The organism is Bacillus sp. PK5-006 (assembly GCF_054161415.1).
The window spans coordinates 344550-402220 of record NZ_CP096414.1 but is presented as its reverse complement, the minus strand read 5'-3'; the positions used below and the strand labels follow the sequence as shown (position 1 = coordinate 402220).

The following is a 57671-nucleotide window of genomic DNA, read 5'->3' as shown; positions in this document are numbered from 1 at the left end:
ATGAAAACGCTTTACAAAGTAATAGGAGGGTGATGATCTCATGGGGAAAACAAAACATAAGGGGCCTGTTAAACTCAATAAAAAACCCTCACCAAAGCTATGGGCCTCTTTTGTACCAATGGGGCTTGGCAAAGTGAAACCGAAACACATTCGAGATACGATGAAAGTGGCATGGGAGAACAAAGATAACCTTCCCTACGCGTACCGTATTTTAACGCAGGGTGTTTGTGACGGCTGTGCCCTTGGCGTCTCAGGACTGTATGATCAAACGCTCGCAGGACCTCATATATGCACCACAAGACTAAATGTGCTTCGTCTTAACACAATGCCAGCTATTGATCCAAAATGGTTTGAAGATATTCAGCAGCTAAAGCAAATGGACAGCACCTCTCTTCGCAAGCTTGGGCGGATTCCTTATCCATTGATCCGAAAAAAAGGTGACAATGCCTTTACACGTATTTCTTGGGATGATGCACTAGATCAAATCGCAGCTAAAATCCAATCAATTGATAAACGGCAGCTTGCTTTCTATTTAACCGCCAGAGGAATTACAAATGAAGTTTATTATACGGCTGCAAAGGCTGCTCGATTTATAGGGACGAATCATATTGATAATGCTTCTCGCATTTGCCATTCACCAAGTAAAACTGCTCTTAAACGGTCCCTTGGCATCGGTGCTTCCAGCTGTAATTACAGTGATTGGATTGGAACGGATGTATTAATTTTTTGGGGATCTGTTGCAGCAAACAATCAGCCTGTTTCCACTAAATATATGTACGCTGCTAAAAAGAAGGGAACAAAAATTATCGTCATCAATCCGTATAAAGAGCCTGCTATGGAAAAGTATTGGGTTCCTTCTATTCCAGAGAGTGCTTTATTCGGTACAAAAATTGCAGATGATTTTTACCAAGTCAATATAGGCGGAGATATTGCGTTTATGAACGGCGTCATCAAGCATTGGTTTGACATGGAGCAGCATGCTCCCCATTCGGCTCTTGATCACGAATTTATTCAAAAACATACAACAGGCATACAGGATTTAAAGCAGCATGTCACACAATTGAAGTGGGAGGACCTAGAAGCATCATCAGGTTTATCAAAAGAAAGAATGAAGGAATTTGCGTCACTGCTTGCCAATGCTAATTCAGGCGTTTTCATTTGGAGTATGGGCCTTACTCAGCACCGCTTTGCAACTGATAATATATCACAGGTTGCCAACCTTGCCATGCTGCGCGGATTTATCGGCAGAAAACATTGTGGTGTCATGCCAATTCGGGGGCATAGCGGCGTCCAAGGTTCTGGTGAAATGGGTGCTGATCCATTCGTTTTGCCGGGTAGTGATTTTGATGAAGAGAATATTGAAAGAATCGAACGTATATGGGGGTTTGACATTCCTAAATGGCATGGTGACACCATTGGGCAATCCTTTGAGAAGATGGCTCTCCCAAAAGACCATCCACAAAAACTCAAAATGCTGTTTACGAGTGGCGGAAACTTTTTAGAAACGATGCCAAATCCGGAAGCGATCGAAAAAGCATTATCTGAACTTGAACTCCGTGTTCACCAAGATATCATTTTGAATACCTCTACGCTGGTAGACGCTGAAGAGGCGGTGATTGTGCTGCCTGCTATGACAAGGTATGAACAACCAGGCGGCGGCACATCAACCAGTACGGAACGCATGGTATATTTCAGTCCAGAAATTGAAGGACCTCGTATTGAGGAAGCCAGAGCGGAATGGGAGATTTATGTTGATCTTGCGAAAAGAGTCCGGCCAGAAGATGCCGAGCTGATACATTTTGAAACAGCTGAAGACATTCGTCGTGAGATTGCGGTCGCCAACCGAAATTATGATGGCATCCAGCATTTACGTCACAAGGGAGACGTTTTTCAATGGGGAGGCGCATGGCTTTGTGAAGATGGCGTGTGTCCAACACCAGACGGCAAGGGACATCTTCTTCCTGCCCAGCTGCCTCAATATCGAAAAACTGAAGGACATTTCAATATCACGACAAGAAGAGGAAAGCAATTCAACTCCATGATCTACAGTGAAAAGGATGCCTTTAATGGTGGAAAACGTCATTCTATCCTAATGAATGAAGAAGATGCAAAAGAGCTTTACATCCAAGAAGGTGATCCAGTTGTTCTCTTTAATCAATATGGATCCTATCAAGGAGTGGCTCAATTCGGAGAATTGAGACGCGGCAATATCGCAGTTTATTGGCCGGAAGGGAACGTTTTAATTCCTAAAGGTGTGTATGAGAGCTACTCACAGATTCCCGAGTATAATACGGCTGCCATATTAGAAAAAGCCGAAACCTTCCATGCAAGAAAGGATCAGCATTATGTAGAGAAACGAATTGATGAATTAGAAACGACTTTGAATTAATCGTCAACTTAAAAACAGCTGGGGTTGTTTTCCCCAGCTGCCATTCACTCTCTACCGACCAAAAGCGCTCGCTTCCTGTTGAAGAATATGGTTCAATTCTTCGGCATTTGCAGCCGGTTGATATTGTCCTCCACCCGCTTTTGCAACAGATTTAAGACTTTTTGCTTCCTTTTCATTCACATCGAAGCCAATGATATTGACGATTGTATCTATTCCGTCTTCATGTAATTCCTTTGCTGCTTGTGAAGGGCTTCCACCACAAGTTTCTTCACCATCACTGACAACATAGACAATATTTTTCCCTTCAGCTTGGTGATCTTCAAAATCTTGTTTCGTATCCGTTAATGCTTTTGCAAGTGGTGTCCAGCCAGTTGGCTTATACACATTCAGTGCTTGTTGAAATGTTGATGGCTCATATGATCCAAATCCGTAAACGGCTTCAGAGCTTGAACAAGAAACGGCTTTCCCTGCATTTTTATTGGTTCCTTCATGACCAAACACACGAAGCAGAACTTGTGTATCTTCTGATAAAATGCTCGCAAAGCTTTGAATAGACCGTTTGGCGATTTCAATTTTCTTTTCACCTTCAACTGACTGTGCCATGCTGCCGCTTAAATCGAGTAATATCACCACATGAGCAGGCGGCTCCTGTTTTGTTACAGCATGAGCTGGTGAAGAAAGAAGCAGGACAAGACTAGCCAAAATGGTTAATACGATATTTCTTTTCATCAATAAAGACCTCCCTTTTTTACTTTTGTACAGAAAAAGAGAAACGAAAGCATGAATCAATCGTTTCCCTTTTGTTCAGCAAGTTATTCGTGTAGTTTTAATGATTCTGCTGAAAAGATAGATCCCATTTCTTTACCTGTGCTTGCTTGGTAGTAATGGCCTTTACCAGCTTTGGCTACTTGCTTCAATTGACCTTCATAGCCATCGTTAAAGTCTAACCCGATCACATTTACAACAGTTGATCCTTTTGAGTTATGCAATTCTTTTGCTACTTTTACTGGATCTCCGCCACAAGTTTCTTCACCATCAGTGATTAAGTACACAATATGCTTTGTTCCTTCAGTAAGCTGCTCATCCGCTTGCTTTGCATTTTCAAGTGCACGTGCAATCGGTGTCCAGCCAGTCGGCCCAAGTCCGTTTAAAGAGTTCTCAAAGCTGTCTTTTTCATAAGGCTGTACGCCGTAAACGCCTCTAATGACTTCACATGATTGAGCTTTACCTGAATTTTTGTTGTTTCCTTCAGAACCAAACAAGCTCATACGAATTTTAGCGTCTTTTGGAAGTGACTGAGCAAATTTAAATACCTCTTGTTTAGCGAGATCAAATTTGCGCTCTCCCTCTACTTTTCTTGCCATACTTCCGCTTGCATCAAGTAAGATTGTGACTCTTACATCTTTATTATGTTTTTTGACTGTAGATGCTTCTGCAAATACTGGTGAAGAGATTGACATAGATAATGTCAATACAGCTAAGGTTACGAGTGAGAATACTTTTTTCAACATAATTTTCCTTCCTCCTTATGTATTTAATTGAAACACCTTAATCGTAAATTATTCTGTCTTGGAATGGTATAGGACTCGGTCCCTTTTTCTCTTTCATCAAAATCACTAAAATTCTGTCAGATGTCTAGATATTTTCACCTAACACACCCATTATCCTCTCGTTTTCTCTGTCTTTCGAGGGACTTTGTATCGGCCATCAGTTCTTATCGGGACGTAAATGTTTAAGTTTTCCTACGGTGCGTCTTAAGTCGCAATTTGTCACATTCTGTTCAAACCTCTTTGAACACACAAAAAAATGCCTCATTTCTGAGACACCTTTGATTTATTTTTTAGCCATATACGTGTTGAGAAAACGATCGGCTGATTCGATTTGAATTCCTTTATAATAATGTTTCACGATGGCATCTACTTTTTTGCCTGCCTGCGCCATATAATGCGCACCATATTGACTCATGCCTACACCATGACCATATCCTTTTGTTGTAATGACAATCTGCTGGCCCTTGCGTTCCCATGTGAAGTCCGCTGAATGAAGGCCTAGTGATTCCCGAATGTCTCGGCCTGACAGTGTTTTACCGTTGATCACGGCTTTCGCTACTTGGTTTCCTGGTGTCCGTTCTACAATCTGTCCGACCTGAGCCTGCTGAGTGAGCGTCACACCTAATTTTTGCTGAAATTCACTGACCGAGATGGTTTTCTTATTTTGAAATTTTGGCGATTTTTCGTCCCATTTACTTGAGACACTTTTCAAATAAGGGATTTCGTTTTTCCAATAGGCTTCGGCATTTTCCGTTTTTCCGTTACTTGTTGAAAAGAATGAAGCATCAATTGGTTTCTCGTCATAAGTCAGCACTTTTCCTTGTGTGCTGGCGACAGCTTCCGTGACCTTTTTTAATTTCCAATTGTACGCTTTCCCCCAAATTTTCTTGAGTTCCTGTTTGTTTTTGTAAACTTGGAACATTTGGGTATCATCTACAAGAGAGCCCTTAGGTGATTTGACAGTCTTATCACTGATCATTTGTCTGACGATATACGTTCTTGCTGCGAGCGCCTGTGCCTTGAGTGCTTCCATTTCAAATTCAGCTGGCATTTCAGATGCTACGACACCGATCACATACTCTTCTAAGGGGATGTTTTCTACCTGCTGATGAGCTGAGCGATAGACGGGGATAGCGACGGGTGATTGCTTCAATTTGACTGAACCCTTCACTTCTTTTTTAACTGATGGTTCTGCTGCTACGTGCTGGCTTGCCGCCGGTTTCCCTTGGAACGTCGGCAACACAAGTAATGTTGGAATCATTAAAATAATGATGCATATTCCTGCGATTGTCCATATCATTGGTTTCATATTTGGCTGCCCCCATTTGTCATTGAATCTCTTTTATCCTATGGGCAGGGACAAGCTAATATGACAGCTTCTTTCATTTAGTGGACAAGTCTTTTATGAAAGGTATGGGCCTGTTCTTAGAATGGATTTTACTGTTCGTCTGTATGAATAAAATTTAAGATGGTTGGATACACTAATGATAAGCTTCGTGAAATGAAGCATTCTATGATTCTAAAAAAAAATCAGCATGCCCCAATGGACACACTGATTTCTTTCATGATTACGCGTTCAGATCTGATACAACTTGTTCTTGTGTCACATCTGCCGATTCATCGTTTACTCTTTCAATATCTGCACCGATTGCTGCAAGCTTTTGGTGGAAGTTCACATAACCACGGTCAATATGCTTCAACTCAGTGACACGTGTATGACCTTCTGCCACTAATCCAGCAAGTACAAGTGCTGCTCCTGCTCTTAAATCAGTCGCTGCCACTTCAGCACCTTGAAGTTGAACCGGCCCATTGATAATGACAGAGCGACCCTCAATTTTAATATCGCCATTCATGCGGCGGAATTCTTCAGCATGCATAAAGCGGTTTTCAAACACCGTTTCTGTGATCATGCTTGTTCCGTTCGCACGAAGCAATAGCGCCATCATCTGAGATTGCATATCCGTTGGGAACCCAGGATGCGGCATTGTTTTTAGATCGATTGGCTTGAGCTCAGATGGTCCAATGACTCTTAAACCTTCTTCTTCTTCAATGATCTGAATACCCATTTCTTCCATTTTTGCAACAAGTGATGTCATGTGCTCTGGCACTGCGCCTTTTACAAGAACATTTCCTTCTGTAATGGCTGCTGCCACCATGAAAGTACCTGCTTCAATTCTGTCAGGGATGATGTTGTGTTTTGCACCGTGAAGTGTTTCCACACCTTCGATTTTGATTGTACCAGTACCAGCACCGCGAACCTTACCGCCCATGGCATTGATGTAGTTTGCTAAATCAACAATTTCAGGTTCTTTTGCTACGTTTTCTAAAATCGTCGTTCCTTCAGCTAATGCTGCTGCCATGATGATGTTTTCAGTTGCCCCTACACTTGGGAAATCCAAATAGATTTTTGCACCTTTTAAACGGCCTTTTACTTCAGCCTCGATGAAACCATTACCTACTTGAATTTTAGCACCCATTGCTTCAAAGCCTTTTAAATGCTGATCAATTGGTCTTGAACCAATCGCACAGCCTCCAGGTAATGCAACTCTTGCATGACCTGTTCTTGCTAAAAGTGGTCCCATGACAAGCACGGATGCTCGCATTTTACGGACATACTCAAACGGAGCCTCAGTTTCTAGTGCATGAGATGCATCAACTGATACTTCGTTATTTTCAAAATGTACTTCTGCTCCTAAATGACGTAACACTTCATTGATTGTATATACATCGGAGAGCGTAGGTACATCACAAATTACGCTTTTTTCTGTACTTGCTAACAAAGATGCAGCGATAACTGGTAAAACGGCATTTTTTGCGCCTTCTACTTTAACTGTGCCGTTTAACTTTTGACCGCCGCGGACGATGATTTTTTCCAAGGTCTTCCCCTCCGCGTCCCAAATTCTCTATATTAATATTCAGTCGTTACGATTGGTGTGCCAACCGTAATCGTATGATTTTCGTTCATTTCCGAACTTCTGATGGCAATTTGAACATTCATTTTATCATTTGAAGTCATAATGAACTGTTCCCACTTATCTGTGTAAGCGGAAAGCGACACAAAATTAGACTCAACGAGATACTCAACTGGTTTTGCTTGAAATTCATTTGCTAACGTTTCAGCTTTTTTTTGCAAAACAACATCCATCATACCATTTACATGACCATCGAGACAAGTAAAAATTACAATTTTCTCTTGTAATATGCTTTTTGCATGACGTACGAACTGATCATATGTATGCTCCCAGGTATTCAGTGGGCGAGCACCTTTTTGCTCATATAATAAATACGACTTTTGATTTGATTTTGTGTCGGTCTTCACGAGTAAAATTTTCGATTCTGTATCATTTTTTTCATCTTTGTAAATTCCTGTGACTTTGGTGACATGTTGTTCTTTTTTTTCGGTCCACTCATACTGTCGTAGTTCGTCTTTCAAACGTTTCACTTTTTTTGAAAATTGTTCGGATGAAATATCTACATTTGTTTTGGCATGAAGGGTCCACCCATCGACTTCGATTTGCTGGTTTTTTAGACCTTCTGCTATTTGAGCGAGCGGGGAAGATTCTTCCGCACGAACACCTTGAATCATCAGAACAAAAAAAAGAATAAACGCAAATAATGGCCAACCTTTCAAATACTTTCTCACTTGTCATTCCCCCTTGCTACAAGTGTTGCCGCAAGGAGGGCAATGCATACGTGGAAAAGTCAACAAAAGGCGAGCCTTTTGACCCTTCTTTTTACGTTCCCGCAGAAGGCCGTGACCAAACCTTTTATGTTAGAACATGTAAGGAATTTGTCTCGAGAAATTTAAGTAATCAAGGAAGAAATTGCTGACCGCAGATGCGATAGCAATGGTAATGAGCATCATCAGCAGCCTTGCTTGAACGATTTTCCCTTTTTTAATGAGTGGATCAATATTTACAGCAAGCAGTGCCCACCATGTAACCGCGATAAAAAATAGGTGGATCACAATGCCCACGATTGCTTGTTGTCCTACGTCTTCCATACAGTTGAATCCTCCTTTTATTTATTTCTGTAAAGGAAAACTCCCTTTCATTATATCCTCGAAAATCGGAAAGATGAATCATTTGGAAAAAAGAGCTACATTTAGTGTAAATCCCCTCTTATCCTGATGCCAAGGAGATGATATACTGCGTGTGGAAGGAGCTGAACACATTGAAAGATTCTTTTCCTGACTTTGTTGATTTGTACGGAGAATTGGTTCCCTCATTTGATCATGAATGGGAGGCCATTGCTTTCTACTTTGATTATAGACAGACACAGCTAGAAGAATTAGCACAATTGTGTCATTTTCATAACATTTCTTTGGATTACTCTGAGGAAAGCCTGTATCAGTTAGAATCACTATACTTTGATGCATTGACCAAGCAGCTGTTCGCTGAGTGGAAAATGCCAATAGATGCATTAGAAGCGATGATGAGTGTGTATATAGGAGAGGTTGTCATCCGTCATCATTCAGATGCTGACTGGGTGGTGCGGCCTTATATGGATTCTCCGCACAAATATACGCTTGGCTTACGCAGAAACAATAAAACATGGCATTGTAGTACGCAATTTTGCGAGCACTTATATCTAGAAAAGCAAGCATCTCATCCTTATGTGTCGATGTATCAATCTCTCATGTCATCCTAAAAAAAATCCTTCTTATCACTGTGATAAGAAGGATTTTCTGTTTTATTTCCCTGCTACATTTAAACGGTTTAACGCCCGTTTTAATGCGAGTTCCGCCCGGCGTACATCACTTTCATTCGGGTGGTTCAAATGCTCTTCAGCACGCTGTTTCGCTGATTTAGCACGATCGACATCAACTTTGTCTGATGTTTCAGCGGCCTGAGCCAGAATTGTTACTTGTTCAGGGCGGACTTCAACAAATCCGCCACTTACTGCAACCAATTCAGTTGATCCACTATGTTTTAAGCGAACTGCACCGATTTTTAGCGGAGCAACCATTGGAACGTGGCCAGCTAAAATACCAAGCTCACCGCTTTCTGCTCTTACACTGACCATTTCCACATCCGCTTGATACACTGGGCCGTCGGGAGTAACGATATTGACTTGAACGGTCTTCATGCTTTTACCCTCCTAAGGACCAGATTAGGCCTCTACACCCATCTCTTTGGCTTTTTCAACCACTTCTTCAATGCGTCCAACTAAGCGGAATGCATCTTCTGGAAGGTGATCGTATTTACCAGATAAGATTTCCTTGAAGCCTTTAACAGTTTCTTTCAATGGCACATAAGAACCCTTTTGGCCAGTGAACTGCTCTGCTACGTGGAAGTTTTGAGATAGGAAGAATTGAACACGACGCGCTCTGTGTACCACAAGCTTATCGTCCTCAGATAATTCATCCATACCTAAAATGGCAATAATATCTTGCAGCTCTTTATAACGCTGTAATGTTTGCTGCACTTCACGCGCAATCGCATAATGCTCTTCGCCAACGATCTCAGGTGCAAGTGCACGAGATGTTGAAGCAAGAGGATCAACCGCTGGGTAAATACCCATTTCAGTCAGCTTACGCTCAAGGTTTGTCGTTGCATCAAGGTGAGCGAACGTCGTTGCAGGAGCTGGATCTGTATAGTCATCCGCAGGTACATAGATCGCTTGAATCGATGTAACCGATCCTACGTTTGTAGACGTGATACGTTCTTGCAGCTGACCCATTTCTGTTGCAAGTGTCGGCTGATAACCTACCGCTGAAGGCATACGTCCAAGAAGGGCTGATACTTCAGAACCTGCTTGTGTAAAGCGATAGATATTATCGATGAAGAACAATACGTCTTGACCTTGTTCATCACGGAAATGCTCTGCCATTGTCAAACCAGTTAGGGCAACACGCATACGTGCACCTGGCGGCTCGTTCATTTGACCGAAGACCATGGCTGTTTTTTCGATAACGCCAGAATCTTTCATTTCGTAGTAAAGGTCGTTTCCTTCACGTGTACGCTCTCCAACACCAGCGAATACAGAAATACCGCCGTGTTCTTGTGCGATGTTGTTGATCAATTCTTGAATCAGAACGGTTTTACCTACACCAGCTCCACCGAATAGACCGATCTTTCCACCTTTGATGTAAGGAGCAAGCAGGTCAACAACTTTGATACCTGTTTCAAGAATTTCAACTTCTGTAGAAAGTTGATCAAAAGAAGGCGCTTGTCTGTGGATTGGATCTCTTTGAGCTTCCACACCAAGTGGCTCATCTAAGTCAATGTTATCTCCCAGTACGTTGAATACACGTCCAAGTGTTACGTTACCAACTGGTACTGAAATTGGTTTTCCAAGGTCTACAGCTTCCATACCGCGCTTCACACCGTCTGTTGATGCCATTGCGATGGTTCTCACTGTATCGTCACCTAAATGTAGTGCTACTTCTAAAGTTAAGTCGATATCAACTTCACTTTCGCTTTCCGCTTTATGCGAAACTTTGATCGCATTATAAATCTCAGGCAAGTGACCGTCTTCAAAACGAACGTCTACGACTGGTCCCATGATCTGACTGATGCGTCCTGTTTTCATTGCATTCCCTCCTGACAATTATTTCTATTCTAAGGCAGCTGCTCCGCCGACAATTTCTGTAATCTCTTGTGTAATCGCTGCTTGACGAGCACGGTTGTAAGAGAGTGTCAGGCTGTCGATCAATTCTTTTGCGTTGTCTGTTGCACTCTTCATTGCTGTCATTCTTGCAGCATGTTCACTTGCTTTGCTGTCAAGAAGCGCACCGAAAATCAAACTCTCTGCATATTGAGGAAGGAGAACTTCAAGAATTTCTTCTTCAGAAGGCTCAAACTCATAAGATGCGGAACGTTTATTTGGTGTCGCTGCGGCCGAAAGGTCCGTTAGCGGCAATAATTTCTTTTCTGTTACTTCTTGTGAAATCGCACTGACAAAGTGGTTGTAGAACATGTAAAGTTCGTCAAACGCTTCATCAGAGAACATTTGAACTGTGCTGCTTGCTAATTCTTTAATATCAGCAAACGCTACCTCGTCTCCAAGCCCTGTTACTTCAGAAATAACTGGAATACCACGCTTTTTGAAGAAGTCGCGTCCGATTTTACCAATGACAATCACCGCATATTCATCAGCGGATTGATGACGAGATTGAATGGTTTGGTAAGCGGCACGCAAAATCGAGCTGTTAAAAGGTCCTGCAAGCCCTCGATCAGATGTAATAACGAGATACCCTGTTTTTTTGACAGGTCTTGAAAGAAGCATTGGGTGCTTAGCACTTGTTCCAGTTGCGATTGCAGCAACCACTTCCTGGATTTTCTCCATGTAAGGAACAAAAGACTTCGCATTGTTTTCAGCACGATTCAGTTTCGCAGCTGATACCATTTGCATCGCTTTTGTGATCTGACTCGATTTTTTCGTTGACGTGATCCTTGACTTTATATCGCGTAATGAGGCCAAAGATTTCACCACCTTTTTTCAGGAATCCGTGTTCATTTACGTGAAAAGAGAGAAAAAGAGAATCTTTTTCTCTCGGAAAGATTACTAATTAGTTGCTTGGTGCAAACGTACGTTTAAAGCCTTCGATTGCTGTCTTCCACTCTTCATCAGCAGGCATATTTCCTGTTTGAGAGATTGTGTCAAACAAGCCTTTATGGTTTTCTTCAATGTACAAGAATAACTCAGCTTCAAAACGTTTAACATCAGCAATGGCTACATCGTCTAAGTATCCTCTTGTTAGTGCGTAAAGAATCGCTACTTGTTTTTCAACTTTAAGCGGTTTGTTCAAGTCTTGTTTTAAGACTTCAACTGTTCTTGCACCACGGTTTAATTTCGCTTGAGTGGCTTGATCTAGATCAGATCCAAACTGAGCGAATGCTTCAAGCTCACGATAAGAAGCAAGATCCAGACGAAGTGTACCTGCTACCTTTTTCATCGCTTTGATTTGTGCAGAACCACCTACACGGGATACAGACAATCCTGCGTTTACCGCTGGACGTACGCCTGAGAAGAAGAGGTCAGATTGTAAGAAAATCTGTCCATCTGTGATGGAAATAACGTTTGTAGGGATATATGCAGAGATATCGCCAGCTTGCGTTTCTACGAAAGGCAATGCTGTGATAGAACCGCCACCCTTTTCATCACTAAGCTTCGCTGCACGTTCTAATAAACGAGAGTGAAGATAGAAAACATCACCAGGGAATGCCTCACGACCTGGAGGACGACGAAGCAATAATGAAAGCTCACGGTAAGCTGCCGCTTGTTTAGAAAGGTCATCATAGACAACAAGTACGTGCTTGCCGTTATACATGAATTCCTCACCCATCGTTACACCTGCATAAGGAGCAAGGTAAAGAAGTGGAGCTGGCTGTGATGCAGAAGCTGTGACAACGATTGTGTAGTCAAGCGCACCATGCTTACGAAGTGTTTCAACAACACCACGAACCGTAGATTCTTTTTGTCCGATAGCTACATAAATACAGATCATGTCTTGATCTTTTTGGTTTAGAATCGTATCGATTGCAACAGATGTTTTACCTGTTTGACGGTCACCAATGATCAATTCACGCTGTCCGCGGCCGATTGGAATCAAGGCATCAATTGCTTTAATTCCTGTTTGAAGCGGCTCATGTACAGATTTACGATCCATAACGCCAGGTGCTTCACTTTCGATTGGACGTGTTTTGCTTGTTAAAATTGGACCTAGTCCATCAACAGGCTGACCAAGCGGGTTCACAATACGTCCGATTAACTCTTCACCTACTGGAACCTCCATGATACGACCTGTACGTTTTACGTCGTCACCTTCGCGGATATCTTTGTAAGGTCCTAAAATAACGATACCTACGTTAGACTCCTCAAGGTTTTGAGCCATACCCATTACACCGTTAGAGAACTCAACCAGCTCTCCTGCCATAATGTTGTCAAGGCCATGTACACGCGCGATACCGTCCCCTACTTGAATGACTGTACCGACATCTTTTACTTCAATTTCTGATTGATAGTTTTGGATTTGCTGCTTTATCAGCGCGCTAATCTCTTCAGCTTTGATACTCACTAAGGTTTCACCCCTTCTAACGATTTTCGCCTGCAAGCTGACGTTCAATGCGGGAAAGCTTTCCGCTGACACTGCCGTCATAAATGCGGTTTCCGATACGGATTTTCACTCCGCCTATTAGATCCTTGTCAATCACATTTTCAACACGCAGTGATGTGACTCCGGCTTTTTTGGCAAATACTTCAGATAAAGATTGAATTTCAGCACCGCTCAGCGGTTTCACTGAATACACGACCGCATCGTCTATTTGTTTCGTGCGGTTTGCAAGTTTCACAAACTCAGACGTCATTTCAGAGAAAATATTCGTGCGTCCGCGGTCAATCAGTAAATACATTGTGTGCAATACATAAGTAGAAACACCTTTGAAAGCTTCGGCAATCAACTGTTTCTTTTTGTCTGCCGTAATCTTTGGATGAACAAGGAAGTCATTTAGCTCTTGATCAGCCTTTAGAACTTTTTTGATCTCATTCAGCTCTTTTTCAGTTTCGTCTACTGCCGAAGAAGCAAGAACGATGTCAAAAAGAGCAGAAGCGTAACGCTTAGAGACAATAGTTACGCTCATCGGCTTTCGCCTGCCTCTTTAAGGTACTCTTGAATCAATTTCTCTTGTGCCTGCTCATCAAGTTCTTTTTCAATCACTTTAGATGCAATCAGCACAGATAGTGATGCAACCTGCTCACGCAGTGCAGCCACAGCTTGTTCTTTTTCTTTCACGATTTCAGTTCTAGCAGACTCTTTCAAGCGCTCTGATTCTTGACGTGCTGCTTGAATGATCTCTTCTTTTTGTTTCTCACCAATCTTTTTCGCATTTTCGATGAGTGTATGTGATTCTTCGCGTGCTTCTTTCAATAAGACACGTTGTTCTTCAAGAAGCTTTTCAGCTTGAACGTGCTTTTGTTCAGCACTTGAAATTTCATTTCCTATATAATCTTCACGCTGCTTCATAATACCTAATAAAGGTTTAAGCGCAAATTTCTTTAAAAGTGCAAGCAAGATGAGCATAGCGATAAGCTGGAATAACATATCACCGGCGTTGAAACTTAAGCCCCCTGCTCCTAAAACCACTGGTAACTGAGACATTTAGTACGGCAACTCCCTTCTTTAAATAATATGTTAAGAAACAAAACATAAAGGAATGGCGAAGTTTCGAACTAATCTGATCTTCGCCATTAAAATTCATATTAGAACGCTTCTCACATATTAACCAAAGAATGCCAAGAATGCGATAACGACAGCGATAATTGGAAGTGCCTCAACTAAAGCGACCCCGATGAACATAAGTGTTCTTAGTTCTCTACCAGCTTCTGGCTGACGAGCGATTCCTTCAACTGTTTTAGATACGATTAGACCGTTACCAATACCTGCTCCTAGTGCTCCTAAACCGATTGCAATTGCTGCTGCTATTAAATTCATTAAAAAGCTCCTCCTTTAAAATAACGTCCTTTTTGGACTCTCAATTTTTTAGTGTTCGTCGCTGACTTTATGGGAAATGTACACCATTGTCAGCATGGTGAAGATAAATGCCTGGATTGTTCCGACAAACAAACTGAATGCCTGCCATACAATCATCGGCACGATGGCACCTAATGTACCAACGATACCAAGCGCAATATTTTGCGTGTAGAAATTGGTCGCAAGTCCTGCAAGTAACCCAAGAAGAATCTCTCCAGCGAAAATATTTCCGTAAAGACGCAAACCAAGTGTTAGCGTGTTTGCAAATTCTTCAATAAGTTTCAATGGTACTAAAAGTGGAATTGGTCTAAAGTAGTCTTTCGTATATTCCTTGACTCCTTTTGCCTTGACACCGTAGAAGTGTGTAAGTCCCATGACCATAATTGCTAGTGTCATTGTGATTGCAGGATCAGCAGTTGGTGATTTCCACCACAAGTTGTGATCGACCGTAATCGAGAACGGCAGTCCAAGCATGTTTGAAACAAATATGTACATGAGTAATGTAACGCCAAGCGCTAGAAATGGGGCTCCTGTTTTCATGTCCATCGAACTACCTATGATATTTCGAACAAAATCAACGATCCATTCCATGAAGTTCTGCGCCTTAGTCGGACGAATAGACAGAACACGAGTAGTCAGCACCGCTATGAGAAGAACGATGATACTAGCAATCGTAATCATGAGAACATTGGATAAGTTGAACGTTAACCCTAAAAATTCTGTAGTTTTTGAACTGTGACCCAAAGAGTATTCACCTCTCTTCCATAGTAGAACGTTTAAGTTGAATGAAGGAATCTATCATAATGACAGGATATATTGTCATTAATCCTATAACAACACCTGCCAGATGAACTTCATTAGGGTAACGCCAAGCAATCGCTACTGCGAGAATCGCGTTGGCCCACCTGGCTGTACTTCCCATTGAACGAATGGATTTTCCTTTTTTAACCGCTCGATCAAAAGCGTGCATTCTCCGTATAAGTAGGAATAAATTAAAGAAAGCAAAAATTGTGCCGATAATGAAACCAAGAAACAGTGGTTTAAAACCAGGCATGGCATAGCCAAACACAAAAATTGCCAATAGATAGAACATGTATTTACTCTGTCTGCGGAAAATCGCGTTTGGATCGTTCATTCATCTGACTCCCGATGAAAAGTATTGTAAAAAAGGTGATAAATGGTGATGAAAACTGCGTAGAAGACGCTGATGATAAGCCGTCCTATTCGAAAAAAATCAATCACCCATCGGTCTAATTGCACAATCAGACTTGAAATCTTTAGATCTATGGGATGCTGCTTCATTCGTTGATACAAACCCTGATTATTAAAGGGTTCACAATGAGGATTAGTAGAGTGCTATAGGCTATGAAAACCTTACCATAATACCCTCGTTTAGCATACAATAGCGTCTATGATGTGTCAATCGGTTGAAAGTTAAAAAACTTTTCTATAGTGATAGAGCACACAAAATGTTCACAATTTCATCAAACTTTAGGAGAGATGTGACATTCATTGAAAAAAACAGCCAATGTTCAGTATACATTGATTTTTCTAAGAACGGTATCAACCGTTTGTCATATATTTCAAAAAGCCCACATGCACGTTTGCATGTGGGCTTTTATTAAGACTTTCTTATTTCGTTCCGTACATACGGTCACCAGCATCACCAAGACCTGGGATGATGTAACCTTTTTCGTTTAGTTTCTCATCTAATGCTGCAATGTAGATATCAACATCTGGATGATGCTTTTGCATTTCTTCTACACCTTCAGGGGCAGCAATCAGACACATAAAGCGAATGTTTTTCGCACCGCGTTTTTTCAAGCTGTTTAACGCTTCGACTGCTGAACCGCCAGTTGCAAGCATTGGGTCTACTACGATAAATTCACGTTCTTCCACATCTGATGGAAGCTTCACATAATATTCAACAGGCTTTAATGTTTTCGGATCGCGGTATAAACCGACATGTCCCACTTTAGCAGCTGGAATGAGTTTCAAAATCCCGTCTACCATTCCAAGACCTGCTCTTAAAATTGGCACAACCCCGAGTTTCTTCCCTGAGATCACGTTTGATTTCGCTACTTGTACAGGTGTTTCTACATCTACCTCTTCAAGCGGTAAGTCTCTTGTGATTTCAAATGCCATTAATGTTGCGACTTCATCCACTAGCTCTCTAAATTCTTTAGTTCCTGTATGAACGTCACGAATATATGTAAGTTTGTGCTGAATAAGCGGGTGATCAAATACATAAACCTTTGCCATTGCTTGCTACAACTCCTTTTCTGTCATCTTCCGGTGAACTTTGCACACTTCCTACAATTCTACATAAAAAGACATCATCTTTCAATATGATTCGCAAATCCTACAAAAAAAACCCACATGCCAAAAATAGGCAAATGGGTCTGTTTTTTAATAATCTAATTCGTTATATAGAGGGAAACGGGCCGTAAGATCAGACACACGCTTTTTCGCCTCTTCTAATTTCGCTTCATCTTCATGATGTTTTAGCGCAAGTGCAATAATGGAACCGACTTCTTTCATCGCTTCTTGATCAAACCCGCGGCTTGTTACTGCTGCTGTACCTACACGTACACCGCTTGTGACAAATGGTTTCTCTGGATCATAAGGAATTGCATTTTTGTTCACTGTAATACCGATTTCATCAAGAACGTTTTCTGCAATTTTCCCTGTGATGCCAAGAGAACGCAAGTCGATGAGAACAAGATGGTTATCTGTTCCGCCAGATACAAGCTGAATATCTTCAGATAAAAGTGTTTCAGCTAGTTGTTTTGCATTATTAATGACGTTTTGTGCATATGTTTTGAAATCTCCGTTCAATACTTCACCGAAAGAAACAGCTTTTGCAGAGATGACATGCATTAGTGGTCCACCTTGAATACCAGGGAAGATCGATTTGTCGATCTTTTTACCAAACTCTTCACGGCATAGGATCATTCCGCCGCGAGGTCCGCGTAATGTTTTGTGAGTTGTTGTTGTCACAAAATCTGCGTAAGGAACTGGATTTGGATGAAGACCTGCTGCAACAAGACCAGCAATGTGAGCCATGTCGACCATAAAGTAAGCACCGACTTCATCAGCAATCTCACGGAACTTTTTGAAATCAATTTGGCGTGGGTATGCACTTGCACCCGCAACGATGAGTTTCGGCTTATGTTCACGTGCTTTTTCAAGTACATCTTGATAGTCGATATGCTGAGTTTCTTTATCTACACCATATTCTACAAAGTTGTACTGTACACCACTAAAGTTTACAGGGCTTCCATGTGTTAAATGCCCGCCATGTGATAAGTTCATGCCAAGTACTGTATCGCCATGCTCAAGAATTGTAAAGTATACGGCCATGTTCGCTTGAGCACCTGAGTGAGGCTGTACGTTCACATACTCAGCGCCAAAAATTTCTTTTGCGCGGTCACGTGCGATATCTTCCACAACGTCTACATGTTCACAGCCGCCATAGTAGCGTTTACCAGGATAGCCCTCAGCGTATTTGTTTGTTAATACAGAGCCCTGTGCTTCCATGACTGCTTCGCTTACGAAGTTTTCTGATGCAATTAATTCGATTTTGTCCTGCTGGCGTTTCCGCTCTAGTTGAATTGCTTTGAATACTTGTGCGTCTTGCTCAGGTAAATGTTTCATCAGCGAAATCCTCTCCAATCTATTTCCATTCGATGTTTTCACCATCTCATTGTACACGGTTTTTGAGTAAAATGTAAAAGTTTTTTTTGGAAAATCGACTTCTTTTTTATGAAAACCCGAATATTCAAGTGGTAAAGCGTCTTCATCATTCAACATTATATTAGAAATATTTCGAAGCTATGATCTTGTATAAACGGCTCGTTCTCCGCCAATCAGCTTCGGACGCGTTTTCGCAAAAGTCACATGTGCATGTCCTAATCGATGACGACTGAGGCGGACAGGTACTGCGACTCTCTTTAAGTGCATCCCAATTAACGTATCGCCGATATCAATTCCAGCATGTGCCTCAATGCATTCGACCAATACAGGATGTTCCATTTGCTGATACGCATGAGCCGCCATCGAACCACCCGCTTTACGGACAGGTACTGCAGCTACGATCTCCAGGTTAAAACGGAAAGCCACTTCTTCTTCAACAACAAGGGCACGATTTAGATGTTCACAGCATTGAAAGGCGAGCTCGATGCCGGTCTCTCGTCTTAACTGATCCAATTCTTGATAGATAGAGGCAGCAATTTGCTCACTTCCTGCAGTACCAATATGCTCACCAGCCACTTCTGACGTACTGCAGCCAATGACTAAGATTTGCCCGGCACGCAATTCAACTGTTTGATGAAACTCTTTTAACATTTCAAGCCAATCTTGACCAATGTTCATGTTAAGCGCTCCTTATAGGTGCTTTTCTTCGTAATCAGCAATTTTGCCAATCCGCACAGCATGGCGTCCTGCTGTAAACTCTGTCGTCAGCCAAATGTGCGCAATCTCACGTGCTAACCCTGGTCCAATCACTCGCTCTCCCATTGCAAGAACGTTCGTATCATTATGTTCTCTCGTTGCTTTCGCACTAAATGTATCATGAGCCAATGCACAACGGATTCCTTTTACTTTATTTGCTGAGATGCTCATGCCGATGCCTGTCCCACAAATTAAAATGCCGCGGTCGACTTCTCCGTTTGCCACCATATTGGCTACAGGGAAAGCATAATCTGGGTAGTCTACAGAACCTGATCCGCATTCACAACCCATATCAATGTATTCAATCTTCAATTCATCCATCAATTGTTTGATTTCTTCACGAATATTCGTTCCGCCGTGATCGGATGCAATGGCTACTTTCATCGGGCAATTCCTCCTAAGGGTGAGTTGATCTGTTATGTCTTACATTCATTCTTTATTTACAGTTATATTTTAACCTCTGCCTAGTGATTTGCAAACAATAGCAGAAAAACCGTTGAGGCAACGGTTTTACAAGTTATCTATTATGATGATCTTTTTTCAGCTTCTCAGCGAGCTGATACAGCAAGGCTTCTAGTTCATCTCGAGTTTCCTGATAAACAGAAAGACTTCCTCCAAACGGATCGGATACATCGCCTTCTGTTCCTGTCGCAAATTCCTTTAAAGTGAAGACCTTACCTTTTGCATGCGCATATTGCTCTGCAATCAACTGTTTATGCTGCATCGTCATCGTGAAGACGTAATGAGCTTCGCGCAGAAGATCCTCTGTCAATTTTGATGATGAGTGATTCAGTGGAATGCTTTTCTCAAATAATGCTTCGATCGCTTGAGGAGAAGCCTTCCCTTCATCGGAGGCAAAAATGCCCGCTGATTTTACAGTGACCTCTAAACCTTTTTCATCTGCAATGGAAGCAAAAAGGGCTTGAGCCATTGGACTTCTGCATGTATTTCCCGTACAAACAAATAAGATTTTCATCTTTCGCCCTCCTTTTCTTCTATTATATAGCATTTCATTCTACATGTTATGTAAGGAGACTGGCTAGAGCGGAAATAATAATTTGATACCAAAGGCTAGTAAAATGATTCCGCCAAGCGCGCCGCTATATGAACCCACCCATGACCGAACCTGTTTACCGAGTAATAATCCGAGCCATGTGAGGAGCATACTAAAAAAACCAAACAATAATATAGTCATCCACACCTGGGAACCGTAAATCCCGAGGCTTAAACCAACGGAAAAGCTGTCTAGGCTTACACTTGTCGCAAAAAGAACAAGACCAGCCCCAACTGGTGCGATAAAGGGCTTATCCTCTTTGCGGATAGAAGCAACAATCATTTGCAGTCCCAGCACCAAAAGCAGCGCCCCGCCAATATAGGTGGCAAGAAGACCGAGCCATCCAGATAAGAGCTGACCTGTCAGCATGCCAAAAAGCGGCATAAACATATGAAATATCCCAATAACAAGTCCAATATAAATGATCTGGCGGAACCTCAGCTGAATCATCCCCATACCAAGTCCAACCGAAAAAGCATCCATCCCAAGTGCAAAAGCCATGATGCTGAGTGTCAGCAATTCGCCAGCTAGTTCGTTCATGTAAATCCCCCTTGGACACACATTCTTCTTTAACCTATGTTTGTCCAAGAAAGGTTAGAACTATTGGAACGAAGGGAGTGTACGCCCTCCTGCGGCTTTTTGCAGACGGTTCATAATGGCAGAACCAACTCCCTCTTCTGAAAAGGCTTCTGAAATGATCAAGTCTACATCTGTTTCATCAAATTGTCTCAGTACACGATAAAGGTTTGCGGCAACCGTTTCAGGTTTTTCTCTCCACCCACAGCTGTACACAACATCTGCCGCAAACAGCGATTTCTTTTCTTCTGTTGTCAGCACTCCGACTTTTAGCCCTTCAGCTCTGTATTTCTGAATGTGACACTGCATGTCTTCATCACTTCCATGAAAGATATACATCTTGGCTTCAGGTGCATAATGTGTGTATTTCATTCCCGGCGATACAGGCGCTTCGTCCTTTTTTGTCAGCCCTGGGTCCACACTCACCGTTCCGACTACCTCTTCTAATGCTTCTTTTGTAATCCCGCCTGGTCTTAAAATCACTGGGGTCTCACCGATACAGGATACAACCGTTGACTCAACGCCAATACCTGTTGAACCGCCATCCACAATCCCAGCGATTCTTCCTTCGAGATCACTGGCTACATGGTCAGCTTGTGTTGGTGAAGGTTTTCCCGAACGATTGGCACTTGGTGCAGCAATTGGCAGACCAGCTGCTCGGATGAGCTCAAGCGCAATGGGATGGTCAGGCATTCTCACACCTACTGTGGATAAACCTGCTGTAACCTGCTTTGATAAAGTGCCCGGCTTACACGGAAGAACGATGGTTAAGGCGCCCGGCCAAAAGGCATCCATCAGCGCCTTCGCTTTTTCGCTTTCTATTTGTGCAAATTCGTGAAGCTGCTGAACCTCCGCAATGTGAACAATCAACGGATTATCACTCGGACGCCCTTTCGCTTCATAAATTTTCATCACGGCTTCTGTCTCTTTCGCATTTGCCCCGAGTCCGTAAACGGTCTCTGTCGGGAAAGCAACCACTTCATTTTGCTTCAGCAGATCGGCCGCCTGTTTAATTTGTGGATAGTATGTGGATAAATCCTTTTCTAAATCCACAGACCACCTTTTTGTATTTAACATCATACAAACTCCTTTTAAAAAAGATAAAACTGTTGATATATCTCAATTATCCTTTTGAAAGTATAAAAGATGATGATCAATAAAACAAGCGTTGTCCACAATTTGTGGATAACGCTTGTTTTGTAGTGGATAAGTATGTGTATAAGTCCATCATTTTGTGATTAACTGCCTTTTTTTTGCAGGACCACAGCCTGTTCTTTCCCCAATGTCTCTTTTGCATGTGCAGAGCTCCATATGCTTTCTGGAATTTCCTTTAAAGGCGTAAAGCCCATTAATGCCAAAAAATCATGGGAAGAGGAATGGTTTGCGACGACATAAAAAGTATCCACACCCATTTTTTCACCGAGCGTTTGAACACTTTGGAACAAAGAGACAATGTGTCCCTGACCGAGCTTATCTGATATGACAAGAGACCGCAGCAATCCCTCTTGTTCATTGAACTGTTCAAGACCTAAGCAGCCTGCCAGCTGACCATCCGCATCTTCCATCACTACAAATGCCGTTCGCTCCGCAAGTGTTACTCCGCCTTTTGCTTGTCCCTTTTCAAGAAAAGCATTGATCGCCGGGACATCTTCTTCTGTGGCTATTCTTAATTGATAATACATGCTTTCACCTCTTTTTGATCTCTTACTTCAAATCTATGAGGCAAAAACCGTTTTATACCTTTTTTAAGAGAAAAGACTAGAGACCCATTCGAACAAAAAGAACTTTACTTCACCTGTCTCTTCTTCCTCTTCTTTCACCACTTCATTGACAGACTCTTTCGTTTGCTGCGCTGTCACTTGTTTATCATCATCCCCTTCTGGTGAGGCGATGGCTTCTCCGTTTGAAAAATCGATAAAGCAGAGCGGCGGAAATAACACACACCACCAGTTGGCTCCGTCTCCTTCTCCAAGCGTAATTAAAATGGCTTCATATTTCCCAGCAGGGTAGACGAAATTTCCATAGAGCTTTGTTGGAAATGAAGCTTTTTGAAAACTGACCGATACGGATTGATCAATGTGCTGTTCCTTCAATTTCGCTTTAGCAATACGATTGATTTCTGGCAGCTTTGATCGAATGACACGTCTTGCTTCTTCAATGGATGTGAGGTCTTTCACCCACTCTGTCATACTCGCATTGACCTCGTCACGAATACTTCTTTTCACATCCTGATCCGCTGAACGATCACTATTTGCTAAAATGCGTAATCGAATTGCTTCATCTGGTATGACAACAGGCTGATTTGCAGAAGCAGCCGCTGTCTCCTCTCTGCCAAGATTTGCAAAAGCACCGCATAATAATAGAAACATATAAAGACAAATCATCGTTTTACTTTTCAACATTGTGTGTTCCCCCCACTTTTTCTCTTCGCTACAAACATTGTGTCCAGGAAACTCATTTCATAAACAGTCAATATGAATTTTTTAATAGATTATGAGTCAAAACAAAAAAGCCGTTCTCATTAAGAACGACTTTTGAGTGAGGATTGGTAGTCAGAAGGGTATAGTCTTCCATCCCAATCTCGGCTGATTTTTAAACCAGATTCTGTTTTGATGACAGTCATGGCTCCTTTTTTCTCGATTTCTTTTTTGACTTTCCCTTTTTGATCGATAAATTGGATCACCATTTCATAGTTAAATTCAATTCTGTCATCGCTTTCATCTGAAGGCGTAAACATAATTTTCTTCAGCTTAATTTGACAATCTTGATCCTTCGCCGCTTCTAATATGCTCGGGAACATGCTGTCTTGTGTATATTCTTGATATTCATGTTCGGTTAAATAAACCTTCAGCTTCTCTTTCATGTCAGATAGGTCATCCGTTCGATTCACTGTGTATTGTGCTTTTTTATAGCTTTCTCCAAATGCTGCTGCCTCTTTTTTAAAGCTCGGTTTACCACAAGCACTCACAATCAATAGTACACTGACGATGACCAACACCATCGCATACCTTTTGTTCACACCATTCGCTCCTTCAAAACAAATTTATGTAAAAAATCATGATCAGAATGTTCATTCTTCTATATATACGTTTCTCTTTTACCATAAGTTTCATCTTTACATAATAAAATAGTCCGGCTTTCTTCAGCCGGACTTTCCGTTTTGAATGTGTGCGCAAACAGCTCGATCTTTTCCGTTAATATCTTTGACGATACAGACATCCGCTTTAGGAAATGCCTGCTCAAGAAGCGCTGTGACATCTTGACCTTGCATATGTCCAATTTCAAAGACAACAACTGCCTGATCACTCAGCACGCTGGGAAGATCATGAACGAGACGCTGATAAAACCACAAGCCATCACGTCCGTCCGTCAGCGCATTCACCGGCTCATGCTTCGTCACAACCTCAGACAGACTATCCATTTCTTCCGCCGCAATATAAGGTGGATTGGAAATAAATACATCTACTTTAATGCCTTGAGCTATAACCGGTTCAAGCAAATCTCCATGTAAAAAATGAACGTCTGCACCGAGCGCTTGTTGATTCCGTTTTGCTACCGCAAGCGCTTCTTGTGAGATATCAGTCGCTGTGACAGATAGTGATTTTTTTTCAAGAGCCAGCGTAATCGCAATGGCTCCGCTTCCTGTGCCAACGTCAACTGCTTTGAGCGGCTGACCGGGCGGGAAAACGTCACCTACCAAATTGAGCGCCGCCAGAACAACTTCTTCCGTTTCAGGACGAGGAATAAGAACATGCTTGTTCACCTCGAAAGGACGTCCGTAAAAGAATTCAACACCCGTTAAATGCTGAACAGGAACACCCGCCTTATGCTGTGTCACAAATTTGCTGAACAGTTGATCTTGCTCCTCAGGCAGCGCATCATGAAATCGTGCAAGAAGCTCACTTCTGCTCCAGCCGAGCACATGCATCAACAGGAGTTCTGCTGCATTTTGGTCTCTGCCAGCTTCCGTTAACAAAGAAGAAGCCCATTTAAGGGCTTCGAAGATTGTTCGCTCTTTATTTTGCATCTTGAAGCTTTCTTGCTTGGTCTTCCATAATTAGTGCATCAATGACCTCGTCAAGTTTTCCTTCTAAAATTTGATCAAGCTTTTGAATCGTCAATCCGATGCGGTGGTCTGTTACACGGTTTTGCGGGAAGTTGTACGTACGGATACGCTCTGAACGATCCCCTGTTCCAACCGCAGATTTACGTGTTTGATCATATTCAGCCTGTGCTTCACGCTGGAATTTATCATAAATTCTCGCACGAAGTACTTTCATGGCTTTTTCTTTGTTTTTAATTTGTGATTTCTCATCCTGACAGGACACAACAACACCTGTTGGAAGGTGAGTTAATCGAACAGCAGACATGGTCGTATTGACACTTTGTCCGCCAGGTCCGCTTGATGCAAATGTATCCACACGGATATCTTTTTCATGGATATCAATTTCAACTTCCTCAGCTTCAGGTAATACAGCGACTGTCGCAGTAGATGTATGGATCCGTCCGCCTGATTCTGTTTCTGGAACACGCTGCACGCGGTGTGCACCATTTTCAAACTTTAGTTTAGAGTATGCGCCTTTCCCGCTGATCATAAAGATGATCTCTTTATAACCGCCTGTGCCAGTGACACTTGCTTCCATAACTTCCGTTTTCCAGCCTTGCATTTCAGCATAACGGCTGTACATACGGTAAAGATTTCCCGCAAAAAGAGCAGCCTCTTCTCCACCCGCTGCACCACGAACCTCCACAATAACGTTCTTATCGTCATTCGGATCTTTCGGGATCAGCAAGATTTTCAGCTCGTCTTCTAAACGTTCCGTTTCTTCCGTGAGCTCTGAAATTTCTTCTTTGACCATGTCGCGCATCTCGGCATCCAGCTTCTCTTCGAGCATTGCTTTCGCATCATTCAGCTGGTCGTATGCCGCACGATATTGTCTATATACCTCAACAGTTTCTTGAATATCGGATTGTTCTTTCGAATATTCACGAAGCTTCTTAGGGTCGTTCACCACTTCAGGGTCACTTAAATATTCATTTAGCTTTTCATAGCGTTCTTCAATTGATTTTAAACGGTCTAACATGGTCTTCACCTCTGTTTTGTGCGTAACAGTCTAATTATAGTATAGCGGGGTATGACAGTCAAAAAAATTTCCAAAACAATTGAATTCCTGCAATTTTTCGCTAGAAAACACGATCTTTGGCGATTGGTTACTTGTTTTGTCTAACGTGAAGGAACAGGAACTCCTTAAAGAGAATGGTACTTGTAATTGAAAAAAGGGAGGGCATTTGGTTTGAATACAAATGAGGTTGCAAAGGAAATTGGTGTTTCTTCAAAGACGATTCAGCGCTGGGTCAAACAGCTCAACATCCCTGTCGCCCGGAATGAACTTGGACATTATGAATTTCATGATGATATTGTACAGCTGCTCAAAGAGGTCAAACACCAAATGAGTGAAGGTGTGATCCTCCAAGATATTCAACTGCCAATCCATAAGGAAACCGTTCGTCAATCAGCACCTGCTGCCGAAGCTGATGTCTCTATACAGCGGATTGAAGCATTAGAAAAACAAGTGAAAGCGCTCATTCAGCAGCAATTACATGTCACTGATGTAGAAGACCGCCTGCAAGAGCTTGAACGGAAATTGGCTAAAAAGGCAGATGAAGGTGTATCGTATCAGCTGCTTCAGCACCGCAGAGAAATTGAAGACTTATCCACAAAATTTGACCGCCTCGCCGCAGCCTTGAAACAACCGTCACAAGTAGAAGAAAAAAAGGAAATCGCACACCCCGACATCAAAAAAAAGCGTGTACTCTTCCCTCTGTTTCATTCATTTCGCTAAGAAAGGCTGCCTCGTTTGGCAGCCTTTCTACTATATTATACGGTAAGTGCAATAATGATCGGTAATGTGATGAGTGACATGATGGCACTGATCACAAATGCGGATGCAGTTTCCGCCTCTTGTTTTTCAAATCGTGTTGCGATCATTGCTGCAACAGCTGAACCTGGGAAGGCAACAAGTAATACAGCTTTTGTAATTTCATCAGCCGAAAGACCCATAATAACAGCGATAAAATACATAAGTAATGGTTGTACAGCTACTTTTAGCAATGCAATACTGAAGGCTGGCAAGCTTAATTTAATTTTGCGGATACCAACAGTGACACCGACTGCGAATAACGCAACCCCTGATGTGACGCTGCCAATTTCCTCTAACATTTCATGTCCGATTGCAGGAAGTTTAAATCCTAAAAGAACAAGAATGATACTGGCTAACGGTGCAAGTGCAAGCGGCTCTGATAAACCGTGCAAAATTGCTTTTGTCGTCATTTTTAGGAAACTTTCGCCTTCTTTGGCTTTTCCTTTTGTTTTTTCACCGACAGTTGACACAATAATAGCAATTGGATCAAGCAATGCATTTACAACTATTCCGGTAATCGCAATCGGAATTGCAACCTCTTGAGCTCCAAATAAACTGCCCAAGACCGGAATCCCCATAAATGCAAAGGTCGGTTGTGCTGAGTTTAACGAGAAAACAGAAGAATCTGTTAAATCATATTTAAAAGCAAATTTCGTAACTAAAAGGATAATGATATAAAAACCAACGATTCCGAAAATCAATGCAACGAAAAATGGAATTTGACTATAGAATTTATCTTTTGGTGTTGACAGAATACTGGCGATAAAGTGCGCTGGTAAAGCATACTTTGTAACAAGTGTACTTACACCTTTTGCAGATTTAGCGTCATAGCTGCCGAAGTTCCCTGCGAACCAACCCAGCGCGATAACGAAAAAAATCGGTGCTAGGAGGATCAAAATATTTAAAAAGTCCATCTTACTCTTCCTCCTTAAATCCTTTACATGTTTCTTATTTATTGCGGCATTGCTTAGATTACCCGAAGCAATGCCGCGTTACACATTTTATTATGCTCTTACAATTTTTTTATATTCAGGAATCCACATTGCGTCTTTCACAGCTTGTTCGATGTTGTCAGGCGTTTTTCTTGCGACACCATCTTCAATTGCTGCTTTCGCTACTTCAACAGCTACATGAATTGACACTTCTTGCAATTTATCAATACTTGGAAGAAGACCAGCACCTGGTTTCTCATGATCTACCATTTCAGCAATTGCATTCGCAGAAGCAACGAACATGCCTTTTGTGATGATTTTTGATTCTGTTACGATTGAACCAAGACCAAGTCCAGGGAAAACGAACGCATTGTTTGATTGTCCGATTTCATGTTCAATTCCGTTATACTCAACGTTTTCGAACGGGCTTCCTGTTGCAACAAGCGCACGGCCGTCAGTCCATTTGAATAGATCCTCTGGCACAGCTTCAGCAAGCGGTGTTGGGTTAGACATTGGCATGATCACTGGACGCTCTGTATGAGCTGCCATTTCTTTAATGATTTCTTCAGTGAATGCGCCGCCTTGACCTGATGTACCGATAAGGATGGTCGGCTTCACCCTGCGAACAGTTTCAGCAAATGAGATTTGCCCTTTTTCATCGCGTGCCCAACCTTCTACTTCATCAGAAGTACGCAGGTATGGTTTTTGGAAATCAAGCACTTCATCTTCAAATTGATCTGTTAGCAATCCTCTGTAGTCTAATGTCCAGAATGCATTGTTTGCTTCTTCTTCTGTTAGACCTTCAAGAACCATTGTGTCACGCATTTGGTCTGCGATTCCAATACCAGCTGATCCAGCTCCGAAGATGACAACACGGTGATCTTTCAATTGAGTACCAGTTTTCTTGACAGCTGCAAGAACACCCGCTAAAGTAATGGCACCAGTACCTTGAATATCATCGTTGAACGTTAAGATGTTATCATTGTATTTTTTCATGATGTTACGCGCATTTTTGTTTCCAAGGTCTTCCCAGTGAAGCAATGCTTTCGGGAAGAATTTAAGTGCTGCTTTCACATAAGCATCAATGAATTCTTCGTATTTTTCACCTTGTACACGTTTGTGATGGTTCCCGATGTATAATGGATCATTCAATAATTTTTCATTGTTTGTTCCAACATCTAATACAACTGGAATCACGCGGCTAGGATCAATACCTGCTGCAGCCGTGTAAACAGCTAATTTACCGATTGCGATGTTGATACCACCAACACCCCAGTCACCAATTCCAAGAATACTCTCAGAGTCAGTTGCAACGATGAGGTCAATATCTCCAGCAGTTGCGTGCAAGTTTTCAAATGCTTTCTCAATTCCGTCAATGTCGTCAATTGAAAGATAGACACCATGAGGTCTTCTGTATTCATGGCTGTATTCTTGAATCGCTTCACCAACAGTTGGTGTGTATACAACTGGAAGCATTTCACGAAGCTTTTCTGTTAGAAGCTTGTAGAACAATACTTCGTTACGGTTTTGCAAATCACTTAAGTATACGTTTTGACGAAGACGATCCGGCTGAGCTAGAAACTGCTTGTACGCTCTTTCCGCTTGCTGTTCTAAAGTTAGAACCGTTGGAGGAAGTAAGCCTTCTAGTCCAAGCTCTTGTCTTTCTTCTTCAGAGAAAGCAACGCCTTTGTTCAACGTTGGAATCGATAATACATCTTTACCTGTCAAAGTGGTTTCGAGGTACCCTTCTTTTGTTTTCTTCACGTTGTTCATCAAAAACTACCCTCTTTCTAAAATATAAATAAAGTGAACTATTAATCCAAAGAACGATTAAGGAGAAAAATCCTTAATCAAAAAAATTATGACAAGAAATCGAACTTTTCGTTTAAATGCTTTACACTACAGTTAGTCATTTTATGCCTGCTTATGACAAAACGCAAGCGTTGAAAATTAGATAATTTAATCGTAGTGTTATTTAATTTATTTAAGTACAAATGATGGGTGTTCAGCCAAAATCTCGAAAAACGAAACACAGCGGCATTTGCTATTTTTTTATTTGTCAAGTGTTGTACCAACATCAAGTCTTGGTACTTCATGGTGATGTCTGCATCGTGCTTCGTATGATTCCTGCGCACCTACTAAAATAATAGGATCATCATAGGATGCGGGTTTACCGTCGATCAAGCGTTGTGTTCTACTCGCTGGGGAGCCGCATACCGAACAAACTGCTTGAAGTTTTGTTACAAGCTCTGCACATGCCATTAAATGCGGAACAACACCAAATGGCTCTCCTCTGAAGTCTTGATCCAGGCCTGCAACAATGACTCGATAGCCTTGGTCAGCCAATTGAGTGACAATGTCAATGATTGTCTCATCAAAAAATTGCACCTCATCAATGCCAATGACATCGGTTCTTTCTGATATGTGCGTTATTATGTCTTTTGGTGAGGCTACTGCAATCCCATCTAATGATGAACCGTTATGTGACACAACTGAGCTTGTACTATATCGGTTATCAATCGCTGGTTTGAATATTTTTACTTCTTGTTTGGCAAAGGTGGCCCTTTTGGCTCTCCGAATCAATTCTTCCGACTTTCCAGAAAACATACTGCCGCAGATGACTTCAAGCCAACCGCTTTGTTTCATCACATACATAAGGTCTTCTCCCCCGTTTTAAAGTTCCATCAATCCACGTAAAAAAACAGGCAAGAACGGATTCCTGCCTGTTTATTGTATCTATTATTACTTAAGACCGTATTTTTTGTTAAAGCGGTCAACACGTCCATCAGCAGAAGCGAATTTTTGACGGCCTGTATAGAAAGGATGGCACTCAGAGCAAATCTCGATGCGTACCTCTTCTTTTACTGATCCAGTTTCAAACTCATTTCCACAAGCGCATTTGACTGTAGCTTTTTTGTAGTTAGGATGAATTCCTGTTTTCATCTACTGTCATCTCCTTCCGCCCTGAATCCAATTCGGAAACAGAGTTAATATCTCAGAAATAAATTCTGAAACGCACATGATAAAATTATAACAGTGTGAGTCTATGATTGCAAATGTATTTTTTCAGAGAAGCTATCTTCTTGATGCAGACATATTGGCTTGTTTCCATTCTTGCGTTAAAATATCGAAAAATTCTTGGTTTGTCTTTGTTTTTCTCATTTTGCGCATGAACTTCTCAGCGAAGTCAGGTGTATCTGACATCGATTTTCTCATCGCCCATAAACGATCAAGATGCTCTTTTGGCACAAGCAGTTCTTCTTTTCTCGTACCAGAACGGCGAATGTCGATCGCAGGGAAAATTCTTCTTTCGGCCAAAGAACGGTCCAAATGAAGCTCCATGTTCCCAGTTCCTTTAAACTCTTCATAAATTACGTCATCCATACGTGATCCTGTATCAACAAGTGCAGTGGCTAAAATCGTCAAGCTTCCGCCTTCTTCAATGTTACGCGCAGCACCAAAGAAGCGTTTTGGGCGATGGAAAGCCGCAGGATCAATACCGCCTGAAAGCGTTCGGCCGCTTGGCGGAATCACAAGGTTGTATGCACGAGCAAGCCTTGTGATGCTGTCCATTAAGATGATGACATCCTTTTTATGTTCAACAAGACGCATAGCACGCTCTAAGACAAGCTCTGCTACTTTAATGTGGTTTTCCGGTACTTCGTCAAAGGTTGAACTAACAACATCCCCTGCAACAGAACGTTCGATATCTGTTACTTCTTCTGGGCGTTCGTCAATCAAAAGGACAATCAGCTCTGCCTCTGGGTGATTTTCAGAAATGCTGTTGGCAATTTCTTTAAGCAAAATGGTTTTCCCAGCCTTAGGCGGTGCAACGATTAAACCACGCTGTCCAAATCCAACTGGCGCCATCATGTCCATAATTCTAGTAGACAGGTGATTAGGCTGTGTTTCAAGAATCATTTGACGGTCAGGAAATAGCGGTGTGAGTGCAGGAAAGTGAACACGTTCCTTTGCTGATTCTGGGTCGTCCCCATTTACCGCTTCTACATGAAGGAGGCCATAGTAGCGTTCATTCTCTTTTGGAGGTCGTACCTTTCCAGACACTTTATCTCCATTTCGTAAATCAAAGCGTCTGATTTGTGAAGCTGAAATATAAATGTCTTCAGAACTTGGGGAGTAGTTAATCGGTCTTAAGAAACCAAATCCCTCAGACTGAATAATTTCAAGAACCCCTTCCATAAATAAGAGATCCTCTTGCTCAGCGTTCGCCTTTAAGATGGCAAAAATTAATTCTTTTTTTGTTAGTTTGCTGTAATAAGAGATTTTGTATCGTTTTGCTAACTCATACAGCTCTTTTAATTTCATATTTTCCAAAGATGAAATCGATACATCTTTCAATATGGACACCACACTTTTCTAGTCAATGTATTTCTTTACAAATGCATGACCATTGTATTTGATTAGCTTTTAATTCCGTTGTTGTTGGAATGACCTCGCTCTGATGGTAACGCTCCCACTCGTTTTATCGTGAAAGATAGGAACAATGTGAAATAGAGCTTTGTCAACATAGAGAAGGATAATGAGTATATCGTCATGATGCGGCAGTATTTAAACTTGTTGAAGCTTAAAAGAAGTAAATTCGCAGAAAATTTCGCAGCACTCTTTAGTTTTACCTCATTTGCAGAGAATATTCAACTTTTAAAAGAAAATGATATACATTTGACACCTATATGAAAAGCGGGTAATGAATACCCGCTTTCAGATTACGGACGAATGACAAGATTCGGTTTTTTCTTCAAGCTGTGTCTGCCATCTACGAAACGAACCGTACCTGATTTCGCACGCATGACAACACTATGTGTTGTTCCAACAGAGCCTTTGAATTGAACACCTTTAAGTAATTCTCCGTCCGTTACACCTGTCGCTGCAAAAATGGCGTCATCTCCTTTTACGAGATCTTCCATTCTGAGGACTTTCCCAACATCCAGCCCCATTTTCTCACAGCGTCTTAGTTCTTCTTCACTTTGAGGAAGAAGCTTACCATGAATTTCACCACCAAGTGCCTTTAACGCTACAGCAGAAAGGACACCCTCAGGCGCTCCGCCTGAACCAAATAGAATATCAACACCTGTGTGATCAAATGCTGTATTAATGGCTCCTGCAACGTCACCATCGTCGATCAGTTTAATTCTTGCTCCTGCTTCTCTCAGTTCAGCAATAATTTTCTCATGTCGATCTCTGTTTAAAATCGTTGCAACCACATCTTCAATATCTTTGTTTTTTGCTTTTGCAACAGCGCGAAGATTATCAATGACAGGCGCTTCAATGTCGATGCAGCCTACCGCTTCTGGACCTACTGCGATCTTATCCATGTACATATCAGGTGCATTCAGCAGGTTGCCATGATCTGCAACTGCAATGACAGCTAAGGCATTCCAGCCGCCGCTTGCCACAATGTTTGTTCCTTCTAATGGATCAACAGCGACATCCACGCGAGGTCCATATCCGTTCCCAAGCTTTTCCCCAATATAAAGCATTGGTGCTTCGTCCATTTCTCCTTCGCCAATGACCACTGTTCCCTTCATCGGAATGGTGTCAAATACATCACGCATTGCACTTGTTGCAGCATCATCCGCTTCGTCTTTTAATCCTCTTCCCATCCAACGGGCAGATTTTAATGCAGCTGCTTCTGTCACCCGTACTAGTTCCATCGATAAACTTCTTTCCATTTTTGTCCAAATCTCCTCTCACAGTCAAAGCCTTATGAATTTTGAAGTTCTTCTATTTCTTGGTCATTCAGCTTTTCACGCCAGATGGTTGCACCCAAGCCTTCAAGCTTCTTCTCAAGCAAACTATATCCTCTGTCTATATGTTCAAGCCCTGTGATTTCGGTCACACCGTCTGCCATTAACCCTGCGACAACAAGACAAGCGCCTGCACGCAGATCACTTGCTTTGACCTTTGCTCCTTGGAGCTGTGTTTGTCCGGTAATAATAGCAGATCTTCCTTCAACCTTCATGTTTGCACCCATTCGACGCAATTCGTCAATGTGCTTAAAGCGGGCTGAGTAGATCGTATCTGTGACCACACTCGTGCCTTTTGCTTTTGTTAACAGCGCCGTCATCGGCTGCTGAAGGTCAGTCGGAAAGCCCGGATACACAAGGGTTTTGATATCTACAGGCTTGAGTCCTTCGTTTCTGCCAACGATCAGCATCTGATCGTTGCTCGTTTCAATGGTGAACCCCATTTCTCTAAGTTTCGCCGTAATTGATTCTAAATGAGTTGGGATCACATTATCAAGTACAACTTCATCTCCCATCGCTGCACCAGCTATTAAAAATGTTCCTGCTTCGATGCGGTCAGGGATGATTGAATGCTTACAGCCATGAAGAGATTCTACACCTTCGATTCGAATGACATCGGTACCCGCACCTTTGATTTTGGCTCCCATGCTTGCAAGCAGTGTCGCTACATCAATAATTTCGGGTTCCTTTGCAGCATTTTCAATCACCGTTTTTCCTTCAGCCAGTACGGCTGCCAGCATGATGTTGATCGTCGCACCTACACTGACAACATCAAGATAAATCCGGGCTCCGACTAATTTTTCAGCGCGCAAATAAATCGCACCCTGCTCGTTTGTCACCTCGGCTCCAAGTGCTTCAAAGCCTTTGATATGCTGATCGATCGGCCTAGGTCCTAAGTGGCATCCTCCTGGCAGTCCGATGACAGCCTGCTTAAATCTGCCCAGCATGGCGCCCATTAAATAATAGGATGCACGCAGTTTCTTCACTTTTCCATTAGGAAGCGGCATACTGATCATGGAAACAGGATTCACAACCATTTCACCTTTTTCAAAAGTGACCTTTCCGCCAATTTCTTCTAACAGATCCCGTAATGTGTCGATATCTGATATATGCGGAAGGCCTTCAATGGTTACTGGAGAATCAGCAAGAATCGTGGCAGGAATCAGTGCCACAGCACTATTTTTCGCACCACTAATATGTACGGTCCCGCGCAAGGGATCACCGCCGGCAATGTTTAACTTTTCCATATTTGTCTCCCTTCTTAAAGAAGATCACTGTTGGAGTTATACTGTTTGTGGATGTCGCGCTTTAAAAGGTCTTGTCCAAAATTTAGCCAATATCAAGAGAAAGAATACAGGTTAAACGAAATTTGTCGGAAGAAAAATAATCGAAGCTTTGCGAGGCTGTGATGTTCTCTTCTTTGCACAAAACATTTCTTAGCGTTTATAAGGAAAACTGCGGCAAACGAGAGACGTCCCGCCTGCCACAATCATTTATTTATTCCAGTCTGCTAAAAATTGCTCAATGCCTGCATCCGTTAATGGGTGTTTCGTCAGCTGCTTGATGACTTTCAGCGGCATTGTGCCGATATGAGCACCTCTAAGCGCAGCTTCTGTCACATGCTGCGGATGACGAATAGATGCAGCAATGATTTGTGTATCTAATCCATGAACATCAAAAATAGTTTTCACTTCGCTGATGAGATCAAGACCATTTTGGCCAATGTCATCTAAGCGGCCAAGGAATGGAGAAACATACGTCGCACCAGCTCTAGCTGCAAGAAGTGCCTGGTTTGCACTAAAAATCAATGTGACGTTTGTTTTAATTCCAAGGTCTGTTAATGCTTTGACAGCTTTAAGGCCATCTGTAGTCATTGGAATTTTGACCGTGATATTCGGTGCGATGGCAGCTAGCTCTTTTCCTTCTTCAATCATTTCCTCTGCTTTTAAGGAAATCACTTCTGCACTGACAGAACCTGATACCACGTCAGTGATTTCGCGAAGGCGGTCGTGGAATGAGACGTCCTTTTCTTTCGCTACTAAACTAGGGTTTGTTGTGACGCCTGCTAAAATGCCAAGCTCGTGCGCCTCTTTGATGTCTTCAATATTCGCTGTATCTACGAAAAATAACATAACTGTGCCACTCTCCTATCAATAAATTGTCTGAAATGTAAATTTGATTGCGCTTTCTCAAGATATGGAGAAAACCGCCTGTGACTCAGGCGGCTTTCGGTTCTCATCAAATTATGCTTGGTTAGAAGAACCAAATTCGCGCATTTTGCCGATAACAGTCGCTTTAATTGCGTCACGAGCTGGTCCAAGATATTTACGTGGATCATACTCTTCTGTTTTTGCAGCAAGTGTTTCGCGTACTGCTTTCGCAGAAGCAATTTGGTTTTCAGTGTTTACATTGATTTTTGCTGTACCAAGTGAAATTGCACGCTTGATGTCAGCAGTTGGGATACCTGTTCCGCCGTGAAGAACAAGTGGAAGACCAGTTGTTTTACCAATTTCTTCCATTTCAGCGAAACCAAGGTTTGGTTCACCTTTGTATGGACCATGTACTGAACCTAATGCAGGTGCAAGGCAGTCAATACCAGTGCGTTCTACAAGCTCTTGGCACTCTTTTGGATCAGCATAAATAACGCCTTCAGCGATGACGTCATCTTCTTGCCCACCAACAGTTCCAAGTTCAGCTTCTACAGACACACCATGGAAATGTGCAAGTTCAACGACTTTCGCAGTTGTTTCCACATTCTCATCGAATGGATGGTGAGAAGCATCGATCATGACAGAAGTAAATCCTGCATGAATCGCTTTTGCACAAGATTCAAAGCTTGAACCGTGATCTAAATGAATCGCAACAGGAACTGTTACATTATATTCTTCGATTAACGCTTTAACCATTGCGACAACTGTTTTGAAGCCGCCCATGTAGCGTCCTGCTCCTTCAGATACTCCTAAGATAACAGGAGATTTCTCTTCTTCAGCAGCTTGTAAAATCGCTTGCGTGAATTCTAAGTTATTTAAGTTAAACTGTCCAACAGCGTAACCTTTTTCCTTTGCGTCTTTCAACATTTCTGTCATTGAAACTAAAGGCATGATGAAAAATCCTCCCTATGTAGCTAATTTGCTTGCTAAAAAAAGCTCTCCACCCTAGCATGACCAGAATTTCTCGCCATATGTAAACTTTCAAAGTCAGATCGCTTTCTTCTTCTTTTCTAGAATACCAATTATTCGACAAATCGGCAACAGAATGACTCGATTCAATCATTTCCATCTAGCCATTTGTTTCAAGCGGCAGGTATTCTTTAACAGCATCTCGGATTTCATCAATATCAAAAGGCTTAGCGAAGTGCGTCAATGCACCGAGTTCTTTGGACTCTTGGATCATATCTAATTCTCCATAGGCTGTCATAATGATGACACGAATGTCTTCATCAATTAATTTCATTCGTTTTAAAATTTCGATACCATCCATTCCGGGAATTTTCATATCAAGCAGGACAAGGTTCGGTCTATGGTTTTTCACAATATCTAATGCCTGAAGTCCATTGGCAGCTTGAAAGGTTTGATAGCCTTCTTTATGAAACACTTCATTCAATAATATTCTAATACCGTACTGATCATCGACAATTAAAATTTTCTCATTCATCTGTTACACCCCATTGCTTTCATTTTTCGCCATAAAAAGAGCTGTTGTTAAATAATTCTGTTTGATTTTCACATTTCCTTTAATTATAATAGTTTACTTTACGACATTTTCTGAGCATTTTTCCTAATATTCTCTTTATATTCTATTATAAAATGATCTGACCGAAGGAGGAAATGAGTCTTGTTAAAAATTTTTACGACCCAGTTATCAGGTATTTTTTCACGTATTGGAGAAAAGCAGGGTGAAGCGATTGAGGACGGTGCACGCCTTCTTGCACAGGCTGTGGTCAGTGGACATGCCGTTTATTTTCATGGAAAGAATGAACTGGCTGCTGTCGCCCTAGAGGCATCTGAAAGCAAGGAGCCATTTCCCGGTGCGAAGGTACTGCCCCTCGATCAAAAGGAGCGCAGCTTACTTCATCCAAGTGACAGGGTGCTGCTATTTTATTCAGACCCAGAAGATCCAGAAATTCAATCTCTTGTCAAAGAACTGCACGAACAAGGGACGCCCGTTGTTGGTGTAGGACCGGCACAAAAGGAGCCGTCCACGATTGAAGAGTATTGTGATGTCCACATTGATTTCCAGCTCAAGAAACCGCTTGTGCCCGCTGAAGATGGGACAAGGTTTGGTTATCCTGCTTTAATGACCTGCTTATACGTCTACCACGCTCTATCGTTTACTGTGAAGGAAATCGTTGAGGAATATGAATAAAAAAACTGCCGAGAAGTGATATTCTCGGCAGTTTTTTGTTTTATTTTGATTCAGATGCTTGAAGTGAAGCACCAACGAAATCTCTAAATAACGGCTGTGGTCTTGTCGGTCTTGAAACAAATTCTGGGTGGAACTGAGAAGCAAGGAACCAAGGGTGATCCTTCAGCTCAATAATTTCAACAAGACGTCCGTCTGGACTTGTACCTGAGAAGACAAAGCCTGCTGCTTCCATTTGCTGTCTGTATTCGTTATTAAACTCGTAGCGATGACGGTGGCGTTCGTAGACCACTTCGTCATTGTATGCAGCAAATGCTTTTGAGTCTTCATTTAATTTACAAGGGTATAGACCGAGACGAAGTGTTCCGCCTAGATCATCTACATCCTTCTGTTCTGGAAGAAGGTCAATGATTGGGAATGCTGTTTCAGGATCAATTTCTGCTGAATGAGCTCCCTCAAGGCCTAATACGTTTCTCGCGTATTCGATAGATGCCACTTGCATTCCTAAGCAGATTCCGAAGAATGGCACTTTGTTTTCACGGGCATATTGTGTAGCAATGATTTTCCCTTCTACTCCGCGGTCTCCGAAGCCTCCAGGAACAATAATACCGTCAACATCTTGTACGAAATCAGCGATATTCTCTGCTGTCACTTCTTCTGCATTGATCCATTTAATTTGAACATCTGCATCAAACGCATAACCAGCATGACGAAGTGATTCAACGACTGAAATATAAGCATCTTGCAGCTCAACATACTTCCCTACAAGACCAATTGTGACTTGTTTCGAAAGGTTTTGCACTTTATCAACAAGCGCTGTCCACTCCGTCATGTCCGCATCTTGGCAGTCAAGTTTCATATGTTCACATACTAGCTTGTCCAGCCCTTGTTTTTGTAAATCAAGCGGAATGGAGTATAGCGTGTCTGCATCCTGACATTCGATAACAGCTTTTGTATCAATATCACAGAATAGCGCAATTTTGTCCTTCATATCTTGCGTCATTGGCATTTCCGTTCTGACCACGATGACGTTTGGCTGAATACCAAGACTGCGAAGTTCTTTTACACTATGCTGTGTTGGTTTTGTTTTCAATTCACCCGCTGCACGGATGTAAGGAACAAGGGTACAATGAATGTACATCACGTTTTCACGGCCGATGTCACTCTTCATTTGACGAATGGCTTCAAGGAATGGAAGGGATTCGATATCTCCTACTGTTCCGCCGATTTCTGTAATGACCACATCTGCACCCGTTTCTTTTCCGGCACGGTACACGCGGTCTTTGATTTCATTTGTAATGTGGGGAATGACCTGTACTGTTCCACCTAAGTAATCACCGCGGCGCTCTTTCTTCAGAACAGTAGAATAGATTTTACCAGTTGTGACGTTGCTGTACTTGTTTAAGTTAATATCAATGAAACGCTCGTAGTGACCTAAGTCAAGGTCTGTTTCCGCACCATCATCTGTGACAAAAACCTCACCGTGCTGGTATGGACTCATTGTCCCTGGGTCTACGTTGATGTATGGATCGAATTTTTGAATGGTAACATCCATCCCTCTATTTTTCAGAAGGCGGCCTAACGATGCAGCCGTGATTCCTTTTCCAAGTGAGGAAACAACTCCTCCTGTTACAAAAATATACTTTGTCATTTCGTATGCTCCTCTCTTTTTTACCCTTACATGTCTACACATGCACAGCTTCATCCTTTTTAGAGTGTATCCCTAAATCTCTTGAAAAATAAGAAAGCTCCCTTTCAAATAAATGAAAGGGAGCGTAAATGAACGTATCTTTACGTACTCTTTTTTAGAGAGCCCAAAATACATACTACATAGTTCGCTCTCGAAAGTCAAGACGGTTTTGTCCTGTTTTGAGGACCGGTTTGAGAGGGTTATTTGTCTTCCTCATCATCGTCTAAATCGTCTTCATCAATCTCCGTTAAGCCGTCATCATCTTCATCATCATCTTCGTCGAAGTCTTCAAGATCTTCTTCAATTTCTTCATCATCGTCTAGGTCGAGATCATCGTCGTCTTCAACAAGATCAAGGTCTTCTTCAAGCTCGTCGATTTCTTCTTCCTCTTCGATCTCATCGAAGTCGTCTTCAACGACAGCTGCTTTTGATTTTTTCTTTTTCGCTTTTGTTTTCACAGCTGGCTGAACTTCTTCTTCGATTTGATCAACTGGATACCAGCTGCGAAGTCCCCATCTCTGATCACCTAACGAAATAAAGCGGCCATCTATATTTAAGTCTGTATAAAATTGAGCAAGTCGATCGTCAAGATCAGATTTTTGTATTCCTTGCAAACGGACAATTTCATCTATTAACTCGGAAAACGTAATTGGTGTTTTGCTGTCTCTGAAAATTTCATAAGCAAGTTCAACTAAAGACATTTGTTTGAGCTGTTCCTGTGAGTATTCTTTCAAACTCAAGGTCAGACACTCCCTTTCTATTACATGTATGTATCCATTTATCAGTGAAATAATAAGTATTTATACCTTATTCTTACGACAAACCATACCTCTCATTATAAACAAATTAGGGGAGTTTATGCCACCTTTATTGATGTTAATTTTTGATTTTTCTCACGGGGAGCACCTAGAGTGTGTACGGTATGCTTTTTGTCGTTCAGTTTTTTCTCGTCTGTTTTAAAATGGGATGTTCTGAATGAGTGAGACAACGATAGGAATCGTGAATAACATTCCAGCAGACATGAGTACGATTAGTTTTCTGCGGCTGTTTTCTTTTTCTTCCTGCTTTTTTGGAGATTTGGAAAGCTCCGCGGACACCATGATCCAGATCACCATCGTGACGATTGCCAAAATGCCCATAATTGTTGAGTTCATCATCATAACCTCCATATTGATATTTTCCCTAATTTTAACATAATACGATGATGATATGGATGAACATTGACAATGCGCTTACATTTGAAAACTGCATGACGAACGAAAACAGACCACCCCACGTTCAGGCGGTCTTTGCTTGTTTTCTATATATCTAGCAGTTTCCTTGAGATGACCAGACGCTGGATTTCCTGAGTTCCTTCATAAATTTGAGTGATTTTCGCATCACGCATGTATCGTTCGACTGGGTAATCCTTTGTGTAGCCGTACCCGCCGAAGATTTGAACCGCTTCTGTCGTCACCTTCATCGCTGTATCACCGGCAAAGAGCTTGGACATGGCTGATTCCTTTCCATACGTTAGGCCTTTCGTTTCAAGCCATGCCGCCTGATAAGTAAGCAGCCTTGATGCTTCAATCGCTGTTGCCATATCAGCCAGCTTAAAGGCGATCCCTTGCTGCTGAATGATTGGTTTGCCAAATTGTTTACGCTCCTTGGCATAATCAACCGCCGCATCAAGAGCGCCTTGAGCAATCCCAACCGCCTGTGCAGCAATGCCGTTTCTGCCGCCATCGAGTGTCATCATGGCTATTTTGAACCCTTCTCCTTCTTGACCGAGCCGATTCCTTTCATGGATTCGGCAATCTTCAAATCGAATTTCAGTTGTTGGCGAAGAACGTATGCCCAGTTTGCTTTCCTTTTTGCCAACGGAAAAACCAGGGGTCTCTTTTTCTACAATAAAAGCAGTTGTATTTCGAGACGAAGCTTCTTGGTCTGTTACGGCAAACACAATATAATAATCTGCAATGCCTCCATTTGTAATAAAAATTTTCGCCCCGTTCAGGACATATTCACTGCCTGCCTTGACGGCCGTTGTCTTCATCCCGCCGGCATCTGAGCCTGAACCGCTCTCAGTAAGCGCGTATGCTCCTATCTTCTGTCCTTCTGCAAGTGGCTTTAAGTAGTTCTCTTTTTGTTCCTTTGTTCCAAATGTATAGATTGGCCATGAAGCAAGAGATGTATGAGCGGACAGGGTGACGCCTGTAGAGGCGCACACTCTTGAAAGCTCCTCAACTGCTATGACGTAGGCTAAATAGTCACTGCCAATTCCGCCCACGTCTTCCGGCCAAGGGATACCCGTCAAACCGAGCTCCGCCATTTTGCGAAAAATAGATGGATCATATGTCTCTGTTTCGTCTCGTTCTGCTGCTGTTGGCTCCACTTCATTTTTCGCAAAGTCTCTCACCATTTTTTGAATCATTTCATGTTCATCACTTAATTGGAACTGCATCGTGAGCCACCTCGTTTCATATTAGCTGTTTACAGATGACCAGCCTTTGAATTTCACTTGTTCCTTCATAGATTTCACAAATTTTCGCATCACGAAAGTAACGTTCTGCTTGATAGCGATTCGTATAACCATCCATGCCTAGCAAATGGATCGCTTCTGTACTGATCTCTACCGCCGTTTTTGAAGCAAATAGCTTTGCCATTGATGCTTCCTTTGTGACCGGTCGATTTGCCTCTTTGAAAGAAGCCGCTTGATAGACGAGCAGTTTGGCTGCCTCAAGCTTCGCCGCCAAATCGCCCAGTCGAATGGTCGTTTCAAGACCTGCTGGATGCTTCTTTAAATAGGTCACTGCCTCGGTTAAAGCGGCTTCTGCAATGCCAAGGCTTTGAGCCGCAATTCCGATTCTCCCTGCATTTAGGCTGGACATGGCAATTTGAAAGCCCTCTCCTTCTGCACCGAGCAGCTGATCTTTTGGAATCCGCACGCCATCAAAATGAAGCGTGACTGTTTTTGAACCGTGCAGTCCCATCTTTTTCTCATCTTTTCCAATCGTAAATCCCGGCGTATCTTTCTCGACAATGAACGCCGATATATTTTTTCTCGCAGAAGCCGGATCAGTCACCGCAAAGACAAGATATATCTCTGCTTCTCCGCCGCTTGTGATAAAGATTTTCGTCCCATTTAATACATAATCGTCGCCCACACGCTCTGCTCTTAACTGAATACTGGAGGCATCTGATCCAGCCTTTGGTTCAGTCAAACAAAAGGCGCCCAGCTTCTTCCCGGATGCAAGCGGCGGCACATAAGTTTCTTTTTGTTCCTTCGTTCCAAAAGTCAAAATAGGCATCGTCACAACAGATGTATGAACGGACACAATGACACCGATGGTCGCACTCACTTTCGATAATTCATGGATTGCGATGATATACGTTGTAAAATCTGCTCCTAAGCCTTGATACGAAGCTGGTATTGGAATCCCAAGATAGCCTTGCCGTCCCATTTCACTTAAAAGGTTTTTTGGAAACCGGCCTTGTTCCATGGCTTCTACTTCAGGGAATATACGCTGGCGTGCAAATTCTGCTGTCTGTTCTCTCCAGAGACGCTGTTTATCCGTAAGCAAAACATCCATCTTGACTCCCCCTATGAGTGGTCGTGGTATGTGTAAAAACCTCTCTTTGTCTTTTTGCCCAGCCAGCCTGCATTCACGTATTTTTTCAAAAGAGGACAAGGCCGATATTTGCTGTCTCCAAGTCCCTCGTGAAGGGTATTCATAATAAATAAACATGTATCAAGTCCGATGAAATCAGCTAGACGAAGCGGCCCCATTGGATGATTCATCCCAAGTGTCATCACGTCATCAATGCTTTCTGCATCTGCTACGCCTTCATACAAGGTGTAAATGGCTTCATTGATCATTGGCATCAATATGCGATTTGATACAAACCCCGGGAAGTCTTCCACTTCAATTGGGGTTTTGTTTAATGTCTTCGCTGTTTCATAAACAACTTGATATGTGTCATCACTTGTTTGCAGTGCTCGAATGACTTCAACCAGTTTCATGACAGGAACCGGATTCATAAAATGCATGCCAATCACTTTCTCCGGTCTGCTCGTCACAGCTGCTAATTCTGTGATCGACAAGGAAGACGTGTTTGTCGCAAATATGGCCTCAGCCTCTGCAAATTGATCAAGTGTTTCAAAGATTTGTTTTTTCACACTCATTTGTTCTGATGCGGCTTCTATGACTAAATGAGCCTGCTGCATGTCTTTTAAATTTGTGGAAACGGCAAGCCGCTGCGTAATATCTCGGACTGCCTGATGTGCCAGCTTTCCTTTTTCTGCCCGCTTCGTCAGTTGTTTGGTCATGGAGGAAATCGCTCGATGAATCTGCTTTTCTGATACATCATGGAGCAGGACTGTATAGCCTGACTGAGCAAACACTTGGGCAATGCCTGATCCCATTTGACCAGCCCCAACAACCATAACGGTCTCTTCTATACTCATCAATAAACGCCTCCCTTTTCATCTACCTTTATCATGATGGCGTCTCCTTGACCACCTCCGCTGCAAATCGCCGCAATGCCAATGCCTCCGCCTCTTTGTCTTAATGCATGAATCAATGTCAATATCACGCGTGTTCCACTTGCCCCAATCGGATGACCGAGTGCGACAGCCCCCCCGTTGATATTCATTTTCCGCCGGTCGATCCCGGTTATTTTTTCACATGCCAAAGCCACAGCTGAAAAGGCCTCATTGATTTCAAACAAATCAATATCCTCTAGGCGCTTTCCTGTTTTCTTTAAAAGCTTCTCGATAGCAAAGGCTGGTGTTTTCGGAAAATCCTTCGCCTCTACAGCAACCTGAGCATGACCGAGAACGACTGCCATTGGCTTTACGTCATGCCGTGCAGCATACGTGTCTTTCATTAAAAGGAGCGCACTTGCACCATCATTGACACCTGGTGCATTTCCAGCGGTGATGGTACCTTTCTGATCAAAAACAGGCATGAGCTTTGACAGCCGTTCATACGACGTATCACGCCGCGGAGACTCATCTTCTGTGATCAGCCGTTCTCCCGTTTTTATTTTGACGGTGACGGGGGTGATTTCATGTTGAAAAAAGCCGTTTTTTTGCGCTTCGATGGCCCGTTCATGACTTCTTAGTGCCCACAGATCCTGCTCTTCGCGCGTGATGCCGAGCTCCTTTGCAGCCATACTTCCATACTCACCCATATGAACGCCTGTAAACGAACAGGTCAATCCATCTAAAATCATCGCATCTTGTACTGCACCATCTCCCATTTTGTAGCCCCATCGCGCTTTTTTTAGCAGATAAGGAGCGTGAGACATCGATTCCATACCGCCCGCCGCGATGACCTCAGCATCTCCGGCTCGAATGATTTGATCTGCCGTGCTCACACTGCGCATTCCGGATGCACAGACTTTATTGATGGTTTGTGTTGGAACAGACCAAGGAAGATCAGCATACCTTGCTGCTTGCCTTGAAGGAATCTGCCCTTGCCCTCCTTGTAAAACACTTCCCATGATGACCTCATCTATTTCATGAGAACCCGAAACTCTTTCCAGTGCAGCCTTGATCGCTATACCGCCTAGTTCTGCGGCAGTCAAACCACTAAGAGCACCGCCTAGTTTTCCAAATGGTGTTCTTGCTCCAGATACAATGACCGTCGTACTCATATATGCCCCTCCCCGTTTGTTACCGCTTACATATCATTTAGGCAGCTGATGAAACAGCGCCATGGATAAGCCGATGAACATCCTATTCATCGGCCTGTCATGTTTACGACACCTGCTTTCCAGGCTCACCAAACACTGATTTTTCAAGAAGTTCGGCGACATCAAATGTGCCTACCTGCTCCTCTACTTCCTTCGCCTTCGTCCCATCTCCCAGCATCGTTAAGCAATAAGGACACCCTGAGCTGATGATGGACGGCTGGACCTGTAACGCCTGCTCCGTTCGTGCAGTGTTAATCCGGGTACCCGTCTCTTCTTCCATCCACATTAAGCCCCCGCCTGCTCCGCAGCACATACCAGTTTCACGGTTGCGCTCCATTTCTTTCAGCGTCACACCAGGAATGGCTTTTAAAATGTCTCTTGGTGGGTCGTACACTTCGTTATATCTGCCTAGGTAGCAAGAGTCGTGGAAGGTAATCACTTCGTTTACTTCATGTACAGGTGTTATTTTCCCTTTTTTCACTAACTCTGCCAGTAATTCTGTATGATGGTACACTTCTGCCTCAAGTCCGAAGTCTGGATATTCATTTTTAAATAAGTTGTAGGCGTGTGGATCAATCGTGACGATCTTTGTAACGCCGTTTTTCTGGAATTCTTCAATGTTTTTTGCAGCAAGCTCTTGGAATAAAAATTCGTTTCCGAGTCTTCTTGGTGTATCACCTGAGTTCTTCTCTTTATTGCCTAGGATCGCAAAGGAGACCCCCGCTTCATTGAGTAGCTTCGCAAAGGCAAGCGCAATCTTTTGGCTTCGATTGTCATATGCCCCCATTGAACCAACCCAGAATAAATAATCAAAGGTTTGCTCTGCTTTTTTCAGCTCTTTCACTGTTGGCACATGCACATCTTCTCTCAGTTCACGCCAATTTTCTCTTTCTTTCCGGTTCAGCCCCCACGGGTTCCCTTGGCGCTCAATGCTTGTCATGGCACGCTGTGCATCTGCGTCCATTTTTCCTTCAGTCAAGACAAGATATCTGCGCATATCAATAATCTTATCAACGTGTTCATTCATGACAGGGCATTGGTCTTCACAGTTTCGGCACGTCGTACATGCCCAGATTTCTTCTTCTGTAATGACCTCTCCAATAAGAGAAGGATGATATATCGAGCTGGCAGCCGACTCTTCCGCACCTGCTCCTCTCGCCTGCAGTGCCAGCTGGTTTCCTGTTGTCTGCTTGAAGGCAAGCTGCGGGACCCAAGGTGTCTTTGATGTAATAGCGGCCCCTTTATTGGTTAAATGATCTCTTAACCTTAAAATCAAATCCATCGGAGACAGCATCTTCCCTGTCCCTGTTGCCGGGCACATATTCGTGCAGCGCCCGCATTCCACACAGGCGTAAAGATCGATGAGCTGAGACTGACGGAAGTCTTCAATTTTTCCCACACCGAAGGTCTCTTGTGTCTCATCTTCAAAATCGATTTTTTGCAGCTTGCCTGGCGGGTCTAATCTGCTGACAAATACGTTCACAGGCCCTGCAATCAGATGAGCGTGCTTTGACTGCGGAACATATACTAAGAATGTCAGCAAAATAAGAAGATGCACCCACCATGCGGCATAAAAAACAATCGCAGCCGCAAGAGGTGAAATTCCGCCCAGCAAGAAAGCAATACCAGAAGCGATTGGCTCAGTTGGTGATAGAGAGTGTCCATGCCAGATGATGTTCATGCCGTTCCCAAGTAAGACTGTCAGCATTAAGCCGCCAATAAATAAAAGCACTAGACCCGATTTGAAGCCTCGTTTTAAACGGACAAGCTTCTCCACGTATCTTCTATGAAAAGCCCATACAACGGCCACTAAAATGAGAAGTGTGACCACCTCTTGGAAAAACGTAAAGACGCCGTACACCGGACCTAAAGGAAGCCCGCTGTCTGGAATAAGCCCCTTCAGAATAAAATCAAGGGCTCCGAACTGTACGAGGATAAATCCGTAGAAAAACAGCACATGAATGATACCGCTCTTCTTGTCCTTTAACAGCTTCTTTTGCCCAAATACATTGACCCAAACACGCTCTAAGCGTTTCTTCATGTCTTGTTGAAACTCTTCTTTTTTACCAAGACGAATATACGCCGCTCGTGTTCGAATGAGATAAACAAACAAATACACTGCGTAAGCGGTCACCGCCGCAAATGCGATCAAGTTGATAATTAAAAGGCTATTCATCTTGCTCCCCCTTTCATTCCCAAAACCCACTTTGTTCCGTTTCCATGTTGTACCTCTATCATAAATAATGAATGAGTATTCAGTCAATATTTTTTACGCGTTTGGGTACACTATTGAAATATGCAAAAAAGGAGGAAGTTTCATGATCGCATTGATCATCCTACTCGTACTCATTGCCATCGTTTTGCTCGTGATGTTAGACCTTTATATGGGGAGGAAATATTTTTCTACTCACGCATTTGAACGGTCTTTTAACCAAACAAGCGGCGATGCCGCCTTTTATCATGATGGCGAACCATTTTTCGATCAGCTGCTTACCGATATACAGCAGGCCTCTTCTTCTATTCATATGATGTTCTTTATTGTAAAGAACGACAAGATTGGTCAAAGGGTCTTACAAGCCTTGAAAGCCAAAGCAGAGCAAGGAGTTTCCGTCTTTTTGCTGACCGACCGATTAGGCTCCTATCCGTTTGATCAAAAGGCGATTGACATGCTAGAAAGAAGCGGGATTCAATTCTACTTTTTAAATAAGCCTCGTTTTCCTTTTTTGATTTACCGTCTAAACATGAGAAATCACCGTAAAATTACGGTGATTGATGGGAAAATTGGCTATATTGGCGGATTTAATATAGGCGATGAATATGTTGGGAAGAAAGGCCGGTTTGGCATTTGGAAGGATTATCATTTGCGGATGACCGGACAGGTTGTCGCAGATCTCCAGCATGTGTTTCTGAATGATTTGTACCGTTCGTCTGGCATTCATCAGCTGCAATATGAGGTTTTCCCTGCATTGGAACCGGGAACATTACAATGCACAACACGCGCGACTGCCGGCTTTTCTTTAGAAGCTTTATTTCTCCAAGATATTCAGCAGGCGAGGAAACAGATCATCATCTGTACGCCTTATTTTATTCCATCAGCCCCTCTTCTAAAGGCGCTGCTTGATGCACGAAAGCGGGGCGTCACAGTTGAAATCATCATTCCAATGAAAGCGGATCATCCACTTGTCAAAGAGGCTGGCTTTCATTATTTGAAGGACCTCATTGCCTCTGGATGTCTTGTTTATCGTTTTTATAAAGGGTTTTATCATTCGAAAGCCATTTTGATTGATCACAGCCGCTGTATGATCAGTACCGCGAATTTTGATAAACGCAGCTTGTTTTTAAACGAAGAAGTAGATGTAGCCATTGATGATCCCGCTTTTACTGCACACGTAGAAGAAAAGATTCGGGAGCATATGGAGGTTTCTGAGATCTTGACAGAAGAAACATTGTCAAAGCGCCCGCTTTTCACTCGGCCGCTTGAGTGGGTTGCCGCCATGTTCTCGTATTTTTTATAAAGGAGATGACCTATGCGTTATCGATTTGGTTATGTATCAAATGCCGTCACCTTGTGGGAGGCTTCTCCTGCCAAGTCACTGACCTTTGCTAGATACAGCAAGCTCGCTAAGGAAGAAAGAAAAGAGGCTTTATTGCGAACAACGAAGGCCAATCTCGTGAATACATTAAGAACGCTTTATTTCGCCATTGCTCATGATATCCCGCTTTACCGTTTTTCAAGCTCGATCGTCCCGCTCGCGACCCATCCAGAGGTGCTCTGGGACTTTGTGACACCTTTTCACAAAGAATTTCTTGAGATCGGCAAGCTGGTGAAACGGCACGGCTTACGGGTCAGCTTTCACCCCAATCAATTCACCTTGTTTACTAGCCCCAAACCTTCAATTACAGAAAATGCCGTCATCGATATGACGTATCATTATCAGATGCTTGAGGCGATGAAGCTCGATAAGGAAGCCTACATGAACATTCATGTAGGCGGGGCGTACGGCGATAAAGAATCGGCTCTTCAACGCTTTGATGAAAATATCAAACAGCTTCCAGCTCATATCAAAGCGAGAATGACACTTGAGAACGATGACAAAACATATACGTCGCTCGAAACGCTTGGTGTATGTGAAAAGCATGACATTCCGTTTGTTTTTGATTACCATCATCACGTGGCAAATAAAGATGACGATGCCGCACTCGATGACATCCTGTCAAGAATGTTCGACACGTGGACAAACACTGGCATTCCGCCCAAAATCCATTTGTCTTCACCAAAATCAGAAAAAGCTATACGCAGTCATGCAGATGGAGTAGATATGAATTTTGTCTTACCGCTTTTTCAAGCATTAAAACCGTATGGCCGGGATGTAGATTTCATGATTGAAGCAAAATTAAAGGATCAGGCTCTGCTCCGTCTAGTCGAAGAGCTGTCTGCGATAAGGGGCAATCGGCGGACGGGCGGAGGAACCATTGAGTGGAAATCATAAAGAAAGGTTTACCTTTGTGCAAATGGGGGTAACAAAGCTATTGTGAGAAAGTAATTAACAGGAGGATATGAAGATGTCTCAAATCTATTCAATCCGAATCGCTGCGAAAGCGTTGAATTTACATAAGCTTATTTCTCTTTATGAAAAGTGCCAGCAGGCTCAGCATCGTATATATGTGTATTCTAAAAAAACAATGTGTAGCATTAAGAACATCGTAGAGCTTGAAACCTTCAGGCTCACTCATTTAGAGTCTGACTACTTAATTGTCGTAGAGGGGAAAAAAGCGCAAGATCTCCTTCAGCCGTTTGAAAAAGAGACGGTTTCATAAAGAAGAGCAGCCTCGGGCTGCTCTTTCAGATTGGTTGACAAAGGGCTAAAATGATGTTGATTTTAGCCCTTTGTCTTCTTTTCAGCGTGATAGAAAACCTTTGCAGCCTAGGAAGGACGAGTACCGGCGCGGAGCGAATTTGACATTCGTGAGCACCGGCACGCAGGCCTGACACCGAATGCGAGGGTTTGTCTACATGCTGGGAGAGCAGCCGCGGGCTGCTCTTTTGCTATATCCACTCTTTTGTTAACCAAACTTGTTTGGAGGATGCATCCATTTTCACTTGTGCCCCGATTGGCATCGTAAGCATTGGGTGCGTATGGGCACAGTCAAAATCAGCGATGAGCGGTCTTTTTGTCTCTCCAAGCACCTCAAGTAAAATCTCGTAAGGTTCTTTGCCCGTTCCTTCATCATCAAACAGCTCATGTTTTCCTAAAAGAATCCCTGATACCCGTTCAAACACTCCATTTACTTTCAATAAAGAGAAGTTCTTTTCTACAACTGACGCGGTTTTCATACAATCTTCAATGAGAAGGATGTCTCCGTTTTTCACCGCTGGCATGAATTCACTTCCCCATATGCCGTACATCGCATTCAAGTTTCCGCCGATCAATCTGCCTTCTGCCTGTCCCTCTATGACGCACACCCAATCGTTTGGACGCTGCTTTTTATCACCCGTCTTTTCTTCCCAATTGATTCGTTCATCTGTCCAAAAAGGCGGTTTTTCAATCTGATAAGGAATGGTTTGATGGGACATCAGGATGTCCTCAAACGACTGATATGTATAAGTGACAAACGGTTCAAACTCGCCAAAAGAAGGAACAAGCGCCGGCCCATAGAAAACAGGCAGTCCCGTTTTTTCGTACGCCGCTAAAAGAATCGCTGTCGCATCTGAATAACCGATCATGATTTTCGGATGTTGTTTCAGCAGGTCAAAATCAAGATAAGGCAGCAAACTATTTGAATTCGTCCCGCCAATCATTGACATGATGCACGACAAGTCCCTTTTAGCCATCAGCTCATTCAGCTCATCTGCTCGTTCTTGAATTGTACCTGAACGGTAGTGATCCTTTTTCCCTGTTAATGATCCTGGTACCACAATGAATCCTTTTTGCTCAAGCCACTTCTTCGCCCGCTCATACCTAAGAGGCGAGGTCGCTGATGCAGGACTAGAAGGTGAAAAAATACCGATCTTATCGCCCTTTTGTAATCGCCGAAGCCCCTTCATTCCATCAGATCCTTCCTACAAACGTTTTTTCTATCCTAACAAAAAAAGCCCTTTATCAAAAGGGCTCAGATTGTTTTTCATTCAGCGTGATAGAAAACCTTTGCAGCCCTAGGAAGGACGAGTACCGGAGCGGAGCGAATTGACATTCGTGAGCACCGGCACGCAGAACTGCGGGCGAATGCGAGGCTGTCTACGCGCTGATCAATGACCAAACTGCGCTTCATGCAGTCTGCTGTATACGCCGCCCATTTGAATGAGATCTTGGTGGCGGCCTTGTTCTTGGATGCCTTCCTCTGTCACGACGATGATACGGTCGGCGTGTTTAATTGTTGCCAAGCGGTGGGCAATGACGAGTGTTGTCCTGCCGACAGCCAGTTCGCTTAGTGCATCTTGTATGGCTTTTTCTGTTTCTGTATCAAGTGCTGATGTGGCTTCATCTAAAATAAGAATCGAAGGATTTTTTAGGAACATCCGCGCAATTGACAAGCGCTGCTTTTGACCGCCTGACAATTTGACGCCGCGCTCGCCTATCACCGTATTTAATCCTTCTGGGAAACGCTGAACGAGTTCCTCTAAATGCGCACGACGTACAGCCTCCCAAATCTCTGCATCGCTGGCTTCTAGGTTGCCGTACGCGATGTTTTCTCGAATGGTGCCTGAGAATAAAAAGACATCCTGCTGCACAATGCCGATCTGCTGTCTTAAAGAAGACAGGGTCATCGATTTTGTACTCACACCATCAATCGTAATCTCCCCTTTATCCACATCATAAAAACGTGGCAGCAAACTGCAAATCGTCGATTTCCCGGCTCCTGAGGGACCGACAAACGCAACAGTTTCTCCTTGTTTGATCTTCAAATCGATATCCTTTAACACATGGCTGTGCTCATCGTAGCCAAATGTCACGTTTCGATATTCAATTTCACCTTTTAGCCCAAATACATCACGAGCTCCCTCTGTATCCTTCACATCTGGCTCTGTTTCAAGTAAATCGACATAGCTTTTAAAGCCCGCAATTCCTTTCGGATACATTTCAATCACTGTGTTGATCTTATCAATCGGTCTGAATAAGACGTTTGTAATGAGAACAAACGCGATAAATCCACCTGCCGTTAATTGACCCTGCAGAACAAACCATGTCCCTGCCAGAAGGACAAACAGTGTCACAAGACGGGTGAGAATGTAACTGATTGAGCCGTTAACCGACATGATTTTATATGAAAGAAGCTTCGCTTTCCGAAAGCGGTTGTTGTTTTCAGCAAAACGCTTTTTCTCGAAATGTTCGTTGGCAAAGGCTTGCACAAGACGAATGCCGCCAATATTGTTTTCAACCCTTGCATGAAAGTCTCCAATGTCATTGTTCAGCTGTGTAATCGCCTGCGTCATCTTCTTATTAAAATGAAGAGCGAGCCAGATGATGACTGGCATGATCAAGAAGGTTAAAATAGCCAGCTGCCAGTTAATCATCAGCATGACAGCAAAGGCGCCAAGAATCGTCATAATTGCAATAAACAAATCCTCAGGTCCGTGATGAGCCACCTCACCAATGTACATGAGGTCATTTGTCATTCGAGACATAAGCTTACCCGTTTTGTTGTTGTCAAAGAACTTAAATGAGAGACGCTGAAAATGATCAAACAGCTTCTTCCTCATATCTGTTTCAATATTGATACCTAACATGTGCCCCCAGTACGACACAATAAACTGCATAACCGAGCTGAGTGCATAAATGATAAACAGAGCAAGTGCGGTCCATGCAATGACCTTCCAATTCCCTGTTGGTAATAATGTATCAATGAAGTAGTTCACAATCAGCGGGAAACCAAGTTCCATCAATCCAACTGCGACAGCGCAAAAGAAATCTAAAAAGAACAGACCGCGATAGGGCCTGTAATAGGCGAAAAAGCGTTTTAGCATATGTAAAAGAACCTCATTTCCTCTATAATTGATAATCATTTTCAATTATAGAGGAATCCTCTTCAAAATACTAGATCAGGAAATGATTTCTTTGACTGGAAATCCTCATAATACGCCAGAAAACAACCGGGCAAATGATTCCTTCAACCGCTCTTTTAAGCCTCTTTTATAAAAATGTACAGGACCCATTTGCTCACATTCCTTCATATCTTCCTCATAGTGGGCCATCAATTGCTCAATTGGCTTTTTCGCAGCTGTAAAGACATTGACCTCAAAATTGAGCTGAAAGCTTCTCATATCGACATTCGCGGTGCCGACAGATGCGAGTTCTCCATCTGAGATCATCACCTTTTGATGCATAAACCCTTTTTGATAGTGATACACCTTGATGCCCTCTTTTAGAAGCTCAGAAAAATAGGATCGTGTGGCATATTGCGTGAGAAAGCCGTCATTGATCTCCGGTACCATCACCCGGACATCCACCCCTCTTGTGGCAGCGATTTTGAGCGCAGTGCGAATCGATTCGTTTGGTACAAAGTAAGGTGTGGCAATCCAGACAAATTGTTTCGCATTAGAAATGAGGGCATCATATAAATCACTCATACTTTCTTTCATATCAGGTCCAGTTGGTACAACCTGAATGACATCCTCGCCTGTCACAGAATGCGGCGTATGATACTTCGGATCATCAATTAACACTTCATCTGATACATACTCCCAGTCCAGCATAAAAACGGAGTGAAGGGTCTGAACAGCCTCACCCTTTAACATGGCATGTGTATCACGCCAAAAGCCGATCTTTTCATCCCGTCCTACGTATTCCTTGCCGACATTTAACCCGCCGACAAACCCTGTCTCTCCATCAATAATGACGATTTTTCGGTGATTTCGAAAATTGAATTTTTGATTAAAGAATCCATATTTTAAAGGTAGAAAAGGAGCGACCTTAACCCCTGCCTGCTTCAAGCGTTTAATATCTTTTCGCGAGAAGCGGATGCTGCCAGCCGCATCATATATGAAACGGACCTCTACCCCTTCTTTCACTTTTTCAATCAAAATCTCCATCATCCGGTGGCCGAGGAAATCGGATTTGAACATGTAATATTCAATATGAATGAACGATTTTGCCTTTTTTAACTCTTCAAAAATTCTGGGGAACGTCTCCTCCCCATTCTTTAAAATCTCCATATCACTATTTGTGTTCACATGCATACCTGTTGCTTTTTCTGTGTAATGAAAAAAAGCACGCTGATTATCGGTTAAACTTGACTCATTCGGCTTACTCTCAAGCTCAGAGATTCTGCGTAATTTCTCGCGGTTATACATTCTCTTTGATTTGAATAAATGACCCTTTACATAGAGCTGCCCTGAGAACAGATAGAACATATAGCCAATGATCGGGAAAAAAATGAGCACATATATCCATAACAACGTGTGCTGTGATGTACGGTTCTCCAGCATGAGTGAGATGATACTAAATAAAATAATGGCGATATAAATCGCTGCGTACAGCTGAACGCTCCACGTCGGCACAGTCCACCAATACACCACATATGCCCCGAATATCATAAAATATAAAAATAAAAATTCCAGTCTTCTCTTTTTCACATTCTCCGCCCTCATTCTGTCTTTTTCTCTTCCATACCCTTTGCACAGCTTGTATGAAACGCACGACCCAATCCTTTCTCCTAGCCTTTACAGACTTTCACTATTTGATCCGATATAATAAAGAAATATGTGATGGAAAGGAAGATCTGTTTATGCATACCCCCTCACCTCTTAAAAAAGGGAGCCATATACGTGTCATTGCCCCAAGCCGAAGTGCCAGCATTTTATCAAAAGAAGGAATTTCTCAAGCGAAAAAACGTTTAGAGTCTTTAGGCTTCACTGTCTCTTTTGGACAGCACGTGTTTGAATGTGACCTTCATTCCTCATCGTCTATTGAACACCGCTTGTCTGATCTGCATGAGGCGTTCAGAGATAATGAAGTCGATGGTATTTTGACAGCCATCGGAGGCTTCAACTGCAATGAGCTTTTGCCTTATATTGATTACGATTTGATCCGACAGCATCCTAAAGTCCTTTGCGGCTATAGTGATATCACTGCACTTGCAAGCGCCATTACAGCGAAATGTGATATGGTGACATATTCTGGCCCCCATTTCTCAAGCTTTCAAATGGAACAGGGACAGGAGGAGCAGACCGCTATGTTTCAAGCTTGCTTGATGAACGGCGGCGAACCGTTTGATGTGATTCCTTCGACAAAATGGAGTGATGACGCGTGGTATTTAGATCAAGCGAACAGGCAGTTTCATCCGGCGAAATGGAACATATATCAGGAAGGAACAGCTGAAGGCACCTTGTTTGGCGGAAACCTTTGTACACTGAACTTACTGCAAGGGACATCGTTTATGCCGAATGTAAAGGATGCGATCTTATTTGTGGAGGATGATGAGTTGGTGTTCCCTGAAATGTTCGCCAGAGACCTTACTTCGCTCTTGCAGCATGCAGAAACAATCAAAGGGTTGATCATCGGGCGCTTTCAGAAGAAGTCCAACATGACAGAGGAACAATTAAGATTCATCCTAGATAAGCACCCAATGCTCAAACACATCCCAGTGATTTACGACGTCGATTTCGGACATACACAGCCAGTGTTCACCTTCCCGATTGGTGGAAACGTTCAGCTAGCGTGTACAAATGGAGACGTGAAGCTGCGCATTCATTCATAACTTAAGGCCAAAAAGCACCCGAATAGGCGGTGCTTTTTTCTATGCCATTATCTTTTTTAAAATTTTTTTAGAAAAAGTGATCCAACCCTTCATTCCCTTCGTTAAGTAGATGTAAAAAGAAAAGAGAGGAGGCAAAAATATGTTCTCTGATGTACTTAGCCAATTATTTGATTCTATTTCTAACATAATTAATACGCTTGGATAATTTTCAAAACCCCGCTATCTCTTGAGGATAGCGGGGTTTTATACGAAAAAGCCCCACTCATTCAATAGAGTGGGGCTTTCTTTCATTTCATTACATCTTCTCCGGTGCCGATACACCAATTAGTTTTAATGCATTCGCAAGCGTGATTTGTGTTGCTTTCATGAGTGAAAGACGTGCTGTTGTTTTTGTTTCGTTTTCTGCGTCAATGACCTTCTCGGCATTGTAGAAGCTGTGAAGGGCTGATGCAAGGTCATAAATATAGTTCGTCACGCGGTGCGGAATACGCTTTTCAGCTGCTTCTGCTACAACTTCTGGGAAGCTGCCAATGATTTTCAGAAGATCGTATTCTTTTTCCGATTGAATGTGAGAGAAATCGGCTTTTTCAAGGTTCGGTTCATAGCCTTTTTCTTCACCTTGACGCAGCATGCTGCAAATTCTCGCATGTGCATATTGTGCATAGTACACAGGGTTTTCGTTAGACGTAGAAATCGCTAAATCTAGGTCAAAGTCCATATGTGTCGCCGCACTTCTCATCGCAAAGAAATAACGAGTCGCATCTAAGCCGACTTCTTCAATCAGATCACGCATTGTGACGGCTTTTCCTGTACGCTTACTCATCTTCATCTTTTCGCCGTTTTTGTAAAGATGCACAAGCTGAATGATTTCTACTTCAAGCTTGTCAGCTGGATATCCAAGTGCTTGGATCGCCGCTTTCATCCGAGGAATATAGCCGTGATGATCCGCTCCCCAAATGTTAATGAGCTGGTCAAAGCCTCTGTCCAATTTGTCTTTATGATATGCGATGTCTGGAAGCAGGTAAGTGAAGCTGCCGTCTTTTTTAATCAGTACACGGTCCTTATCATCGCCAAAATCAGTTGAACGGAGCCATGTTGCGCCGTCTTCTTCAAAGACATAGCCTTTTTCACGAAGTGTTTCCAGCGCTGGTTCGATTTTTCCGTTTTCATATAAAGAAGTTTCTGAATACCATACATCAAATGGCACACGGAAATTCTCAAGGTCTACACGTAATTTTTCTAATTCGTATTTCAAGCCGTATTCACGGAAGAACTTCATCCGCTCTTCTTCCGGCTCATGCACGAAACGGTCACCAAATTCATCCGCAAGCTTTTGTCCGATGCCTTTGATGTCTTCTCCTCTGTAGCCGTCTTCAGGCATTTCTTTTTCAAGACCGAGTGCCTCAAAATAACGTACTTCTACAGATAAAGCGAGGTTATTGATTTGATTTCCTGCATCGTTGATATAGTATTCACGGCTCACATCGAACCCTGCTTTATCAAGGATGTTGCAAAGGGAATCTCCTACAGCTGCACCGCGGGCATGTCCAAGGTGAAGGTCACCTGTTGGGTTGGCTGAGACGAATTCGACTTGCACCTTTTGACCGCCGCCTGTATTCGTTTCGCCATAAGCTTCTTTTGCCTCAAGAACAGCTGGAATGAGCTTTGTTAAATACTGATTGTTCATATAAAAGTTAATGAATCCTGGACCTGCGATATCCAGTTTTTCAATGGAAGCTTTCCCTTTATCAACCGCATTGACGATGTCCTCTGCGATTTGACGAGGTGCTTTTTTCGCAATGCGGGCAAGCTGCATCGCCATGTTGGTAGAGTAATCTCCGTGAGTTTTGTCTTTCGGCACTTCTAAAAAGACATCTGGCACCTGGCTTTCATCGGCAAGTCCTGCTTTGACGACTGCCGCTATGATTTCTTCTTTTAACGCATCTTTGACCTGTTCTGCGATATTCATGAACGTAAATCCTCCTTATACGAAATCGATAATGTATGTAAATGCTTTTGATCTTCTCCTGTCAGCATATCGTACGTAATGTGCAGCAGCCCCTTGTCCACATCGAGATCAATACCATGTGTGTGCACATCTAGCTGAAGTGTACCGAATGGCATCGTGTAAT

At 42.7% G+C, this 57671-nt stretch carries 58 protein-coding genes (1 of these 58 only partly in view); 8 read left to right on the top strand and 50 right to left on the bottom strand.

The features are described 5' to 3' along the window. The first annotated feature begins 40 nt into the window (after window positions 1-40). Window positions 41-2389: an FdhF/YdeP family oxidoreductase gene (locus M1D84_RS02015; RefSeq protein WP_122631638.1), complete on the top strand. Its 2349-nt coding sequence runs from the start codon at window positions 41-43 to the stop codon at window positions 2387-2389. 51 nt (window positions 2390-2440) lie between these two features. On the opposite strand, the gene M1D84_RS02010 is transcribed toward M1D84_RS02015, so the two are convergent. The 6 genes from M1D84_RS02010 to M1D84_RS01985 all read right to left on the bottom strand — a co-directional run bounded on the left by M1D84_RS02010 (window position 2441) and on the right by M1D84_RS01985 (window position 7942). Further along, a complete protein-coding gene (locus M1D84_RS02010) occupies window positions 2441-3118 on the bottom strand; it encodes a VWA domain-containing protein (RefSeq protein WP_024423719.1) in 678 nt (225 codons plus the stop codon). A gap of 83 nt (window positions 3119-3201) precedes the next feature. Further along, on the bottom strand, window positions 3202-3900 hold the full coding sequence (locus M1D84_RS02005; RefSeq protein WP_034622539.1) for a VWA domain-containing protein: 699 nt from the start codon (window positions 3898-3900) through the stop codon (window positions 3202-3204). 322 nt (window positions 3901-4222) lie between these two features. Next, complete coding sequence (gene spoIID / locus M1D84_RS02000; RefSeq protein WP_044330886.1) at window positions 4223-5248, bottom strand: stage II sporulation protein D; 1026 nt, start codon at window positions 5246-5248, stop codon at window positions 4223-4225. Between the two features lie 259 nt (window positions 5249-5507). Beyond that, window positions 5508-6815: a UDP-N-acetylglucosamine 1-carboxyvinyltransferase gene (murA, locus tag M1D84_RS01995; protein WP_024423722.1), complete on the bottom strand. Its 1308-nt coding sequence runs from the start codon at window positions 6813-6815 to the stop codon at window positions 5508-5510. Between the two features lie 32 nt (window positions 6816-6847). Beyond that, window positions 6848-7582, bottom strand: coding sequence for a YwmB family TATA-box binding protein (locus M1D84_RS01990; RefSeq protein WP_073978872.1), 735 nt, complete (start codon window positions 7580-7582; stop codon window positions 6848-6850). 129 nt (window positions 7583-7711) lie between these two features. After that, complete coding sequence (locus M1D84_RS01985; protein ID WP_024423724.1) at window positions 7712-7942, bottom strand: DUF1146 family protein; 231 nt, start codon at window positions 7940-7942, stop codon at window positions 7712-7714. Window positions 7943-8112: 170 nt separating this feature from the next. Here M1D84_RS01985 and M1D84_RS01980 point away from each other — a divergent pair, with 170 nt between their 5' ends. Beyond that, a complete protein-coding gene (locus tag M1D84_RS01980; protein ID WP_024426339.1) occupies window positions 8113-8589 on the top strand; it encodes a hypothetical protein in 477 nt (158 codons plus the stop codon). Between the two features lie 42 nt (window positions 8590-8631). Here M1D84_RS01980 and M1D84_RS01975 read toward each other — a convergent pair whose 3' ends face one another. The 21 genes from M1D84_RS01975 to prfA all read right to left on the bottom strand — a co-directional run bounded on the left by M1D84_RS01975 (window position 8632) and on the right by prfA (window position 25579). Further along, window positions 8632-9027, bottom strand: a complete 396-nt coding sequence (locus M1D84_RS01975; protein WP_003214592.1) for a F0F1 ATP synthase subunit epsilon — start codon at window positions 9025-9027, stop codon at window positions 8632-8634. A 24-nt stretch (window positions 9028-9051) separates the two neighbouring features. Further along, window positions 9052-10473 carry a F0F1 ATP synthase subunit beta gene (gene atpD, locus M1D84_RS01970; RefSeq protein ID WP_008354929.1) on the bottom strand — a complete coding sequence of 474 codons (1422 nt, stop codon included), beginning with the start codon at window positions 10471-10473 and terminating at the stop codon, window positions 9052-9054. A gap of 24 nt (window positions 10474-10497) precedes the next feature. After that, window positions 10498-11364 carry a F0F1 ATP synthase subunit gamma gene (locus M1D84_RS01965; protein ID WP_024423727.1) on the bottom strand — a complete coding sequence of 289 codons (867 nt, stop codon included), beginning with the start codon at window positions 11362-11364 and terminating at the stop codon, window positions 10498-10500. An 88-nt stretch (window positions 11365-11452) separates the two neighbouring features. Beyond that, entirely contained in the window at window positions 11453-12961 is a 1509-nt protein-coding gene (gene atpA / locus M1D84_RS01960; RefSeq protein ID WP_024423728.1) for a F0F1 ATP synthase subunit alpha, read from the bottom strand. Window positions 12962-12977: 16 nt separating this feature from the next. Beyond that, entirely contained in the window at window positions 12978-13523 is a 546-nt protein-coding gene (locus M1D84_RS01955) for a F0F1 ATP synthase subunit delta (protein WP_024426340.1), read from the bottom strand. Next, window positions 13520-14041, bottom strand: coding sequence for a F0F1 ATP synthase subunit B (atpF, locus tag M1D84_RS01950; RefSeq protein ID WP_008354935.1), 522 nt, complete (start codon window positions 14039-14041; stop codon window positions 13520-13522). Before atpF ends, M1D84_RS01955 begins: the two co-directional genes overlap by 4 nt. Before the next feature lie 120 nt (window positions 14042-14161). Further along, window positions 14162-14374: a F0F1 ATP synthase subunit C gene (gene atpE / locus M1D84_RS01945; protein WP_003214968.1), complete on the bottom strand. Its 213-nt coding sequence runs from the start codon at window positions 14372-14374 to the stop codon at window positions 14162-14164. A gap of 48 nt (window positions 14375-14422) precedes the next feature. Then, a complete protein-coding gene (gene atpB, locus M1D84_RS01940) occupies window positions 14423-15094 on the bottom strand; it encodes a F0F1 ATP synthase subunit A (protein ID WP_395960802.1) in 672 nt (223 codons plus the stop codon). A 70-nt stretch (window positions 15095-15164) separates the two neighbouring features. Then, a complete protein-coding gene (locus M1D84_RS01935; protein WP_024423731.1) occupies window positions 15165-15548 on the bottom strand; it encodes an ATP synthase subunit I in 384 nt (127 codons plus the stop codon). A gap of 497 nt (window positions 15549-16045) precedes the next feature. Continuing rightward, on the bottom strand, window positions 16046-16675 hold the full coding sequence (gene upp / locus M1D84_RS01930; protein ID WP_003214553.1) for a uracil phosphoribosyltransferase: 630 nt from the start codon (window positions 16673-16675) through the stop codon (window positions 16046-16048). Between the two features lie 147 nt (window positions 16676-16822). Beyond that, window positions 16823-18070 (bottom strand): serine hydroxymethyltransferase, encoded by a 1248-nt coding sequence (gene glyA / locus M1D84_RS01925; RefSeq protein ID WP_024423732.1) that lies wholly within the window; start codon window positions 18068-18070, stop codon window positions 16823-16825. A gap of 177 nt (window positions 18071-18247) precedes the next feature. Beyond that, a complete protein-coding gene (locus tag M1D84_RS01920) occupies window positions 18248-18787 on the bottom strand; it encodes a TIGR01440 family protein (protein ID WP_024423733.1) in 540 nt (179 codons plus the stop codon). 12 nt (window positions 18788-18799) lie between these two features. Next, window positions 18800-19249, bottom strand: a complete 450-nt coding sequence (rpiB, locus tag M1D84_RS01915; protein WP_003214714.1) for a ribose 5-phosphate isomerase B — start codon at window positions 19247-19249, stop codon at window positions 18800-18802. 133 nt (window positions 19250-19382) lie between these two features. Further along, window positions 19383-19841, bottom strand: a complete 459-nt coding sequence (locus M1D84_RS01910) for a low molecular weight protein arginine phosphatase (protein ID WP_024423734.1) — start codon at window positions 19839-19841, stop codon at window positions 19383-19385. 63 nt (window positions 19842-19904) lie between these two features. Beyond that, window positions 19905-20459, bottom strand: coding sequence for a manganese efflux pump MntP (locus tag M1D84_RS01905; RefSeq protein ID WP_024423735.1), 555 nt, complete (start codon window positions 20457-20459; stop codon window positions 19905-19907). 60 nt (window positions 20460-20519) lie between these two features. Then, window positions 20520-21572, bottom strand: a complete 1053-nt coding sequence (locus M1D84_RS01900; protein WP_458106389.1) for an L-threonylcarbamoyladenylate synthase — start codon at window positions 21570-21572, stop codon at window positions 20520-20522. A 161-nt stretch (window positions 21573-21733) separates the two neighbouring features. Next, window positions 21734-22177, bottom strand: a complete 444-nt coding sequence (locus tag M1D84_RS01895; protein ID WP_025093885.1) for a GNAT family N-acetyltransferase — start codon at window positions 22175-22177, stop codon at window positions 21734-21736. A gap of 63 nt (window positions 22178-22240) precedes the next feature. Next, window positions 22241-22894, bottom strand: a complete 654-nt coding sequence (gene spoIIR / locus M1D84_RS01890; protein WP_229137102.1) for a stage II sporulation protein R — start codon at window positions 22892-22894, stop codon at window positions 22241-22243. 122 nt (window positions 22895-23016) lie between these two features. Continuing rightward, window positions 23017-23496, bottom strand: a complete 480-nt coding sequence (locus tag M1D84_RS01885; protein WP_024423739.1) for a hypothetical protein — start codon at window positions 23494-23496, stop codon at window positions 23017-23019. Window positions 23497-23637: 141 nt separating this feature from the next. After that, window positions 23638-24522: a peptide chain release factor N(5)-glutamine methyltransferase gene (gene prmC, locus M1D84_RS01880; protein WP_458106388.1), complete on the bottom strand. Its 885-nt coding sequence runs from the start codon at window positions 24520-24522 to the stop codon at window positions 23638-23640. Continuing rightward, entirely contained in the window at window positions 24512-25579 is a 1068-nt protein-coding gene (prfA, locus tag M1D84_RS01875) for a peptide chain release factor 1 (protein WP_024423741.1), read from the bottom strand. The genes prmC and prfA overlap by 11 nt, the downstream gene beginning before the upstream one ends. A 210-nt stretch (window positions 25580-25789) precedes the next feature. On the opposite strand from prfA, the gene racA reads away from it, so the two are divergent. Then, window positions 25790-26338 carry a chromosome-anchoring protein RacA gene (racA, locus tag M1D84_RS01870; protein WP_206534259.1) on the top strand — a complete coding sequence of 183 codons (549 nt, stop codon included), beginning with the start codon at window positions 25790-25792 and terminating at the stop codon, window positions 26336-26338. 35 nt (window positions 26339-26373) lie between these two features. Here racA and M1D84_RS01865 read toward each other — a convergent pair whose 3' ends face one another. The 10 genes from M1D84_RS01865 to M1D84_RS01820 all read right to left on the bottom strand — a co-directional run bounded on the left by M1D84_RS01865 (window position 26374) and on the right by M1D84_RS01820 (window position 36767). Beyond that, entirely contained in the window at window positions 26374-27330 is a 957-nt protein-coding gene (locus tag M1D84_RS01865; RefSeq protein WP_081124965.1) for an AEC family transporter, read from the bottom strand. 90 nt (window positions 27331-27420) lie between these two features. Continuing rightward, window positions 27421-29121 (bottom strand): oxaloacetate-decarboxylating malate dehydrogenase, encoded by a 1701-nt coding sequence (gene malS / locus M1D84_RS01860; protein WP_024423744.1) that lies wholly within the window; start codon window positions 29119-29121, stop codon window positions 27421-27423. A gap of 279 nt (window positions 29122-29400) precedes the next feature. Further along, entirely contained in the window at window positions 29401-30003 is a 603-nt protein-coding gene (locus tag M1D84_RS01855; protein WP_024423745.1) for a thymidine kinase, read from the bottom strand. A gap of 87 nt (window positions 30004-30090) precedes the next feature. Continuing rightward, window positions 30091-30291, bottom strand: a complete 201-nt coding sequence (gene rpmE / locus M1D84_RS01850) for a 50S ribosomal protein L31 (protein ID WP_003215407.1) — start codon at window positions 30289-30291, stop codon at window positions 30091-30093. Between the two features lie 132 nt (window positions 30292-30423). Next, window positions 30424-31707, bottom strand: a complete 1284-nt coding sequence (gene rho / locus M1D84_RS01845) for a transcription termination factor Rho (RefSeq protein WP_008354975.1) — start codon at window positions 31705-31707, stop codon at window positions 30424-30426. 365 nt (window positions 31708-32072) lie between these two features. Beyond that, window positions 32073-33038 (bottom strand): class II fructose-bisphosphatase, encoded by a 966-nt coding sequence (gene glpX, locus M1D84_RS01840; RefSeq protein WP_012011567.1) that lies wholly within the window; start codon window positions 33036-33038, stop codon window positions 32073-32075. A 32-nt stretch (window positions 33039-33070) separates the two neighbouring features. Beyond that, window positions 33071-34360, bottom strand: coding sequence for a UDP-N-acetylglucosamine 1-carboxyvinyltransferase (locus M1D84_RS01835; RefSeq protein WP_024423746.1), 1290 nt, complete (start codon window positions 34358-34360; stop codon window positions 33071-33073). Window positions 34361-34606: 246 nt separating this feature from the next. Further along, window positions 34607-35245, bottom strand: coding sequence for a fructose-6-phosphate aldolase (gene fsa, locus M1D84_RS01830; protein WP_024426351.1), 639 nt, complete (start codon window positions 35243-35245; stop codon window positions 34607-34609). Between the two features lie 111 nt (window positions 35246-35356). Further along, window positions 35357-36214: a class II fructose-bisphosphate aldolase gene (locus M1D84_RS01825; protein WP_024423748.1), complete on the bottom strand. Its 858-nt coding sequence runs from the start codon at window positions 36212-36214 to the stop codon at window positions 35357-35359. 178 nt (window positions 36215-36392) lie between these two features. Then, window positions 36393-36767, bottom strand: coding sequence for a response regulator (locus tag M1D84_RS01820; protein ID WP_003214681.1), 375 nt, complete (start codon window positions 36765-36767; stop codon window positions 36393-36395). A gap of 180 nt (window positions 36768-36947) precedes the next feature. On the opposite strand from M1D84_RS01820, the gene M1D84_RS01815 reads away from it, so the two are divergent. After that, on the top strand, window positions 36948-37478 hold the full coding sequence (locus M1D84_RS01815; RefSeq protein ID WP_149126191.1) for a DUF2529 domain-containing protein: 531 nt from the start codon (window positions 36948-36950) through the stop codon (window positions 37476-37478). 40 nt (window positions 37479-37518) lie between these two features. Here M1D84_RS01815 and pyrG read toward each other — a convergent pair whose 3' ends face one another. The 8 genes from pyrG to M1D84_RS01775 form a co-directional block, all read right to left on the bottom strand. Next, the gene (gene pyrG, locus M1D84_RS01810; RefSeq protein WP_024423750.1) at window positions 37519-39126 is read right to left on the bottom strand and encodes a glutamine hydrolyzing CTP synthase; all 1608 of its coding nucleotides are present in this window, start codon (window positions 39124-39126) and stop codon (window positions 37519-37521) included. Between the two features lie 239 nt (window positions 39127-39365). Further along, window positions 39366-39905: a DNA-directed RNA polymerase subunit delta gene (gene rpoE / locus M1D84_RS01805; RefSeq protein ID WP_024423751.1), complete on the bottom strand. Its 540-nt coding sequence runs from the start codon at window positions 39903-39905 to the stop codon at window positions 39366-39368. Window positions 39906-40121: 216 nt separating this feature from the next. Then, a complete protein-coding gene (locus M1D84_RS01800) occupies window positions 40122-40319 on the bottom strand; it encodes a hypothetical protein (RefSeq protein WP_197172998.1) in 198 nt (65 codons plus the stop codon). Between the two features lie 146 nt (window positions 40320-40465). Further along, the gene (locus M1D84_RS01795; RefSeq protein ID WP_332285059.1) at window positions 40466-41608 is read right to left on the bottom strand and encodes an acyl-CoA dehydrogenase; all 1143 of its coding nucleotides are present in this window, start codon (window positions 41606-41608) and stop codon (window positions 40466-40468) included. 16 nt (window positions 41609-41624) lie between these two features. After that, window positions 41625-42737 (bottom strand): acyl-CoA dehydrogenase family protein, encoded by a 1113-nt coding sequence (locus tag M1D84_RS01790; RefSeq protein ID WP_044330936.1) that lies wholly within the window; start codon window positions 42735-42737, stop codon window positions 41625-41627. 11 nt (window positions 42738-42748) lie between these two features. Beyond that, window positions 42749-43612, bottom strand: coding sequence for a 3-hydroxybutyryl-CoA dehydrogenase (locus tag M1D84_RS01785; RefSeq protein WP_044330938.1), 864 nt, complete (start codon window positions 43610-43612; stop codon window positions 42749-42751). Next, the gene (locus M1D84_RS01780) at window positions 43612-44805 is read right to left on the bottom strand and encodes an acetyl-CoA C-acetyltransferase (RefSeq protein WP_044330940.1); all 1194 of its coding nucleotides are present in this window, start codon (window positions 44803-44805) and stop codon (window positions 43612-43614) included. Before M1D84_RS01780 ends, M1D84_RS01785 begins: the two co-directional genes overlap by 1 nt. A 103-nt stretch (window positions 44806-44908) precedes the next feature. After that, window positions 44909-47020 carry a heterodisulfide reductase-related iron-sulfur binding cluster gene (locus M1D84_RS01775; RefSeq protein WP_044330942.1) on the bottom strand — a complete coding sequence of 704 codons (2112 nt, stop codon included), beginning with the start codon at window positions 47018-47020 and terminating at the stop codon, window positions 44909-44911. Between the two features lie 142 nt (window positions 47021-47162). Here M1D84_RS01775 and cls (M1D84_RS01770) point away from each other — a divergent pair, with 142 nt between their 5' ends. The 3 genes from cls (M1D84_RS01770) (at window position 47163) to M1D84_RS01760 (ending at window position 49662) form a co-directional block, all read left to right on the top strand. Then, entirely contained in the window at window positions 47163-48359 is a 1197-nt protein-coding gene (gene cls, locus M1D84_RS01770; RefSeq protein ID WP_044330945.1) for a cardiolipin synthase, read from the top strand. 12 nt (window positions 48360-48371) lie between these two features. Beyond that, complete coding sequence (gene uvsE, locus M1D84_RS01765; RefSeq protein ID WP_342492659.1) at window positions 48372-49334, top strand: UV DNA damage repair endonuclease UvsE; 963 nt, start codon at window positions 48372-48374, stop codon at window positions 49332-49334. A gap of 73 nt (window positions 49335-49407) precedes the next feature. Further along, on the top strand, window positions 49408-49662 hold the full coding sequence (locus tag M1D84_RS01760; protein ID WP_024423759.1) for a hypothetical protein: 255 nt from the start codon (window positions 49408-49410) through the stop codon (window positions 49660-49662). 229 nt (window positions 49663-49891) lie between these two features. Here M1D84_RS01760 and M1D84_RS01755 read toward each other — a convergent pair whose 3' ends face one another. The 3 genes from M1D84_RS01755 to cls (M1D84_RS01745) form a co-directional block, all read right to left on the bottom strand. Then, the gene (locus M1D84_RS01755; RefSeq protein ID WP_270126787.1) at window positions 49892-50890 is read right to left on the bottom strand and encodes a S66 family peptidase; all 999 of its coding nucleotides are present in this window, start codon (window positions 50888-50890) and stop codon (window positions 49892-49894) included. 201 nt (window positions 50891-51091) lie between these two features. Continuing rightward, a complete protein-coding gene (locus M1D84_RS01750) occupies window positions 51092-52807 on the bottom strand; it encodes an ABC transporter ATP-binding protein (RefSeq protein WP_332285062.1) in 1716 nt (571 codons plus the stop codon). Window positions 52808-52912: 105 nt separating this feature from the next. Continuing rightward, window positions 52913-54430 (bottom strand): cardiolipin synthase, encoded by a 1518-nt coding sequence (gene cls / locus M1D84_RS01745; protein ID WP_415475587.1) that lies wholly within the window; start codon window positions 54428-54430, stop codon window positions 52913-52915. A 137-nt stretch (window positions 54431-54567) separates the two neighbouring features. On the opposite strand from cls (M1D84_RS01745), the gene M1D84_RS01740 reads away from it, so the two are divergent. Further along, window positions 54568-55539, top strand: coding sequence for a S66 family peptidase (locus tag M1D84_RS01740; protein ID WP_458106387.1), 972 nt, complete (start codon window positions 54568-54570; stop codon window positions 55537-55539). Window positions 55540-55834: 295 nt separating this feature from the next. On the opposite strand, the gene argS is transcribed toward M1D84_RS01740, so the two are convergent. Beyond that, a complete protein-coding gene (argS, locus tag M1D84_RS01735; protein ID WP_458106386.1) occupies window positions 55835-57508 on the bottom strand; it encodes an arginine--tRNA ligase in 1674 nt (557 codons plus the stop codon). Next, on the bottom strand, window positions 57505-57671 hold the 3' end of the coding sequence (locus M1D84_RS01730; RefSeq protein ID WP_003215400.1) for a YwiB family protein. Its footprint extends 256 nt past the window's final position; the window shows 167 of its 423 coding nt (coding positions 257-423); its start codon lies beyond the right edge, outside the window; its stop codon occupies window positions 57505-57507. The genes argS and M1D84_RS01730 overlap by 4 nt, the downstream gene beginning before the upstream one ends.

What these genes read in the sequence shown, in the direction of transcription:
- M1D84_RS02015 (WP_122631638.1), top strand. Translation starts at nt 41, where the DNA reads ATGGGGAAAACAAAACATAAGGGGCCTGTTAAACTCAATAAAAAACCC.
- M1D84_RS02010 (WP_024423719.1), bottom strand. Translation starts at nt 3,118, where the DNA reads ATGAAAAGAAATATCGTATTAACCATTTTGGCTAGTCTTGTCCTGCTT.
- M1D84_RS02005 (WP_034622539.1), bottom strand. Translation starts at nt 3,900, where the DNA reads ATGTTGAAAAAAGTATTCTCACTCGTAACCTTAGCTGTATTGACATTA.
- spoIID (WP_044330886.1), bottom strand. Translation starts at nt 5,248, where the DNA reads ATGAAACCAATGATATGGACAATCGCAGGAATATGCATCATTATTTTA.
- M1D84_RS01985 (WP_024423724.1), bottom strand. Translation starts at nt 7,942, where the DNA reads ATGGAAGACGTAGGACAACAAGCAATCGTGGGCATTGTGATCCACCTA.
- M1D84_RS01975 (WP_003214592.1), bottom strand. Translation starts at nt 9,027, where the DNA reads ATGAAGACCGTTCAAGTCAATATCGTTACTCCCGACGGCCCAGTGTAT.
- atpD (WP_008354929.1), bottom strand. Translation starts at nt 10,473, where the DNA reads ATGAAAACAGGACGCATCAGTCAGATCATGGGACCAGTCGTAGACGTT.
- M1D84_RS01955 (WP_024426340.1), bottom strand. Translation starts at nt 13,523, where the DNA reads ATGAGCGTAACTATTGTCTCTAAGCGTTACGCTTCTGCTCTTTTTGAC.
- atpF (WP_008354935.1), bottom strand. Translation starts at nt 14,041, where the DNA reads ATGTCTCAGTTACCAGTGGTTTTAGGAGCAGGGGGCTTAAGTTTCAAC.
- atpE (WP_003214968.1), bottom strand. Translation starts at nt 14,374, where the DNA reads ATGAATTTAATAGCAGCAGCAATTGCAATCGGTTTAGGAGCACTAGGA.
- atpB (WP_395960802.1), bottom strand. Translation starts at nt 15,094, where the DNA reads ATGATTACGATTGCTAGTATCATCGTTCTTCTCATAGCGGTGCTGACT.
- M1D84_RS01935 (WP_024423731.1), bottom strand. Translation starts at nt 15,548, where the DNA reads ATGAACGATCCAAACGCGATTTTCCGCAGACAGAGTAAATACATGTTC.
- upp (WP_003214553.1), bottom strand. Translation starts at nt 16,675, where the DNA reads ATGGCAAAGGTTTATGTATTTGATCACCCGCTTATTCAGCACAAACTT.
- glyA (WP_024423732.1), bottom strand. Translation starts at nt 18,070, where the DNA reads ATGAAACATTTACCTGAGCAAGACGCACAAGTATTCAAAGCAATTCAA.
- M1D84_RS01920 (WP_024423733.1), bottom strand. Translation starts at nt 18,787, where the DNA reads ATGAACATTGGTCAAGATTGGCTTGAAATGTTAAAAGAGTTTCATCAA.
- rpiB (WP_003214714.1), bottom strand. Translation starts at nt 19,249, where the DNA reads ATGAAAGTAGCCATTGCATCCGATCACGGCGGAACGAATATTCGTGAA.
- M1D84_RS01910 (WP_024423734.1), bottom strand. Translation starts at nt 19,841, where the DNA reads ATGAAAATCTTATTTGTTTGTACGGGAAATACATGCAGAAGTCCAATG.
- M1D84_RS01905 (WP_024423735.1), bottom strand. Translation starts at nt 20,459, where the DNA reads ATGAACGAACTAGCTGGCGAATTGCTGACACTCAGCATCATGGCTTTT.
- M1D84_RS01900 (WP_458106389.1), bottom strand. Translation starts at nt 21,572, where the DNA reads ATGTTAAATACAAAAAGGTGGTCTGTGGATTTAGAAAAGGATTTATCC.
- M1D84_RS01895 (WP_025093885.1), bottom strand. Translation starts at nt 22,177, where the DNA reads ATGTATTATCAATTAAGAATAGCCACAGAAGAAGATGTCCCGGCGATC.
- M1D84_RS01885 (WP_024423739.1), bottom strand. Translation starts at nt 23,496, where the DNA reads ATGGTGTTGGTCATCGTCAGTGTACTATTGATTGTGAGTGCTTGTGGT.
- prmC (WP_458106388.1), bottom strand. Translation starts at nt 24,522, where the DNA reads ATGCAAAATAAAGAGCGAACAATCTTCGAAGCCCTTAAATGGGCTTCT.
- prfA (WP_024423741.1), bottom strand. Translation starts at nt 25,579, where the DNA reads ATGTTAGACCGTTTAAAATCAATTGAAGAACGCTATGAAAAGCTAAAT.
- M1D84_RS01865 (WP_081124965.1), bottom strand. Translation starts at nt 27,330, where the DNA reads ATGGACTTTTTAAATATTTTGATCCTCCTAGCACCGATTTTTTTCGTT.
- malS (WP_024423744.1), bottom strand. Translation starts at nt 29,121, where the DNA reads ATGAACAACGTGAAGAAAACAAAAGAAGGGTACCTCGAAACCACTTTG.
- M1D84_RS01855 (WP_024423745.1), bottom strand. Translation starts at nt 30,003, where the DNA reads ATGTATGTGATGAAACAAAGCGGTTGGCTTGAAGTCATCTGCGGCAGT.
- rpmE (WP_003215407.1), bottom strand. Translation starts at nt 30,291, where the DNA reads ATGAAAACAGGAATTCATCCTAACTACAAAAAAGCTACAGTCAAATGC.
- glpX (WP_012011567.1), bottom strand. Translation starts at nt 33,038, where the DNA reads ATGGAAAGAAGTTTATCGATGGAACTAGTACGGGTGACAGAAGCAGCT.
- M1D84_RS01835 (WP_024423746.1), bottom strand. Translation starts at nt 34,360, where the DNA reads ATGGAAAAGTTAAACATTGCCGGCGGTGATCCCTTGCGCGGGACCGTA.
- fsa (WP_024426351.1), bottom strand. Translation starts at nt 35,245, where the DNA reads ATGTTATTTTTCGTAGATACAGCGAATATTGAAGACATCAAAGAGGCG.
- M1D84_RS01825 (WP_024423748.1), bottom strand. Translation starts at nt 36,214, where the DNA reads ATGCCTTTAGTTTCAATGACAGAAATGTTGAAAGACGCAAAGGAAAAA.
- M1D84_RS01820 (WP_003214681.1), bottom strand. Translation starts at nt 36,767, where the DNA reads ATGAATGAGAAAATTTTAATTGTCGATGATCAGTACGGTATTAGAATA.
- pyrG (WP_024423750.1), bottom strand. Translation starts at nt 39,126, where the DNA reads ATGACAAAGTATATTTTTGTAACAGGAGGAGTTGTTTCCTCACTTGGA.
- M1D84_RS01800 (WP_197172998.1), bottom strand. Translation starts at nt 40,319, where the DNA reads ATGAACTCAACAATTATGGGCATTTTGGCAATCGTCACGATGGTGATC.
- M1D84_RS01795 (WP_332285059.1), bottom strand. Translation starts at nt 41,608, where the DNA reads ATGCAGTTCCAATTAAGTGATGAACATGAAATGATTCAAAAAATGGTG.
- M1D84_RS01790 (WP_044330936.1), bottom strand. Translation starts at nt 42,737, where the DNA reads ATGGATGTTTTGCTTACGGATAAACAGCGTCTCTGGAGAGAACAGACA.
- M1D84_RS01785 (WP_044330938.1), bottom strand. Translation starts at nt 43,612, where the DNA reads ATGAGTATAGAAGAGACCGTTATGGTTGTTGGGGCTGGTCAAATGGGA.
- M1D84_RS01780 (WP_044330940.1), bottom strand. Translation starts at nt 44,805, where the DNA reads ATGAGTACGACGGTCATTGTATCTGGAGCAAGAACACCATTTGGAAAA.
- M1D84_RS01775 (WP_044330942.1), bottom strand. Translation starts at nt 47,020, where the DNA reads ATGAATAGCCTTTTAATTATCAACTTGATCGCATTTGCGGCGGTGACC.
- cls (WP_044330945.1), top strand. Translation starts at nt 47,163, where the DNA reads ATGATCGCATTGATCATCCTACTCGTACTCATTGCCATCGTTTTGCTC.
- uvsE (WP_342492659.1), top strand. Translation starts at nt 48,372, where the DNA reads ATGCGTTATCGATTTGGTTATGTATCAAATGCCGTCACCTTGTGGGAG.
- M1D84_RS01760 (WP_024423759.1), top strand. Translation starts at nt 49,408, where the DNA reads ATGTCTCAAATCTATTCAATCCGAATCGCTGCGAAAGCGTTGAATTTA.
- M1D84_RS01755 (WP_270126787.1), bottom strand. Translation starts at nt 50,890, where the DNA reads ATGAAGGGGCTTCGGCGATTACAAAAGGGCGATAAGATCGGTATTTTT.
- M1D84_RS01750 (WP_332285062.1), bottom strand. Translation starts at nt 52,807, where the DNA reads ATGCTAAAACGCTTTTTCGCCTATTACAGGCCCTATCGCGGTCTGTTC.
- cls (WP_415475587.1), bottom strand. Translation starts at nt 54,430, where the DNA reads ATGAGGGCGGAGAATGTGAAAAAGAGAAGACTGGAATTTTTATTTTTA.
- M1D84_RS01740 (WP_458106387.1), top strand. Translation starts at nt 54,568, where the DNA reads ATGCATACCCCCTCACCTCTTAAAAAAGGGAGCCATATACGTGTCATT.
- argS (WP_458106386.1), bottom strand. Translation starts at nt 57,508, where the DNA reads ATGAATATCGCAGAACAGGTCAAAGATGCGTTAAAAGAAGAAATCATA.